At 63.0% G+C, this 54509-nt stretch carries 62 protein-coding genes and 1 riboswitch (2 of these 63 running past the window's edge); of the genes, 31 read left to right on the top strand and 31 right to left on the bottom strand.

Features of this window, described 5'->3' with window-relative positions; translation table 11 throughout:
- From AC5ZG1_RS20620 to AC5ZG1_RS20610, 3 genes are all read right to left on the bottom strand, one after another.
- Positions 1-162, bottom strand: partial view of a PRC-barrel domain-containing protein gene (locus AC5ZG1_RS20620; protein ID WP_496133902.1) — the start only. It extends 372 nt beyond the left edge of the window; the window shows 162 of its 534 coding nt (coding positions 1-162); the start codon lies at positions 160-162; the stop codon falls past the left edge of the window.
- Between the two features lie 145 nt (positions 163-307).
- Positions 308-685 carry a PRC-barrel domain-containing protein gene (locus AC5ZG1_RS20615; protein WP_028168886.1) on the bottom strand — a complete coding sequence of 126 codons (378 nt, stop codon included), beginning with the start codon at positions 683-685 and terminating at the stop codon, positions 308-310.
- Between the two features lie 209 nt (positions 686-894).
- A complete protein-coding gene (locus tag AC5ZG1_RS20610; RefSeq protein WP_496133901.1) occupies positions 895-1455 on the bottom strand; it encodes a hypothetical protein in 561 nt (186 codons plus the stop codon).
- 172 nt (positions 1456-1627) lie between these two features.
- Between AC5ZG1_RS20610 and AC5ZG1_RS20605 the strand changes: the two genes are divergently transcribed.
- Together AC5ZG1_RS20605 and AC5ZG1_RS20600 are read left to right on the top strand one after the other, a co-directional pair.
- Entirely contained in the window at positions 1628-2380 is a 753-nt protein-coding gene (locus AC5ZG1_RS20605; RefSeq protein WP_496133900.1) for a response regulator, read from the top strand.
- 2 nt (positions 2381-2382) lie between these two features.
- Complete coding sequence (locus AC5ZG1_RS20600; RefSeq protein ID WP_496133899.1) at positions 2383-3711, top strand: ATP-binding protein; 1329 nt, start codon at positions 2383-2385, stop codon at positions 3709-3711.
- 2 nt (positions 3712-3713) lie between these two features.
- Here AC5ZG1_RS20600 and AC5ZG1_RS20595 read toward each other — a convergent pair whose 3' ends face one another.
- Positions 3714-3914: a hypothetical protein gene (locus tag AC5ZG1_RS20595; protein ID WP_028168891.1), complete on the bottom strand. Its 201-nt coding sequence runs from the start codon at positions 3912-3914 to the stop codon at positions 3714-3716.
- Positions 3915-4196: 282 nt separating this feature from the next.
- On the opposite strand from AC5ZG1_RS20595, the gene AC5ZG1_RS20590 reads away from it, so the two are divergent.
- The 10 genes from AC5ZG1_RS20590 to AC5ZG1_RS20545 all read left to right on the top strand — a co-directional run bounded on the left by AC5ZG1_RS20590 (position 4197) and on the right by AC5ZG1_RS20545 (position 12573).
- Positions 4197-4733 carry a transglycosylase SLT domain-containing protein gene (locus AC5ZG1_RS20590; RefSeq protein ID WP_474419491.1) on the top strand — a complete coding sequence of 179 codons (537 nt, stop codon included), beginning with the start codon at positions 4197-4199 and terminating at the stop codon, positions 4731-4733.
- 54 nt (positions 4734-4787) lie between these two features.
- Positions 4788-4929, top strand: a riboswitch (TPP riboswitch).
- Complete coding sequence (locus AC5ZG1_RS20585) at positions 4917-5930, top strand: FAD-dependent oxidoreductase (protein ID WP_464349392.1); 1014 nt, start codon at positions 4917-4919, stop codon at positions 5928-5930. (Overlaps the previous riboswitch by 13 nt.)
- On the top strand, positions 5921-6118 hold the full coding sequence (gene thiS / locus AC5ZG1_RS20580; protein WP_028168893.1) for a sulfur carrier protein ThiS: 198 nt from the start codon (positions 5921-5923) through the stop codon (positions 6116-6118). Before AC5ZG1_RS20585 ends, thiS begins: the two co-directional genes overlap by 10 nt.
- Positions 6119-6323: 205 nt before the next feature.
- Positions 6324-7106, top strand: a complete 783-nt coding sequence (locus AC5ZG1_RS20575; RefSeq protein ID WP_130227388.1) for a thiazole synthase — start codon at positions 6324-6326, stop codon at positions 7104-7106.
- On the top strand, positions 7093-7701 hold the full coding sequence (locus AC5ZG1_RS20570) for a thiamine phosphate synthase (protein WP_496133898.1): 609 nt from the start codon (positions 7093-7095) through the stop codon (positions 7699-7701). The genes AC5ZG1_RS20575 and AC5ZG1_RS20570 overlap by 14 nt, the downstream gene beginning before the upstream one ends.
- Positions 7702-7838: 137 nt before the next feature.
- A complete protein-coding gene (gene thiC / locus AC5ZG1_RS20565; protein WP_496133897.1) occupies positions 7839-9737 on the top strand; it encodes a phosphomethylpyrimidine synthase ThiC in 1899 nt (632 codons plus the stop codon).
- A gap of 9 nt (positions 9738-9746) precedes the next feature.
- The gene (locus tag AC5ZG1_RS20560) at positions 9747-10517 is read left to right on the top strand and encodes a hypothetical protein (RefSeq protein WP_496133896.1); all 771 of its coding nucleotides are present in this window, start codon (positions 9747-9749) and stop codon (positions 10515-10517) included.
- A gap of 709 nt (positions 10518-11226) precedes the next feature.
- Complete coding sequence (locus tag AC5ZG1_RS20555) at positions 11227-11613, top strand: RidA family protein (RefSeq protein ID WP_496133895.1); 387 nt, start codon at positions 11227-11229, stop codon at positions 11611-11613.
- Entirely contained in the window at positions 11610-12173 is a 564-nt protein-coding gene (locus tag AC5ZG1_RS20550) for a mismatch-specific DNA-glycosylase (RefSeq protein ID WP_496133894.1), read from the top strand. The genes AC5ZG1_RS20555 and AC5ZG1_RS20550 overlap by 4 nt, the downstream gene beginning before the upstream one ends.
- A gap of 145 nt (positions 12174-12318) precedes the next feature.
- Positions 12319-12573, top strand: a complete 255-nt coding sequence (locus AC5ZG1_RS20545; protein WP_028168899.1) for a hypothetical protein — start codon at positions 12319-12321, stop codon at positions 12571-12573.
- Between the two features lie 127 nt (positions 12574-12700).
- Here the strand turns inward: AC5ZG1_RS20545 and AC5ZG1_RS20540 are convergent, their stop codons facing one another.
- The 4 genes from AC5ZG1_RS20540 to AC5ZG1_RS20525 form a co-directional block, all read right to left on the bottom strand.
- A complete protein-coding gene (locus AC5ZG1_RS20540; protein WP_474419206.1) occupies positions 12701-13180 on the bottom strand; it encodes a DUF4262 domain-containing protein in 480 nt (159 codons plus the stop codon).
- A gap of 177 nt (positions 13181-13357) precedes the next feature.
- Entirely contained in the window at positions 13358-13702 is a 345-nt protein-coding gene (locus tag AC5ZG1_RS20535; RefSeq protein WP_130227381.1) for a hypothetical protein, read from the bottom strand.
- A gap of 232 nt (positions 13703-13934) precedes the next feature.
- Positions 13935-14159 (bottom strand): DUF6429 family protein, encoded by a 225-nt coding sequence (locus AC5ZG1_RS20530; RefSeq protein ID WP_496133893.1) that lies wholly within the window; start codon positions 14157-14159, stop codon positions 13935-13937.
- A gap of 767 nt (positions 14160-14926) precedes the next feature.
- On the bottom strand, positions 14927-15367 hold the full coding sequence (locus tag AC5ZG1_RS20525; RefSeq protein ID WP_474419203.1) for a hypothetical protein: 441 nt from the start codon (positions 15365-15367) through the stop codon (positions 14927-14929).
- Positions 15368-15579: 212 nt separating this feature from the next.
- Here AC5ZG1_RS20525 and AC5ZG1_RS20520 point away from each other — a divergent pair, with 212 nt between their 5' ends.
- Complete coding sequence (locus AC5ZG1_RS20520; RefSeq protein ID WP_496133891.1) at positions 15580-16347, top strand: SDR family NAD(P)-dependent oxidoreductase; 768 nt, start codon at positions 15580-15582, stop codon at positions 16345-16347.
- Positions 16348-16508: 161 nt separating this feature from the next.
- Positions 16509-16760, top strand: a complete 252-nt coding sequence (locus tag AC5ZG1_RS20515) for a helix-turn-helix domain-containing protein (protein WP_028166132.1) — start codon at positions 16509-16511, stop codon at positions 16758-16760.
- Between the two features lie 11 nt (positions 16761-16771).
- Here the strand turns inward: AC5ZG1_RS20515 and AC5ZG1_RS20510 are convergent, their stop codons facing one another.
- Positions 16772-17014: a hypothetical protein gene (locus AC5ZG1_RS20510; RefSeq protein WP_496133890.1), complete on the bottom strand. Its 243-nt coding sequence runs from the start codon at positions 17012-17014 to the stop codon at positions 16772-16774.
- A 160-nt stretch (positions 17015-17174) separates the two neighbouring features.
- Here AC5ZG1_RS20510 and AC5ZG1_RS20505 point away from each other — a divergent pair, with 160 nt between their 5' ends.
- Positions 17175-17666 (top strand): collagen-like protein, encoded by a 492-nt coding sequence (locus AC5ZG1_RS20505; RefSeq protein WP_496133889.1) that lies wholly within the window; start codon positions 17175-17177, stop codon positions 17664-17666.
- Positions 17667-17703: 37 nt separating this feature from the next.
- Here the strand turns inward: AC5ZG1_RS20505 and AC5ZG1_RS20500 are convergent, their stop codons facing one another.
- A complete protein-coding gene (locus AC5ZG1_RS20500) occupies positions 17704-17970 on the bottom strand; it encodes a DUF2277 domain-containing protein (protein WP_028166130.1) in 267 nt (88 codons plus the stop codon).
- Between the two features lie 144 nt (positions 17971-18114).
- Here AC5ZG1_RS20500 and AC5ZG1_RS20495 point away from each other — a divergent pair, with 144 nt between their 5' ends.
- A complete protein-coding gene (locus AC5ZG1_RS20495) occupies positions 18115-18360 on the top strand; it encodes a DUF2188 domain-containing protein (RefSeq protein WP_130582521.1) in 246 nt (81 codons plus the stop codon).
- An 87-nt stretch (positions 18361-18447) separates the two neighbouring features.
- A complete protein-coding gene (locus tag AC5ZG1_RS20490; RefSeq protein ID WP_496133888.1) occupies positions 18448-19053 on the top strand; it encodes an MSMEG_1061 family FMN-dependent PPOX-type flavoprotein in 606 nt (201 codons plus the stop codon).
- Between the two features lie 139 nt (positions 19054-19192).
- Here AC5ZG1_RS20490 and bfr read toward each other — a convergent pair whose 3' ends face one another.
- Entirely contained in the window at positions 19193-19678 is a 486-nt protein-coding gene (bfr, locus tag AC5ZG1_RS20485; protein ID WP_130229895.1) for a bacterioferritin, read from the bottom strand.
- Between the two features lie 134 nt (positions 19679-19812).
- Complete coding sequence (locus AC5ZG1_RS20480) at positions 19813-20076, bottom strand: (2Fe-2S)-binding protein (protein WP_496133887.1); 264 nt, start codon at positions 20074-20076, stop codon at positions 19813-19815.
- Positions 20077-20347: 271 nt separating this feature from the next.
- Here AC5ZG1_RS20480 and AC5ZG1_RS20475 point away from each other — a divergent pair, with 271 nt between their 5' ends.
- Together AC5ZG1_RS20475 and AC5ZG1_RS20470 are read left to right on the top strand one after the other, a co-directional pair.
- Entirely contained in the window at positions 20348-20671 is a 324-nt protein-coding gene (locus tag AC5ZG1_RS20475; RefSeq protein ID WP_456644772.1) for a hypothetical protein, read from the top strand.
- Between the two features lie 232 nt (positions 20672-20903).
- The gene (locus tag AC5ZG1_RS20470; RefSeq protein WP_130229897.1) at positions 20904-21185 is read left to right on the top strand and encodes a hypothetical protein; all 282 of its coding nucleotides are present in this window, start codon (positions 20904-20906) and stop codon (positions 21183-21185) included.
- Positions 21186-21264: 79 nt separating this feature from the next.
- On the opposite strand, the gene AC5ZG1_RS20465 is transcribed toward AC5ZG1_RS20470, so the two are convergent.
- From AC5ZG1_RS20465 to ettA, 3 genes are all read right to left on the bottom strand, one after another.
- Complete coding sequence (locus AC5ZG1_RS20465; RefSeq protein WP_496133909.1) at positions 21265-22464, bottom strand: lytic murein transglycosylase; 1200 nt, start codon at positions 22462-22464, stop codon at positions 21265-21267.
- A 145-nt stretch (positions 22465-22609) separates the two neighbouring features.
- Complete coding sequence (locus tag AC5ZG1_RS20460; protein ID WP_456644771.1) at positions 22610-23197, bottom strand: TIGR00645 family protein; 588 nt, start codon at positions 23195-23197, stop codon at positions 22610-22612.
- Positions 23198-23304: 107 nt separating this feature from the next.
- On the bottom strand, positions 23305-24954 hold the full coding sequence (ettA, locus tag AC5ZG1_RS20455) for an energy-dependent translational throttle protein EttA (protein ID WP_028166121.1): 1650 nt from the start codon (positions 24952-24954) through the stop codon (positions 23305-23307).
- 254 nt (positions 24955-25208) lie between these two features.
- Here ettA and AC5ZG1_RS20450 point away from each other — a divergent pair, with 254 nt between their 5' ends.
- Positions 25209-25397 (top strand): hypothetical protein, encoded by a 189-nt coding sequence (locus tag AC5ZG1_RS20450; RefSeq protein ID WP_456644770.1) that lies wholly within the window; start codon positions 25209-25211, stop codon positions 25395-25397.
- A 126-nt stretch (positions 25398-25523) separates the two neighbouring features.
- The gene (locus tag AC5ZG1_RS20445) at positions 25524-26486 is read left to right on the top strand and encodes a D-2-hydroxyacid dehydrogenase family protein (protein WP_496133886.1); all 963 of its coding nucleotides are present in this window, start codon (positions 25524-25526) and stop codon (positions 26484-26486) included.
- Here the strand turns inward: AC5ZG1_RS20445 and AC5ZG1_RS20440 are convergent, their stop codons facing one another.
- The gene (locus AC5ZG1_RS20440; RefSeq protein WP_496133885.1) at positions 26487-27464 is read right to left on the bottom strand and encodes a sugar-binding transcriptional regulator; all 978 of its coding nucleotides are present in this window, start codon (positions 27462-27464) and stop codon (positions 26487-26489) included.
- A 114-nt stretch (positions 27465-27578) separates the two neighbouring features.
- Between AC5ZG1_RS20440 and AC5ZG1_RS20435 the strand changes: the two genes are divergently transcribed.
- A complete protein-coding gene (locus AC5ZG1_RS20435) occupies positions 27579-28784 on the top strand; it encodes an ABC transporter substrate-binding protein (protein ID WP_496133884.1) in 1206 nt (401 codons plus the stop codon).
- Complete coding sequence (locus AC5ZG1_RS20430; protein ID WP_496133883.1) at positions 28784-30094, top strand: amidase; 1311 nt, start codon at positions 28784-28786, stop codon at positions 30092-30094. Before AC5ZG1_RS20435 ends, AC5ZG1_RS20430 begins: the two co-directional genes overlap by 1 nt.
- 16 nt (positions 30095-30110) lie before the next feature.
- Here AC5ZG1_RS20430 and AC5ZG1_RS20425 read toward each other — a convergent pair whose 3' ends face one another.
- Together AC5ZG1_RS20425 and AC5ZG1_RS20420 are read right to left on the bottom strand one after the other, a co-directional pair.
- Positions 30111-31079, bottom strand: a complete 969-nt coding sequence (locus AC5ZG1_RS20425; RefSeq protein ID WP_130229903.1) for an NAD-dependent epimerase/dehydratase family protein — start codon at positions 31077-31079, stop codon at positions 30111-30113.
- A 137-nt stretch (positions 31080-31216) separates the two neighbouring features.
- A complete protein-coding gene (locus tag AC5ZG1_RS20420; RefSeq protein WP_456644812.1) occupies positions 31217-32428 on the bottom strand; it encodes a L,D-transpeptidase in 1212 nt (403 codons plus the stop codon).
- Between the two features lie 306 nt (positions 32429-32734).
- On the opposite strand from AC5ZG1_RS20420, the gene AC5ZG1_RS20415 reads away from it, so the two are divergent.
- Entirely contained in the window at positions 32735-33511 is a 777-nt protein-coding gene (locus AC5ZG1_RS20415; RefSeq protein ID WP_496133882.1) for a hypothetical protein, read from the top strand.
- Positions 33512-33521: 10 nt separating this feature from the next.
- Here the strand turns inward: AC5ZG1_RS20415 and sseA are convergent, their stop codons facing one another.
- The 3 genes from sseA to AC5ZG1_RS20400 all read right to left on the bottom strand — a co-directional run bounded on the left by sseA (position 33522) and on the right by AC5ZG1_RS20400 (position 36221).
- Positions 33522-34379, bottom strand: a complete 858-nt coding sequence (gene sseA / locus AC5ZG1_RS20410) for a 3-mercaptopyruvate sulfurtransferase (protein ID WP_496133881.1) — start codon at positions 34377-34379, stop codon at positions 33522-33524.
- A 121-nt stretch (positions 34380-34500) separates the two neighbouring features.
- Complete coding sequence (locus tag AC5ZG1_RS20405; protein WP_496133880.1) at positions 34501-34911, bottom strand: rhodanese-like domain-containing protein; 411 nt, start codon at positions 34909-34911, stop codon at positions 34501-34503.
- A 134-nt stretch (positions 34912-35045) separates the two neighbouring features.
- On the bottom strand, positions 35046-36221 hold the full coding sequence (locus tag AC5ZG1_RS20400) for a vWA domain-containing protein (RefSeq protein WP_496133879.1): 1176 nt from the start codon (positions 36219-36221) through the stop codon (positions 35046-35048).
- Positions 36222-36450: 229 nt separating this feature from the next.
- Here AC5ZG1_RS20400 and AC5ZG1_RS20395 point away from each other — a divergent pair, with 229 nt between their 5' ends.
- Together AC5ZG1_RS20395 and AC5ZG1_RS20390 are read left to right on the top strand one after the other, a co-directional pair.
- On the top strand, positions 36451-37293 hold the full coding sequence (locus AC5ZG1_RS20395; RefSeq protein ID WP_028166112.1) for an AAA family ATPase: 843 nt from the start codon (positions 36451-36453) through the stop codon (positions 37291-37293).
- A 77-nt stretch (positions 37294-37370) separates the two neighbouring features.
- Positions 37371-38873 carry a flavin-containing monooxygenase gene (locus tag AC5ZG1_RS20390; RefSeq protein ID WP_496133878.1) on the top strand — a complete coding sequence of 501 codons (1503 nt, stop codon included), beginning with the start codon at positions 37371-37373 and terminating at the stop codon, positions 38871-38873.
- Between the two features lie 117 nt (positions 38874-38990).
- On the opposite strand, the gene AC5ZG1_RS20385 is transcribed toward AC5ZG1_RS20390, so the two are convergent.
- The 4 genes from AC5ZG1_RS20385 to AC5ZG1_RS20370 all read right to left on the bottom strand — a co-directional run bounded on the left by AC5ZG1_RS20385 (position 38991) and on the right by AC5ZG1_RS20370 (position 43359).
- Positions 38991-40634 (bottom strand): GMC family oxidoreductase, encoded by a 1644-nt coding sequence (locus AC5ZG1_RS20385; protein WP_130228160.1) that lies wholly within the window; start codon positions 40632-40634, stop codon positions 38991-38993.
- A gap of 27 nt (positions 40635-40661) precedes the next feature.
- On the bottom strand, positions 40662-41255 hold the full coding sequence (locus AC5ZG1_RS20380; RefSeq protein ID WP_496133877.1) for a GNAT family N-acetyltransferase: 594 nt from the start codon (positions 41253-41255) through the stop codon (positions 40662-40664).
- A gap of 106 nt (positions 41256-41361) precedes the next feature.
- Positions 41362-42288, bottom strand: a complete 927-nt coding sequence (locus AC5ZG1_RS20375) for an SMP-30/gluconolactonase/LRE family protein (protein ID WP_496133876.1) — start codon at positions 42286-42288, stop codon at positions 41362-41364.
- Between the two features lie 231 nt (positions 42289-42519).
- Positions 42520-43359: a GyrI-like domain-containing protein gene (locus tag AC5ZG1_RS20370; protein ID WP_496133875.1), complete on the bottom strand. Its 840-nt coding sequence runs from the start codon at positions 43357-43359 to the stop codon at positions 42520-42522.
- A gap of 243 nt (positions 43360-43602) precedes the next feature.
- Between AC5ZG1_RS20370 and AC5ZG1_RS20365 the strand changes: the two genes are divergently transcribed.
- Both AC5ZG1_RS20365 and AC5ZG1_RS20360 read left to right on the top strand, forming a co-directional pair.
- Complete coding sequence (locus AC5ZG1_RS20365; protein WP_496133874.1) at positions 43603-44832, top strand: ABC transporter substrate-binding protein; 1230 nt, start codon at positions 43603-43605, stop codon at positions 44830-44832.
- 144 nt (positions 44833-44976) lie between these two features.
- Positions 44977-46080, top strand: a complete 1104-nt coding sequence (locus AC5ZG1_RS20360) for a mandelate racemase/muconate lactonizing enzyme family protein (RefSeq protein WP_456644758.1) — start codon at positions 44977-44979, stop codon at positions 46078-46080.
- 112 nt (positions 46081-46192) lie between these two features.
- On the opposite strand, the gene AC5ZG1_RS20355 is transcribed toward AC5ZG1_RS20360, so the two are convergent.
- Positions 46193-46558 carry a hypothetical protein gene (locus tag AC5ZG1_RS20355; protein WP_155255357.1) on the bottom strand — a complete coding sequence of 122 codons (366 nt, stop codon included), beginning with the start codon at positions 46556-46558 and terminating at the stop codon, positions 46193-46195.
- 174 nt (positions 46559-46732) lie between these two features.
- On the opposite strand from AC5ZG1_RS20355, the gene AC5ZG1_RS20350 reads away from it, so the two are divergent.
- On the top strand, positions 46733-46957 hold the full coding sequence (locus tag AC5ZG1_RS20350; protein ID WP_130228166.1) for a hypothetical protein: 225 nt from the start codon (positions 46733-46735) through the stop codon (positions 46955-46957).
- A 336-nt stretch (positions 46958-47293) separates the two neighbouring features.
- On the opposite strand, the gene AC5ZG1_RS20345 is transcribed toward AC5ZG1_RS20350, so the two are convergent.
- Positions 47294-47728, bottom strand: coding sequence for a cupin domain-containing protein (locus AC5ZG1_RS20345; RefSeq protein WP_456644757.1), 435 nt, complete (start codon positions 47726-47728; stop codon positions 47294-47296).
- Positions 47729-48055: 327 nt separating this feature from the next.
- On the bottom strand, positions 48056-48709 hold the full coding sequence (locus tag AC5ZG1_RS20340; RefSeq protein ID WP_130228168.1) for a glutathione S-transferase: 654 nt from the start codon (positions 48707-48709) through the stop codon (positions 48056-48058).
- 201 nt (positions 48710-48910) lie between these two features.
- Between AC5ZG1_RS20340 and AC5ZG1_RS20335 the strand changes: the two genes are divergently transcribed.
- Positions 48911-50131, top strand: coding sequence for a polyhydroxyalkanoate depolymerase (locus tag AC5ZG1_RS20335; RefSeq protein WP_028166100.1), 1221 nt, complete (start codon positions 48911-48913; stop codon positions 50129-50131).
- A 193-nt stretch (positions 50132-50324) separates the two neighbouring features.
- Positions 50325-51119, top strand: coding sequence for a substrate-binding domain-containing protein (locus AC5ZG1_RS20330; RefSeq protein WP_456644756.1), 795 nt, complete (start codon positions 50325-50327; stop codon positions 51117-51119).
- Here the strand turns inward: AC5ZG1_RS20330 and AC5ZG1_RS20325 are convergent.
- The 3 genes from AC5ZG1_RS20325 to AC5ZG1_RS20315 form a co-directional block, all read right to left on the bottom strand.
- The gene (locus AC5ZG1_RS20325) at positions 51116-52855 is read right to left on the bottom strand and encodes a bifunctional protein-serine/threonine kinase/phosphatase (RefSeq protein WP_496133908.1); all 1740 of its coding nucleotides are present in this window, start codon (positions 52853-52855) and stop codon (positions 51116-51118) included. The two genes, AC5ZG1_RS20330 and AC5ZG1_RS20325, sit on opposite strands and share 4 nt — an antisense overlap.
- A 59-nt stretch (positions 52856-52914) precedes the next feature.
- A complete protein-coding gene (locus tag AC5ZG1_RS20320) occupies positions 52915-53739 on the bottom strand; it encodes a formate/nitrite transporter family protein (protein WP_130228170.1) in 825 nt (274 codons plus the stop codon).
- Between the two features lie 445 nt (positions 53740-54184).
- Positions 54185-54509: the final stretch of an ABC transporter substrate-binding protein gene (locus AC5ZG1_RS20315; protein WP_496133873.1), read on the bottom strand. Its footprint extends 473 nt past the window's final position; only the last 325 of its 798 coding nucleotides appear in the window; its start codon lies beyond the right edge, outside the window; it ends in the stop codon at positions 54185-54187.

The following is a 54509-nucleotide window of genomic DNA, read 5'->3' as shown; positions in this document are numbered from 1 at the left end:
CGACGCGCGCCAGGTGCCGTGGAACGACGATGGCGCGGTGGTCGACGTGGTGGCCGCCGCATTCGGGCGGTCTCCGGTCGCCTGGTTCGGCTGCTGCGCAAACGCGACGCCCGCGAGCAAGGCCGAAGCCGCGAGACCAGTGATGGCATACTTCGCTAACATTGTCGGATCCTCCAGTTCGAAAATCGATGCTGAGAGAACCCGTCACGTCAGCAAGCGTTCCGCATCAAGTAACACGGAACTTGCGACGCCCGACAAAGCGGAGCGCAAAGTCGAAAGTTCGGAGTTAAGCGATGAGCATGCGCTTTCAGAAACCGCCCCAATAGGGCGGTATACCGTAGTAGCGACGCAGTTCGGCTTCCTGCGACCGATCGCCCCAATCGAAATCCTTGTCGGCGCGAAACGACGGCGCGCGTTTCAACTCTTCATCTGATATGTCGAGCTCATAGGCCTCGAAGCGAGTGTTGTAGCGCAACCGCACCCAGGGCAAGGGAATCAGATTGGTTCCGAGGCCGAAGAATCCGCCGAAGCTGAGTACGGCATAAGACACTTGACCGGTGACCTTGTCGATCATCAGCCGTTCGATGTGGCCGATCATCTCGCCGTTCGGCCGCCGCACCGCGGTGCCCTCGACACGGTCGCTGGCAATGAGCCGATGCGGTTTGGTGCTGGCGTCGGCTGCCATCTGGCCCTCCCCGCAAATGATCGAGAAAGACAACGTCACATTCGACGACTGGTTCCTACGCCATCGACGAGACATCCACCCTTCCCTTTTGTAGCCCGGGTGGAGCGAAGCGAAACCCGGGACACCTGCGTCAACGTTGACGAGCGGCCCCGGGTTACACTTGCGCTCCACCCGGGCTACGCGCTGTTCGTAGGGAAGGAGCCGTGCCTTTAGCTCTGGTAGTCGACCAGCAGCGCGGAGAACGAACTGCCGTTAGCCGATGTGCTCGCGCTGCCGGCCGAATTGTACGAACTCGACGCCGACGCCGACAGCGACTCCTGCAGCGACTGCAGGAACTGCTGCAGGATGTCGCTGACGGAATTGCTCGTGGCGCCAGCTTCATCGGTCGAGGTTGAACCATCCGACGGCGGTGGCCCACCGGCGCCGCCATGGGGGCCATGGCTACCACCCGGGCCCTGCGCGAAGGCGGCCTTGAACACGCCCTGCAATTCGGTCGCCTGATCGCTGGTCAGTTTGCCGCTCGAGACTTCCTGGTTGATGAGATCAACCAGCTTGGACTTCATCTCGTCCGGCGACGGCCGCGTGCCGCTGGTCTGATCGCCGGTGCGGCTCGCCTGCATCGAGGCATCGATATCCGTCAGCGCCGACGACAGCGTGTCCTGATCCGACGAGCTGATGGCACCGGAATTGATTTCAGACTGCAGTTCATCCTGCAGCCGCTGCAAAGGCGACTGATAGGTGCTGCCGGAGGCAGCCGAGATCGCGGTCATGGAATGCTCCAAATGATTCTGATAGGTACGCGTGAAACTCGCCGCGACGGTAGGGTTAACGGTCTTAACAGTGCCTTTTGGCCTGTTGCCCGCTGTTACCGCGCAGCCGTCAGAAACATTTGGAAACAAGAATCTTCGCCGCCTACCCCGAATCATCGACAAAAAGGTCAGCATGGCCCAGCCGCAGCCGAACATCCTTGTCGTCGAGGACGACCGCGAGACGCGCAGCCTGATCGCGAAATATCTGCGTAACAACGCCTGCAACGTCACCACCGCCGGCGACGGTCGCGAGATGGTCCGCGCGATGACCGATCACCGCGTCGATCTTCTGATCCTCGACGTCATGCTGCCGGGCGAGGATGGCCTCAGCCTGTGCCGCAAGGTGCGCGCGACCTCGCAGACGCCGATCATCATGCTGACCGCGCGCGGCGAGGACGTCGACCGCATCCTCGGCCTGGAGATGGGCGCCGACGATTATCTGCCGAAGCCGTTCAATCCGCGCGAGCTGTTGGCGCGGATCAACGCAGTGCTGCGGCGGCAGGCGGCGGCGCGCAACGCCAGCGCCATCGAAGGCGCGACCGTGCTGACGTTCCAGGGCTGGCGCATCGATTTCCGCCTGCGCGAGTTGCGCAACCCCGAAGGCGCCAAGGTCGCCATGACCAGCGCCGAGTTCGACCTGCTCAGGACATTGTGCGAGCGGCCCGGCCGCGTGCTGTCGCGCGACAGCCTGCTCGACCTCACGGGCGCGCGCGACGCGGGCTCGTTGGAGCGCTCGATCGACGTCCTGGTCAGCCGCATCCGCCGCAAGATCGAGCCCGGTCCGCAGGAAGCCACCATCATCAAGACGGTGCGCGCCGGCGGCTACATGTTCACGCCAAGAGTGGAAGCAGCAACAGTCGAAGCGGTGACCGCGGCGGGCAATTGACGATGAAGCTCTCCGGCTTCCTCAATCTCAGGGGCATCAGTGGGCAGATCGCGGCGCTGGTGGTCGCCTCGATCATCGCCATCCACGTCATCATCGCCACGATCTTCCTCATCTCACGGCCGGACCAGTCGGAGCCGCTTGGCGACCGCGGACATGCCCAGCTCGCCAGCGCAATCCAACTTCTCGGCGCCGCCGCAGCGTCGGAACGGCCGCGGCTGTCCGCCGACATCAACAACGCCTTTCCGCAGCTCGGCGTCGAAAGCCTGCCGCCCGGCACCACGCCTGCTGCCGGCGAACTGAATGAGCGCGAATTGCACCTGCTCTACCGCCGGCTCGGCGGCACCTATCGGCTGTTTCCGCTGGCAGGCGACGGCTCACGGATCGGCGTCGTGCTGCCCGACGGCGCGATGATCTCGGCAAGATTGCTTGCGGATCGGCACCGGCCGCCAGTCCTCGGCGGTCCGTGGATGATGACGCTGCTGTTCATAGTTATCAGCGTCGCGCTGCTCGGGCTGTGGGCGGCACGCGCATTGACCGCGCCACTGTCCTCCTTCGCGCGCGCCGCCGAAAACTTCAGCCTCGACGGCGCCGCCCCGCCGCTGCCCGAACGTGGACCGGAAGAGATCCGTTCGGTCGCGAAAGCATTGAACCGCATGCGCGAGCGCATCACCAGCCTGATCGAGGACCGCACCAAGATGCTGGCCGCGATCAGCCACGATTTGCGCACGCCGATCACGCGGATGCGGCTGCGCTCGGAATTCATCGAGGACGAGACCCATCGCAATCGCATGCTTGCCGATCTCGACCAGATGCGCGCAATGTTGGAACAGGTGCTGTCGTTCCTGCGCAACGACCGCAGGCTGGAATCGATGACGCTGACCGATATCGCCAGCACGCTACAGCTCGTCACCGACCAGTTTTCCGATATGGGCCACAAGGTGGGCTACGACGGCCCCGCACACGCGATGGCAACCGTGCGACCGGACGACCTGCACCGCAGCGTCGCCAACCTCGTCGAGAACGCGGTGCGCTTCGGCGCCGAAGCGACGATCCGGCTCCGCACCGCGCCTGATAGCATCACAATCGAAGTCGAGGACGATGGCCCCGGCATTTCGGATGCGCGCAAGCGCGATGTGCTGGAGCCGTTCGTGCGCGGCGACGATGCGCGCAACATGGACGAGTCCGGAGGCTTCGGCCTCGGGCTTTCCATCACCAACGCGATCGTGCTCGCGCATGGCGGGACATTGTCGCTGCACGACAAGCAGCCGCACGGCCTACTCGCGCGGATCGAGTTGCCGGTGCGCGCCGAGAGCCGACGCTCAGCCGCCTGACGTTAGGCCGCGAGCGGCGCGTGTTCGCTGCCGTGCTCCGGATAGATCGCAATGGCCTCGAAGCGGTAATCGCAGGCGCGGCAATGCCAGAGATAGAATATCCGGCCACCATCCTGCTCGACCCAGTCCGGCTTCGCGATCGGCTTGCCGCATTGTGCGCAAGGATTTCCACGCGGCAGATCAGCGGAATCAAAGTGGGTCATGATGCGTCTCCCGTTATCGACTTTTCTTGGTCGGTTTTCTTGATTGGCGTTTCTTGATTTATCGGCAGAACGCACTGAACCCCGCGCCTGCCATGCAAAATCCTAACGCGGCTTTGAGTCATTTGCGCGACAAGAAGCTTGCGGCCGTGCAGCAAATCGTCGTCTAAGACTTTACTAAAGTCCGTCTCATAACGCCCCGCTTTCGCCACATATCTGCCCGGCGGCCGCAACAATTCAGTTGCGTAAGTGGAACAGACCATTCCGTCGCCGAGATCTCGCCCGATGAAACTCCCTTTCGCCCTCACCTTGCTTGCGGCTGTTGCCGCAGTGCTTCTGGGCTCGCCTGCGCGGGCGCAGCAGCGCTCGCAATATGAGGCGCTGGTCGCCGCCCATGCCCAGGCCAATCTGGTGCCTGATACGTTGGTGCACCGCGTGATCGTGCGCGAGAGCAAGTATCAGCCGAACCTGGTCGGACGCGGCGGCGCGATCGGGCTGATGCAGATCAAGCTCGCGACCGCCCGCGGCCTTGGCTACAAAGGCGATGCGGCGGGCCTGCGCGATCCCGAAACCAACCTCACCTATGGCATCAAATATCTCGCCGGCGCCTATCGCGCCGCCGGCGGCAACCACGACCGCGCCGTGCGCTACTACGCCGCCGGGTATTATTACGCCGCCAAGCAGCAGCGGCTGCAGCACCTGAAGGAATCCAAGAGAGAATCCCGCCCGACGCTTGCCGCCGCAGCGCAAAAGGAGCAGACCGAGGCCGAGGCGCCGGAAAGCGCGGCCGACGCCGACGCACAGCAGGTCCCCGGCAACTGAGGGGCACGGCCGCGAAGCGCGGCGTTGACAGGTCGGCGTATCCGCTTACATTAGGGGCGTTCCGAGGGGTGCTCCGAGGAGGAGCTGAGATACCGCACGCTTGGCGTTGGCCATTCCGGCCGATATCCGGGACCGCGGTGACCCTTTGAACCTGATCCGGGTCATACCGGCGAAGGGACAGGGATGTACCAGAGCAAGTCTTCGCGGGGGGATTCCCCCGTATCTATCATCGGCGCAGGCATCGCAGGCGCATGGCAAGCGTTATTGTTCGCGCAGGCCGGTCACGCCGTCACTCTGCACGAGCGCAGTGACGCCGCGATGACGGAATCCACAAGCCATTGGGCCGGCGGCATGCTGGCGCCCTATTGCGAGGCCGAGGTCGCCGAACCCATCATCAGCCGGCTCGGCCTGCGCTCGCTCGATATCTGGCGGCGCGAATTGCCGGATACGCCGTTCAACGGCTCGCTGGTGGTGGCGCATGCGCGCGAGCGCAACGATTTCGAGCGCTTTGCCCGGATGACCGAAGGCCACGAGCGGCTCGATGCGTCAGGCGTCGCGCAGCTCGAGCCCTCGCTCGACGGCCGTTTCCGCGACGCGCTGTTCTTCCCGGCCGAGGGCCATGTCGAGCCGCGCCGCGTGCTGCCCAGGCTGCATGAGCGCATCCTCGCCGCCGGCGGCATCATCAAGTTCAACAGCGACATCAGCGCGGAGGATCTCGAGGGCATCGTGATCGATTGCCGCGGCCTGTCGGCGCGCGACGGAGAGCCTGAGCTGCGCGGCGTCAAGGGCGAGATGATCCTGATCGAGACCGCCGAGGTGGAGCTGTCGCGTCCGGTGCGGCTGATCCATCCGCGCTGGCCGCTTTACGTGATTCCGCGCGAGGATCATCTGTTCATGCTGGGCGCGACCTCGATCGAGGCCGAGGACACCGGCGTCAGCGTCCGCTCGGCGCTGGAGCTTCTGGGCGCGGCCTATGCGGTGCACCCGGCCTTCGCCGAGGCGCGCATCCTCGAATTCGGCTCCGGCCTGCGCCCGGCCTTTCCCGACAATCTGCCGCGGATCACGATCGACCGGACGAAGATCTCGGTGAACGGCCTTTACCGCCACGGCTTCCTGTTGGCGCCGGCGCTGGCGGAACTGACGCTCGCCTATGTCGAGCGCGGCCAGATCGACAATGAGGTGATGCGATGCGCGTGATCGTCAACGGCGAGCCGCGGGAGATCACTTCGGCGAGCATCGACGCGCTGCTCGCCGAGCTCGACTACGAAGGCACCCATTTCGCGATCGCGCTGAATTACGACGTGCTGCCGAAAAGCCGCTGGGCCGAGACCGCGCTGAAAGCCGGCGACGAGATCGAAATCATCACGCCCCGGCAGGGAGGGTGATGGTGTTGGAAACGCAGCTACGTGCCGCACTTCACCTCGCCCCGCTTACGGGGAGAGGTCGGATCGCATCGCAAGATGCGATCCGGGTGAGGGGGACTCTCCGCGAGTCTCACTTCCACCGTTTTTGCGGAGGTAGCCCCTCACCCCACCCCTCTCCCCGCGAAGGACGGCGAGAGGGAGTTAACCGAGATCGAGGAGACGCATGGTGCTGAACTTCTACGGCAAGACCTTCGCCTCACGCCTCTTGATCGGCACGGCGCTCTACCCCTCGCCCGCGATCATGCAAGGCGCGATCCGTGCGTCCGGCGCCAACATCGTCACCGTGTCGCTGCGGCGCGAAGCCGCCGGCGGTAAAACCGGAGATGCGTTCTGGTCGCTGATCCGCGAACTTGATGTGACGGTTCTGCCGAACACCGCCGGCTGCCGCAGCGCGCGCGAGGCGGTGACCACGGCCAAGCTCGCGCGCGAATTGTTCGGAACGAGCTGGATCAAGCTGGAAGTGATCGCCGACAACGACACGCTTCAGCCTGACGTCGTCGGCCTGGTCGAAGCAGCCTCGATCCTGATCAAGGATGGTTTCGAGGTGTTCCCCTATTGCACCGAAGATCTTTCGGTGGCGATGCGGCTGGTCGATGCCGGCTGCAAGGTGGTGATGCCCTGGGCCGCGCCGATCGGCAGCGCCAGGGGGATCACCAACCGCGATGCGCTAAAACTGCTGCGCGACCGCCTGCCCGACATCACGCTGGTAGTCGACGCCGGCATCGGCGCGCCCTCGCATGCGGCCCACGCCCTCGAGCTCGGCTATGACGCGGTGCTGCTCAACACAGCGGTCGCGAAGGCCGCCGATCCCGTCGCGATGGCGAATGCATTCCGCCTCGGCATCGAGGCCGGCCGCGCCGCCTATGAGGCCGGGCTGATGGACGCGCGCGATTTCGCCTCCCCCTCCACTCCTGTCATCGGGACTCCGTTCTGGCATGCCGTATCCTGATCCATTTTACCCGGTCGTCGACAGCGTCGCCTGGGTCGAGCGGCTGACGAAACTCGGCGTCGGCACGATCCAGCTCCGCGCCAAGGATTTGAACGATGCCGAAGCGCTGCAGATCGTCACCGATGCGCTCGCGGTGACCAAGGGCACACCGACAAAGCTGGTCGTCAACGACTATTGGCGCGCGGCGATCGTCGCCGGCGCCGAGCATCTGCATCTCGGCCAGGAAGATCTCGAGGGCGCCGATCTCGCCGAGATCCGCAACGCCAGGCTGACGCTCGGCATCTCCACCCATGACGACGAGGAGCTGGCGACCGCGCTGAAAGCCGAGCCTGATTATATCGCGCTCGGCCCGATCTTCCCGACCACGCTGAAATCGATGCGCTTCGCCCCGCAGGGGATTCCGAAGATCACCGAATGGAAGAAGCGCATCGGTGACATCCCGCTGGTTGCGATCGGCGGCATCAAGTTCGAGCAGGCCGCGGAGATCTTCGCCGCCGGCGCCGACTCGATTGCTGTCGTCTCCGACATCACCCAGAACGCCGACCCCGATGCGCGGGTCAGACAATGGCTTGGCAAAAGCGCAAAGGCCGCGTGATGCAAAGCCTCACCCACCGTCATTGCGAGCGAAGCGAAGCAATCCATTGCCACCCGGATTTGCGGCGCCAATGGATTGCTTCGTCGCTATCGCTCCTCGCAATGACGGAATAACAACGCTCTCGAAGGAGGAACTCCATGAACATCCGTTCCAACCCCGACACCACCATTCCCGCCGTCACCACGGGGCCACTACCGTCCTCGCGCAAGATTTTCTCGACCCCCGACACGGCGCCTGATGTGCGGGTGCCGCTGCGCGAGATCATCCTGAGCGAAGGCGCCGGCGAGCCCAATCTTCCTGTCTATGACACCTCGGGCCCGTACACCGATCCGTCCATCGTGATCGACGTCAATGCCGGCCTGCCGCGCAACCGTCTCGCCTGGGTCAAGGAACGCGGCGGCGTCGAGGAATATGAGGGGCGCACGATCAAGCCGGAAGACAACGGCAACCTCTCCACCGACAAGGCGGCGCGCGCCTTCACCGCGCACTACCAGCCGCTGCGCGGCCTTGACGGCCACAAGATCACCCAGCTCGAATTCGCCCGCGCCGGCATCATCACCAAGGAGATGATCTACGTCGCCGAGCGCGAAAACCTCGGCCGCAAGCAACAGCTCGAGCGCGCGGAAGCCGCGCTCGCCGACGGCGAAAGCTTCGGCGCCTCGGTGCCAGCCTTCATCACGCCGGAATTCGTACGCTCAGAGATCGCGCGCGGCCGCGCCATCATTCCGAGCAACATCAACCATGCCGAGCTCGAGCCGATGATCATCGGCCGCAACTTCCTGACCAAGATCAACGCCAATATCGGCAACTCCGCCGTGACGTCGTCGGTCGAGGAAGAAGTCGAGAAGATGGTGTGGGCGATCCGCTGGGGCGCCGACACCGTGATGGACCTCTCGACGGGGCGCAACATCCACACCACCCGCGAATGGATTTTGCGCAACTCGCCGGTGCCGATCGGCACCGTGCCGATCTACCAGGCGCTGGAGAAGTGCAACGGCGATCCGGTCCAGCTGACCTGGGAACTCTACAAGGACACGCTGATCGAGCAGTGCGAACAGGGCGTCGACTATTTCACCATCCACGCCGGCGTGCGCCTGCCCTACATCCATCTCACCGCCAACCGCGTCACCGGCATCGTGTCGCGCGGCGGCTCGATCATGGCGAAGTGGTGCCTGGCGCATCACAAGGAGAGCTTCCTCTACACCCATTTCGACGAGATCTGCGACCTCATGCGCAAGTATGACGTCTCTTTCTCGCTCGGCGACGGCCTGCGTCCCGGCTCGATCGCCGATGCCAACGACCGCGCGCAGTTCGCCGAACTGGAGACGCTGGGCGAACTGACAAAAATCGCGTGGGACAAGGGCTGCCAGGTCATGATCGAAGGCCCCGGCCACGTGCCGATGCACAAGATCAAGATCAACATGGACAAGCAGCTCAAGGAATGCGGCGAAGCCCCGTTCTACACGCTTGGCCCGCTGACGACAGACATCGCGCCGGGCTACGACCACATCACCTCAGGCATCGGCGCCGCCATGATCGGCTGGTTCGGCTGCGCCATGCTCTGCTACGTCACGCCGAAGGAGCATCTCGGCCTGCCCGACCGCAACGACGTCAAGACCGGCGTCATTACCTACAAGATCGCCGCCCATGCCGCCGACCTCGCCAAGGGTCACCCCGCCGCCCAGCTCCGCGACGACGCGCTGTCGCGCGCGAGATTCGACTTCCGCTGGACCGACCAGTTCAACCTCGGCCTCGACCCCGAGACCGCGAAGAACTTCCACGACGAGACCCTGCCGAAGGAAGCCCACAAGGTCGCCCATTTCTGCTCGATGTGCGGCCCAAAGTTCTGCTCGATGAAGATCACCCAGGACGTCCGGGATTACGCCGCGACGCTGAACGATCCGGCGAGCGTCGGGATGTCGATGCAGGGGACTATCGAAGACGGCATGGCCGCGATGAGTGCCAAGTTCAAGGAGATGGGCGGGGATGTGTATCTTGACGCGGAGAAGGTGAAGGAGAGCAATCAGGCGCTCTGACAGTAACCGATGCGCAAGGGTTTGACCCGCGGACTATTGCCTCTGTTCGTCACTGTTTGGCTTCCCGTCAGCGTAACCGTTTCATGGGCGCAGGGACTGCCACACGTGGCGAGCAGCGGGCTCACTGCACCTAGCGAGGTCATTCTTTATATCCATTCGGATTTGAAGAGCGTCGATTTCGTTCAGCCGCTGGTTTGCGCTCTCCAACGAGTGCTATCTGCACCCGTTTCAACGCAAACATTGGACCTTCAACTCGGCCCTGAATTGCTCGCAACCCCGACCCAGTTCGACGTGGACAAGGTTGGAGATCAGTTCATCCGGGCAACTGCTACGGATGGGGCACCGCGGTCATTCAAATACTTGCTCGTTCCGTTCGATCTCAAGGCATCCCCTTGGCGCTATGTTTTCTCGACGAGTTTCGGCAATGAGACTACTCCTTATCACGTCGGCGTGGTTTCAACGGCTCGGCTCGACGTCGCGGACCCAAAGCAGCAGCACCGCGGAGGTGCCGAGATCACCGCGAGGCGCGCATACAAGCTAATCCTCAAGTCAATTGCACGGGTCGCTGGCCTACGAAGCCCCGATGCCTGTATTCTTTCATTTCCGAGAAGCCTCGAAGAGTTGAATCGTAAGTCATCAGAGTTTTGTTCTGATGACCGCGCCGTGTTAGTTGCCGCCCACATCCTTCAACCTGTGGAAGGACAAGGACAAACCGATTGCTCGGTCATTTCCCAGCAGCAGGGCGTCAACGACGTGCGCGTGGCCCGAGCGGCAGAATAGCCAAGCCGCATTCAAAGGTGAAGGCCGGCCCCCGAATCCAGGACCTAGTCTGAACATTCACAGCCGCGAGAACCGCCGGGCACTTGCCCGGTCGTTCTGTTGCAGCCGTGGCGCGCCCGAGAAATGTTCGAACCTGAAGGGGTCCCCTAACGACAAACTTTCGGATGCCGTTGCCAGCCATTTTGGTAGCTAGTCAGATTCTGCAGACATCCTAGAAACACGCGCAGGTCTCAATTGGCGGACATGGGGACAACGACATGCGATCGAATAGCGCCTTCCGCGCCAAGGCAAGAGCTGCATTTCGCCGTCGGATTGAGGATCGAGCCGAGAGCGGCGGCGCGCACCTCGCGAACAGAGCAGCCGGAACGCAACCTCGCCTCGACTGCGATGAGTCCAGGAAGTCATCTGCCGTTAACGATCTGCCGGACCACATCCGCAGGTTCTGCGAGCGATTTTTCTCCGACAACAGAAGCCTCCTCTAGTTCTTCTCACCATCGCAGACTGGCACCATCACGCTCCTTGATCTGGGCTGTGTCGTCGGTCGGACGATCTTTGCAGTTCTGCCCTGAGGAGCTGGCTGCCTGGATCGGGCGGGCACGTCCCGCATATTGAGAAGCCTATTCATCAACCTGCATTCGCGCGATCGGTTGGCTCATAGCGGCCACTGATCTATCCTGCATCCCATCTGTCCAACGACGAGGATGCATGCATGTCCATAAAGCACTTCCCTCCCCCGCCCGGCGTCAAGGCGCCGCCGCTCTCGTTCGGCGCCCGCGTCGGCGATCTCCTGTTCATCTCCGGCATCCCCGGCTTCGACGCCAATGGCGGGTTGCCTGACACCTTCGAGACACAGTTCGCCAACGTCGTCACCAACTTCAAGCGCGTGCTGGACGAGGCGGGCGCGACGGTGCGCGATCTCGCCAAGGTCAACGTGCTGCTGACGCGCGCCTCCGATGTCGCCGCGATGAACAAGCTCTATGCCGAGGCGTTCGGGCCGGCGCCCTACCCGGCGCGCACCACCTGCGTGGTGGTGGCGCTGCCCGATCCGAAGATGCTGATCGAGATCGAGGGCGTCGCACACCTTCGCGCTTCATGAGCGACGCGCCCGCTCCGCGCGAGCGGCTGCCCGACCAGCTTGCCGCCGATCTTCGCCTGGTCTTCGTCGGCACCGCCGCCAGCCAGCGGTCAGCCGACCTCGGCCATTACTACGCGCATCCCGGCAATCGCTTCTGGCGGACGCTGCATGAGGTCGGCATCACGCCGCGCCGCTTCGAGCCGCATGAATTTCCGGCGCTGCTCGAACTCGGCATCGGCTTCACCGACATGTGCAAGACGGGCGCGGGCATGGACCACCAGGCGCTCGCCTTCCCTATCGATGTGCCCGCGTTCCGGAACAAGATGCTGGCTTACCGGCCGAAGACCATCGCATTCACCAGCAAGAAGACTGCATCTCTGTTCTTCGGACGACCGACGCCGGCGATCGCGCTCGGTCGGCAAGCTGCGCTTCCGGATTTTCCGGATATCTTCGTGCTGGCGTCGCCATCGGGCGCGGCTTCGGGAAGCTGGTCGTTGCAGCCGTGGCAGGAACTGGCGGATTGGCTGCGGGCTGGCGAACGAGTGGAGGATCAACATACCGTCGCTCGAAGTCGCCGATGAACTGCTGTTGATGAAATCATTGCAGCCTCCCGATTTCGAGGGAGCAGGCTCTTGCCGTACCAATACCGCCACAAACGATCACAAAAGATCGGCGGCGCCTCGGCCAATCGCGGAGGCAGAAGAACAATTCGACAGGAGATACGTCATGCGTCGCGCTACCGCCCTCTGCCTCGCCACCTGCTCCGCTGTCGCGGCCTTCGCCGCCAGGCCCGCAGAGGCCGGCTATTACGTGATCCGCTGGGAGAACACTGGCATCTGCCAGATCTGGAACGAGGACCTGCAGCAGAAACCGATGCAGTGGCCCTCGACCTACCAGGTCGTCAGCAAGCCGGTCCCGACCTTCACCGCCGCGATGGCCGAGCAGCAACAGATGCGGACGCAGCGCCGCTGCACGTTGTGAGTTGTGGAATCGCAATACGCGTAGGGTGGGCGAAGGCGCGTCTATCGCGCCGTGCCCACCTTTCTTGCACCAACCGTGGATGGTGGGCACGCTTCGCTTTGCCCACCCTACGCGGGCACTTCGCACCTCAGGAGAAAGACTTCAACACCGGCTGATACTGCTTCAAGGCGGCGTCATGTCCGGTCTGCCAGGGGAAGTATCCCTCGCGATCTGGCCACACGATCTGCAGGCATGGAAACGGGCGCCGGCATTTGCGATAGAACCAAATCGCCGTTCCCAGATACGCGTCATACGCCTGCAGCGGCACCTCTGCGAATGCGACTTGGCGGTCCGTCAGGATATCATCGCAGATATCCCCGGCGGCGCAGCTCCGTCCTGCAGCCGCCCGGTCGCGAATATCATTGATGATCGAGGCAGAGTCGGAGGCCCGCAGGCCGAAGATCACCACCTCGGCGTGGCCATAGTTGAGGAACAGGCCAACCGAGAACGCATATTCCGGATTACCGTCCCGGATGCCCACGATATGGCATCCGTGCTTGCGAATATTGCGAATGATCGCCTTGTCCGCCTCGCCTTCGATGTCAGGCCATTTGAAGTCATCAAGCATCGGCATCTCTCGTTGAGAGGAGCTGTAAGGTGAAGGCGCGTCTATCGCGTCGTGCCACCATCAAAGACTCCGCTCGCAATGGTGGGCACACTGCGCTTTGCCTACGCTACATCGGACACGACCAGCGCGGTGCGCTGCGCGCCGGATTCTTCTCCAAGTCGGGGCGCGCTTTGCCCGCTACGGCACGTTGATCTGCTTCGCGTGTGCGGCACCGACAACCTCGATTCCCTTGGTGCCGAGCGTGTGCGTAATGTCCAGCGCAATCTCGTAGGGCGCCTTGGTGGGAAGCCCGATGCCGCTCTGGCATCCGATCACCTCAATGCCCCAATAAACCGGCTGCTTGATATAAATCAGGGGATACAAATCCACCTTCATCGTCACCCAGGGCTTGGTGCCCCTGACGATGAGAATGAATGTCTTCGGGACAATGCCGGGAACAACCTGCGCCTCATCAAAATCTATCAAGCGGCAAGATGACGAGCGAGGCAGGCCTTCAAATTCTTTCAATTGAGGCTCTTGCATGGGAAACTCCTCTTCGTACAAACAAACAATGATCAATTGAATGCAGCACCATAATACAATTTATAATTGTTAACAAGCTCCGTAACACGCGAGCCATTGCAGAAGCCGGACGAGCCTTGAAGGCGGAGGAACCGCAGGGTGAGTTAGCGCAGCGTAACCCACCATCTTTCTTCCCGCAGGCTCGGTGGGTTACGCTGCGCTAACCCACCCTACGAGAGCGCGGCGAAGTCCTTCATTCCTTGAACATCGTCTCGAAGAGCTGCTTTGCCCGATCACGTCCTTCCTGAGTGAACACGACGGACTTGGTCTTGCCCACGGGATCATGGATCATGCCTTTCTCGTGGAGCCGGCCGAGCACATCCCAATCGAAACCCTTCCATGCCCGATAGTCGTCGTGCAGGGTCAGATAGAGCAGCGCCAGCGCTGCATCGTCAATCTTGTCGGTGTTGAGCGACATCGTAAACCTCGTGGAGCCAAGCTGGTGTTGCTGTCGTGAACGGCTTCACTGACTGCAACGACTGCGACAAGATAACCCGACGGGCAAATCACCAAAAGCCTGTCCAGACTATCAGCGAAAAATATTCCGCTTTCGCCGTCGGGCAAATCAGTGATTTAACTCCGCGCATCTCACGGCGGATGAGGGGCGGCTCGCGATCGTCACGAACGTTGCGGTGAGATGCGGTGGACGTGAGGTGCGTGACTGACGAGCATACGCATCACGGACGGCGAAGTCGTGTGGTCCTGGCGCCCCGACGCTGGCGCTAAGCGCGCGAGCAGCAAGAGCTGCCGCGGGTGACGGTGGCAAGAAAGCCCGGTCACCGGGGAGAGCACGAAGGAAACCGTAACACCATCGCGCAGGGAAAGCCGGAATGCTTCGGTTGAACCTGTGGTCCTACCCCCGTGCTTTTTGTTGCACGGGACCCACGGGTGCAACCGGCACCCGGCTTTCCCTGCGCCCTCTGATTGATGAGAGGGTGACACGAGACGCAAAACTCGGGCGTAACGCGCCGCGAGAATGTGGACTCACATCTCCTCCGCTGTTTGAAATTTGAATCAGAACTCACAATGACAAAGGAGAGCGACGCGCTCCAATCCATCCCGCACCCTGAGGAGGTCGCGGAGCGACCGTCTCGAAGGGCGAGGCCACCGGCGGGGCCTCATCCTTCGAGACGCGGCGAAGACGCCGCTCCTCAGGATGAGGGGCAAACGGCTCTCCGCGCCTCGCTACTTCATCGTGATCGCGAGCCCGCTCAAATCGGCATTCGCCATCAATCCGACCTGGTGGCCGGCGAGTTCGAGCACGGCGCCCTTCTGGTTGGTGAGCACGATGGCGCGGGCGCCGCCGCCGATCGCAAGGCCGGCGCCGGCTGCGCCGTAAACACCGGCGACATCGGAGGGACGATTGATGTTGCTGACGCGGCCGCGCAGCACCGTCTTCGAGCCGCCGAACACCAGGCCGTAGTCGAGGCCGCCGACCGAGAGCGGATATCTGCGTCCATGAAAATTCAGCACGCCGCCACCGCCGGAGCCGCCGATGATCCAGCCCGCCTTGTAGATCGTGAGCGAGACAGTGCCGCTGTCGGCATGGGCAGCCGAGGAGAGAATGGCGCCGGCGAAAGCGGACAGCGCGAGGAGCGCGGCGCGAAAGGCGGATGGCAGTTTCATAGGAAAGTCTCCGGGATTTTCTTGGAAAGCATCAATGGCGACAGATCGATTCGCACGTTGCGAAGTGTAGCGCGGATGCAGGATGGAGCGAGAATCTGTAGGGTGGACAAAGCCAACGGGGCGCGCGTTCGCGCAACCCCGTTGGCTTTGCCCTCCCTACAAAATGGATTAGCCTCTCCGCGGCGTCCAACAACAAGCAAGAGGAAACATCCATGGCCCTTCTCGGAAATCATATCGCCGTCGTCACTGGCGCGGGCTCCGGCATCGGCCGCGCGATCGCAGCCGGCTACGCGCGCGAGGGCGCGCGCGTCGTGCTGCTCGATGTCAACGCGAGCGCGGCGGCGGAGGCGGCGAAGGAGATCCGCGAAGCCGGCGGCAAAGCTGACAGCTTCGCGCTCGACGTCACAAGGCGCGAGGATTGCATCGCGCTTGCAAGGGAAATCGCTGGCAAGATCGGACAGGTCACGATCCTCGTCAACAATGCCGGAATTGCGCGGCGCAACGGCATGCTCGGCGCGGACGAGGCAGTGATCAAGGATTGGGAAGACATCATCGCGATCAACCTTACCGGTGTCTTCAACGTGACGCATGCGTTCCTGCCGCAGATCCGCTCCGCGCAGGGACGCATCGTCAACATCGCATCGATCCAGTCTTTCGTGCATGTGCGCACGCCGAGCTCGCCCGCCTACACGGCTTCCAAGCACGGCGTGCTCGGCTTCACCCGCGCGCTCGCCGCCGAGCTCGGCAAGGAAGGCGTGCGCGTCAACGCGATCGGCCCCGGCTTCATCGAGACGCCGCTGAACGCCCAGACGCGCGCGAGCAATCCAGAGCTTGTGAAGAGCTTCATCGCGCACACGCCGCTCGGCCGCGCCGGCAAGGCCGACGACATCGTGGGGCCTGCGATCTTCCTCGCCTCCGACCTGTCGGCCTATGTCACGGGATCGATCGTGATGGTGGATGGCGGCTACCGGGCGGTGTGAGCATGGCGCGTGCGGGAACCCATGCGCAAATGTGGATGGTAGCGATCGCGTTAATCGTTTGTTAACCATCTGCGGCCACCGTCTCGCGCGGGCGCGGGGTTTGTTCGTTCTCGATGTTTCCGATTCGCGATGTTGCGAACGGGCGTTGCTCGGGAGGTGTCATGTCCTATGTGTCCACGCAGCCCCTGCCGGAGATTCCGGCGTCCTCACTGGCCCCCAACGAAATCGTGCCGCTCCTGATCGGAGCCACCGTCGGCGAGGTCGAGCGCGAGCTGGTGCTGCAAACCCTGATCCGCTGCAATGGCAACCGCACGCGCGCCGCGCGCGTGCTCGGCGTTTCCGTGCGCACGTTGCGCAACAAGATCAGGAGCTATTCGGCCGACGGCATCGAAGTGCCCGCGCCGAACGATTAGTCGGAATTGCCTCAAGCGTGCGATCGCGTGCTTCTCACCCAGGCGCCGAGCGTGATGACGAACGAGATCACCGCTACGCTTCCCGCGATCAGCACGATCGCTCGCAGCACGAAAGCGGTCTCCACCAGCAACAGCGGCTGCGGCTCCTCGGCATAGGCGATCGGCACGACGTCGGGCACAAGGAGCTGTTCGGCGCCCAAGGCAATCGCGAACAGGACCAGCGAGAGCAAGAAGATCTTCCAGCCTGCGTTCATGGCTTCGCTCCCGTCTGGCCAGCCACACTCCCGAGGATGCCATGCCGCGCGATCGCATCATTGATGTTGATCAATGCGGCAAGGGCGGCTCGCGGAATTGAAGCGGTCGTCAAACGCCGCTAAAAAACGCGCGGGCGCAATTTTATTTCGGAGTGCAGCAGTGGCCGATGAAGCTTCCAGCCGGCGCGGAGCAGCGGGCGCGCCGGGCCCACGCGGCCGGCCCGGCGAACAAGGGCGGCCGGGACCGCAGGGACATCCCGGCCGGCGCGGCCCCGATGGCGCGCGCGGAAAGCCCGGCCCGCAAGGCAAGCCGGGAGCGCGAGGCAAACCTGGTGCGCAAGGCAAGCGCGGTGAACCGGGCCCGCAGGGAGCGCCCGGCCTGCAAGGTCCCGCCGGACCGCAGGGACCTGCCGGTCCGCGCGGCGAGCCGGGCCCGCCCGGGCAACTGCCGTCGATCGAACAGGTGATGCCGTGGCTTCACATGATCTTCGACGCCTGGGAGGACTACCGCCGCCAGCGCGAGCAGGAGGCGGCCGAGCGCGAAGCATTGGCCGCGGCCGTTGCCGAACAGCCCGACGGCCTCGAGGATCCCGATGATGATGACGAGGATCGCAAGGACAAGAAAAAGAAGAAGCACAAGGACAAGAAATAGGCCGCGCACCGATCGCGCAGGTCACGCCCGCCGCAGCTCACCCGAACCGCAGGCGCGAGCGCTCCTTGGCCTTCTCCGCCTCGATCTCGCGGTCGCGCGCCGGTGCCGTGGTGTGTAGCGAGACGAGAAGCCGGCGTGCGGCGTCCGAGACCTCGGCGACCGCGCGATCGAAGGCGGCTTCATTGGCCTGCGACGGCTTGTTGAAGCCGGACAGTTTGCGCACGAATTGCAGTGCGGAAGCGTGGATCTCGTCCTCGGTCGCCGGCGGCTCGAAATTGAACAGCGTCTTGATATTACGGCACATGCTTTGCTCCTGTCACCGGCGGCCCGGGGCCGTTGCCTGCCCTAAAGACGATTGGTCGATGGAAATTCCGACATCATCGCCTATTCTGTCATGAAAACGCCGGTGGCTTCACCCTTCCAGTGTCAACCATGAAGCGAGTTCCCGATGAGCCATGTGATCTACAAGATCGTCGAGCATGACGGCGGCTGGGCCTACACCGTAGACGGCGTGTTTTCCGAACCGTTCGCGACCCATGCCGCTGCGCTGGCCGCCGCCCGGCGTGTGGCGGCAGAGCAGCGCGTGCCGGGCCGCACCGAGGCGATCGAGTATGAAACCCCTGACGGGCAATGGCACACCGAGACCGCCGCCGGCAGCGACCGCCCCGAGACTGATGTCGAGGACCGCGGCTGAGAATGAGCATGCCTCTTTCAGCGCGGGATGACGGCGGAATTTCGCGATGATACGCTTGTCACAGATACGACATCTGGAGGACCGACCGTGACCGACCTTGCCGCTGCCGACCTCGCCTCGATCTATCAAAAACCGACTGCGCGCGTGATCGCGAAGGCGCGGCCGGAGATCGATGTGCATGCGAGGAAGTTCATCGGCATGTCGCCGTTCTGCGTGCTGGCGACCTCCGGCTCCGACGGCAGCGTCGATGCCTCGCCGCGCGGCGGCAATCCGGGCTTCGTCAGCGTCACCTCGCCAAACCTGTTGTTGATGCCGGACCGCTCCGGCAACAACCGCATCGACAGCTTCCGGAACATCGTCGCGGGCTCGGGCTTCGTGCAGCTTATCTTCTTCGTGCCGGGGATCGACGAGACGCTGCGTGTCGGCGGCAAGGGACGCCTCTCGGCTGATCCGGAGCTATTGGCCTCGATGGTAGAATTCGGCAAGCCGCCACGCGCGCTGCTGCGCATCGACGTGACGGAAGCCTATTTCCACTGCGGCAAGGCTTTGATGCGCTCGAAACTGTGGTCGGCGGACACGCGCGTCGAGCGCAAGGTATTTCCAAGCATCAGCCAAGTGATCCACGACCAGACCACGCTCGGCGAGCCCGAAAGCCAGGCGGTGGTGGAAGAGCGCTACAAGACGCAGCTCTAGCGAATTCGATGGGCTGCATTCCCAACCGTCATGCCCGGGCTTGTCCCGGGCATCCACGCGTTGGAGACCGTAAGAAAGGGCGTGGATGGCCGGGTCGAGCCCGGCCATGACGAGAGAAATCGATGCTCTCTCGCCCGGCTCAGTGCTCGCTCTCGAGGTGGCCGACGTGCTTCTGGGTGTAGAGCTCAAGGCCGATACGCTTGATCAGATCGAGCTGGGTCTCGAGGAAATCGATGTGGTGCTCCTCGTCCTTCATCAGGTCCTCGAACAGGTCGCGGCTCACATAGTCCTTGACGCCGTGGCAATAGGTGGCGGCCTCCTGGTAGAGCAAGCGAGCACCGACCTCGGCGGCGAGATCGCACTCGATGATCTCCTGGACGTTCTGACCGATCCGCAAGGGATCGAGCACCTGCATGTTGGGGAAGCCGTCGAGGAACAAAATGCGGTCCGTGAAGCGGTCGGCGTGGTGCATCTCCTCGATCGATTCCTTGCGCCAGACCTTGGCCATCTCCAGGAGGCCCCAGTTGTTCAGGATGCGATAGTGCAGCCAGTACTGGTTGATTGCCGTGAGTTCGCTGCGCAGGCCCTTGTTGAGATATTCGATGACCTTAGGGTCGCCCTGCATAGTCCACTCCAAATGTTTAAAGGCCCAAAGCAGGCCCGATTCCAACTTTAGAACGCTTCTAAATCAGATTATGAACGAGAGCAACCCTCCTCTGGGAGGGCATCTGCGAAGAGATCTGGGGAAATCCCGGCGGCTCAGCAGGCGGCCAACGCGAACTCTGTATTGGCGACGTCGTCGACGGCCTCATGACTGTGCGGGCAGCCGGCACAGCAGGCCTTGGCACATGGGCCAAGCGCCTCGTCGATGATGGTCTTGATGGTCCGGGCGCAGCGCCCGCATTCGGCACTGCAGCCGAGGCAGCCATAAAGCTGCTTGGCATTCCGCGGCAACGACCCGTTGACGCTCACCGCATTGCGGACGTCATGGTCGCTGAGGACGTTGCAGGAACAAACGATCATCGAAAAGGCGGGTCCGGTCGGTGATGCTGACCTAAGAGATATTGAAGGCGAGCAAGCGACGCAAAAGGAAAAACGGGAATTTGAAGCAATTCCAAACTGATGACGGAGGTAAATTGGAATGAATCTAAGTTTGATCCGCGTCATCCGCACGGCACGCCGGTCATCACTTCTCGGGCGATCCGCTGCGGCGTTCATTGATCGTTACGGGGAAATGTGGAACTCTGGTCAGGACCAATGCCCCAAAGTGGATGACTTGAAGAAAGGTGAGGCCATGAGGAAGACATTGCTCGGATTTGCCGCCATTGCATTGGCAGGCGCGCTCGTGGCGGCACCTCCTCCCGCGCATGCGCAGCGCGGCGTTGCCGCGGGGGTTGCGGCCGGACTGATCGGTGGAGCCCTGATCGGCGGTGCGATTGCTTCGCAAAACGGGTACTACGGTCCGGGGTACTCCTACGGTCCAGGTTACTCGTACGGTCCCGGCCCCGGCTATTACGTCGCCGACCCATACGAGTACGGACCGCCCTGCGCCTGGCAACGCCAGCGCTTCTGGGATGGCTATGGCTGGCGGGTGCGCAACGTGCGCGTCTGCTATTAACGCGCATTCACCTTCATTAAATCTCGCACAGGATGCCGGAAAACCACCGCTTTTCCGGAAGCTGAACGGCGAATGGCCAGAAAAAACCGTTTTTTCAGGCCATTAGCGCGCTGACGTTTACTTTCGATTGACTGTTGTGCGCTCTTTTTGCGAGACGGGATTTCGAAACCAGCGTGCGAGTCATCGTTAAACCCGGCGTCGGCTGAAGGCGCCATCCAGGAGAGCCCAAGACATGAAGAAGACATTAGCTGCCTTCGTCGCGGTCGCAACGATTGCCGGTTCGCTGGCTGTCGCGCCGGCCGCCAAGGCCGGAGACGGCCAGATCGCAGCCGGCGTGGCCGGTGGCCTGATTGGCGGCGCCCTGCTCGGTGGCGCGATTGCTGCGAGCCGTCCGGCTCCGGTCTATGTCGCACCGGCGCCGGTCTACGTTGAAGAAGCTCCGTGCCGCATGATTCGCGAGCGCTTCTGGGACGGCTACGGCTGGCGTTTCCGTCGCGTTCAGGTTTGCGACTAAGCTGACCCGGCGGGTAAAGACCCACCAAATTCAAAACCCGGCCCTTTGCGGCCGGGTTTTTGTTTGTCGAGCGTAGGGCCTATCTCGCCGCCGTCATCGCGCGCAGCACCGCTTCGCTCGGCCAGCAATCGACCTTCAGGCCTGCCGATTTCTGGTAGGCGCCGAGCGCGGCACGGGTCTGCATCCCGGCCTTGCCGTCGAGCTTGTCCTTGTAGAGACCGATCCGCGTGAGATGGCGCTGCATCGCCTCGACATCGGCGGTGCGCAATTGCGTCGTCGCCGACCAGGGCGTGGCGAACGGCTGCGGGCTCGTCATGCGGTCAGCGAGATGGCCGACGAACAGCACGTAGAGATCGGAGAAATTGTATTCCTTGATGACGAAGTAGTTCTTCGTGGTCAGGAATGCGGGGCCATAGATGCCCTCGGGCTGCAACAGCGAGGCGGGCTGCGCCTGCTCGGTCGCATTGAGCTTCTGTCCGCGCACCGGCTCAAAGCCCGCGCGCAGCCAATCACCGATCGGCTTCGTCACTTCCGGCACGCCCATCGTGCAATCGACATTGGGCGGCGCCTTCACCTCGTAGGCCCAGCGCACGCCCTTCTGCCAGCCCTTGTTGACGAGTTGCTGGGCGGCGGACGCGAGCGCATCAGGCACCGAGTGCCAGATGTCGATGCGGCCGTCGCCGTCGAGATCGACGCCGTGCTTGTAATATTCGGACGGCAGGAACTGCGTGAACCCGGTGGCACCAGCCCAGGATGAGCGCATTTCCTGGCGTGTCACCGCACCCTCGCCGAGGATCTTCAGCGCAAGAATGAACTCTGTGCGGTACTGGTCCTTACGGCGGCCGACATAGGCCTGTGTCGCCACCACGCGCAGCGTGTCGTAGGGCAGCTTATAGCGGCCATAATCGGTCTCGCGGCCCCAGATCGCGAGCACCACGGTTGCCGGCACGCCGAAGCGATTTTCGATCTCGTTGAGGTCAGCACGATATTTCTGCATCAACCGCTGCCCTTCGGCCGCAAGCCGCGCGATGGAAGCCTCCTTGACGTAGTCCGCCGGCACCTGGACGAATTCAGCCTGCGACGGCGCGCCGGTCGCGGGACGGCCCGGCAAGATCAGATCCGGCAGCTTGTAGTCAGGCTCGAGCCCGCGCGTCTCACGATCGAACGTCGCGCGCGACACGCCGGCGGCCTGCGCCTCCGGCCAGAGTGAGGCGATGAATTGGCTGAAGGCGGCATCGGCGGCGTGGGCCGGCGAGGCCGTTGGTAACACCAAGAACAGAAAGCCGAAGGCGAGCGTGCGGAGGAATGGCAAGTCGAGCGGCTTGTTCACTCAGCGGTCCAATCGAAGTGCTGTCCCGTTTTCGAGGCGGACATCAGCCGCGCCCCGTCCATGAACCTAGCACGACCTCGCAAGCGCCGCACCCTTAATGATGTCCGGCCGACTGCTTGGCGCCTTCGATCGACGCATTCGACAGCTTGTCGACGAGGGCTATGCCGATCGCGGACAGGATGAAGACGGTGTGGATGATGGTCTGCCACATCACGCCAGTCTCGGTGTAGTTGGTCTTGCCCGAGGAGAGTGCGCCGGCTTCGATGAAGGTCCGCAGCAGGTGGATCGAGGAGATGCCGATGATCGCCATCGCCAGCTTGATCTTGAGCACGCTGGCGTTGACGTGGCTCAGCCATTCCGGCTCGTCGGGATGTCCCCGCAGGTTGAGGCGCGAGACGAAGGTCTCGTAACCGCCGACGATCACCATCACCAAAAGGTTCGAGATCATGACGACGTCGATCAGGCCGAGCACCGCCAGCATGATCTGCTGCTCGCTGAAATCGAAGGCGTGGGCGAACAGGTGCCACAGTTCCTTGATGAACAGCACCACATAGACGCCCTGGGCGATGATCAGCCCGACATAAAGCGGCAATTGCAGCCAGCGCGATCCGAAGATCAACATGGGAACCGGGCGCAGCGAAGCGATCTTCGGCGGCGCGGGGGCGTCGGAGGTGGCAGACATTGTGAATTGCTCGCAGCAGTATCGGGGATTGCGGAGCGCTATATCTACGCAATCTCGTCGTGGTGGAAAGCGACAACTGGCCGCAGCAGATCGTCGCTAAAGTGCCGTCACCGCGTCAGCTTCTTGTACTTCACGCGATGCGGGATGATCGAATCCTGGCCAAGGCGCCGCATCTTGTCCTTTTCGTAATCCTGGAAATTGCCTTCGAACCATTCGACATGGCTGTCGCCTTCGAAGGCGAGGATGTGGGTGGCGATGCGGTCGAGGAACCAGCGGTCGTGGCTGATGATCACGGCGCAGCCGGCGAAATCCTCCAGCGCCTCTTCGAGCGCGCGCAGCGTGTCGACGTCAAGGTCGTTGGTGGGCTCGTCGAGCAGCAGCACATTCGCGCCCGACTTCAGCATCTTGGCGAGATGCACGCGATTGCGTTCACCGCCTGAGAGCGCACCGACCTTCTTCTGCTGGTCAGCGCCCTTGAAGTTGAAGGCCGAGCAATAGCCGCGCGAATTCACCTCGCGCTTGCCGAGCAGGATCAGTTCGTTGTTGCCGGAAATCTCCTCCCACACGGTCTTGCTGCCGTCGAGCGCGTCGCGCGACTGGTCGACATAGCCGAGATGGACGGACTCCCCGACCGTGATCGTACCCTGATCCGGCTTCTCCTGCCCGGTGATCATGCGGAACAGCGTGGTCTTGCCGGCGCCGTTCGGACCGATCACGCCGACGATGCCGCCGGGCGGCAGCTTGAAGGTGAGATTGTCGATCAGCATGCGGTCGCCGAACGATTTCGTCAGGCCCTCGAAGTCGACGACGTTCTGGCCGAGCCGCTCGGCCACGGGGATGACGATCTGCGCGGTCTGGGTCTGCTTCTCGCTCGCCTTCTTGAGCAGTTCCTCGTAGCGCTGGTAGCGCGCCTTGGACTTGGCCTGGCGCGCCTTCGGCGAGGACGCGATCCACTCCTGCTCGCGCGCCAGTGTCTTCTGATGCGCCGCGTCCTCGCGGCCCTCCTGCTCGAGCCGCTTCTGCTTTTGCACCAGCCAAGAGGAATAGTTGCCCTCATAGGGAATGCCGCGGCCGCGATCGAGCTCGAGAATCCAGCCCGTGACGTTGTCGAGGAAGTAGCGGTCGTGGGTGACGATCAGGATCGCGCCGGGATATTGCCGCAGATGGCCTTCGAGCCAGGATACGGACTCGGCGTCGAGATGGTTGGTCGGTTCGTCCAGCAGCAGCAGTTCGGGCTGGTCGAGCAAGAGCCGGCACAGCGCGACGCGGCGGCGCTCGCCGCCGGAGAGCTTTGTGACGTCGGCGTCGTCGGGCGGGCAGCGCAGCGCGTCCATCGCCTGGTCGACCTTGCTGTCGAGATCCCAGAGGCCCTGGGCCTCGATCTCGTCCTGCAGCTTGGTCATCTCGTCGGCGGTCTCGTCCGAGTAGTTCACCGCCAGTTCGTTGTAGCGGTCGAGGATCGCCTTCTGCTTGGCGACGCCCTGCATCACGTTCTCGCGGACGCTCAGCGTGGCATCGAGGTGCGGTTCCTGCTCGAGATAACCGACGCGGGCGCCCTCGGCGACCCAGGCCTCGCCGGTATAGTCCTTGTCGATGCCGGCCATGATCTTGAGCAGCGTCGATTTACCGGCGCCGTTGACGCCGAGCACGCCGATCTTGGCATCCGGGTAGAAGCTCAGGTGGACGTTATCGAGCACCTTGCGGGTCGGGTAGCTCTTGGTCAGACCTTGCATGAAATAGACGAACTGGCGGGCCATTGAGTCCCCTGGAATCGGCAGGATTTATGGAAATTTTGCTGCCGCCGATGTAGCCGCCGTGCCCTCAAAGCGCAACCGCACACTGTGCGTTTTCCATCCGTTCACCCCGATGAATACGGGATCGAAACCATGTGTGCGCAAGATGACGACAATTGAAACCTTCTTTTAATAAATCGGGCGAAATCTCATTTTCAGCGTCGAAAACGGCATTTTGCGCAGGCTGAGCCGCGCATCACCAACAGGAGGGCTGTGTCATGGCAACAAGCACGTCCCTGCCCGCCCCGGCGGCCAGCCGCACTGGCCTTGCGAAGATCCTCGCCGAACTTCGCATCTTCTGGCGCCAGTTCTTCGCCAGGGCATTCAACCCCTACCGGCCGGAACTGCACTATATGCGCGGGCCCGGGCCGGCCTGGCGCGCCAAGCACAGAAGCCGGTTGAGTTGAACCTGCCGGATATTTGAAGCGGGGTTTCCCGAAGTCCGCTTGCGCGACCCGACGATTGCGCGCAACCATAGCGATATCCCTTGACGGCAGTTTTCGCTGTCGTCCTCGCCACAGACGGATTCATCGATGACGCGGCTGCGCTGTGCAATCCTCGACGACTATTTCGACCTGTCACTTTCGATCGCCGACTGGTCAGAGATCAAGGACCGCGTCGACGTCACCGTGTTCAGGGAGCCGTTTGCGAGCGAGGCGGCTGCCGCGAGCGCGCTTGCCGATTTCGAGATCATCTGCGCGATGCGCGAGCGCACCGCATTTGCGCGCACGCTGTTCGCGGCGCTGCCCAAGCTGAAACTCCTGCTGACATCAGGCATGCGCAATGCCGCGATCGATGTTGACGCCGCCAAGGACCACAAAGTGGTGCTGTGCGGCACGCAATACAGCCGCGACCCGACCGCGGCGCTGACGCTCGGCCTGATCCTGGAACTCACCCGCGGCATCGGCCGGGAAAACGCGCGGATGCATGCAGGCGAGCCCTGGCAGACCTTTGCCGGCGTCGAGATCGAGGGCCGCACGCTTGGCGTGGTGGGGCTCGGCAAGCTCGGCAGTCGGGTGGCGAAGCTCGCGCAGGCGTTCGGCATGAACGTCATCGCCTGGAGCCCCAACCTGACGGCCGAGAAATGCAAGGAGGCCGGCGTCGGCTATGCCAGCAAGGAGGAATTGTTTGCGACCGCCGACATCGTCACCATCCATGTGGTGCTGAGCGAGCGCTCGCGCGGCCTGGTGGGTGCCGCCGATCTCGCGCGGATGAAGCCGACGGCCTATCTCGTCAACACCGCGCGCGGGCCGATCGTTGACGAGAACGCGCTGCAGGAGGTTCTCACGCAAAAGAAGATTGCGGGCGCCGGCATCGACGTGTTCTCGGTGGAGCCGCTGCCGGCCGACCATCCCTTCCGCAGGCTCGACAACCTCGTGCTCACCCCGCATCTCGGCTACGCGACCCAGGAGAGCCTCGGGATCCACTACGGCCAGATGGTCGAGTGTATCGATGCCTGGACCAAGGGCAGCGAACCGCCGCGGCGACTGGCGTGATCACCGTTCTTCGCAAAGGGCGGTCGCAACCCGTTCATCCGTGATCAGAATGTCGGCCAGCCCGGCGCGGATCGCCGCGCTGATGATCGGAAGCTTTTGAATGCCACCGGCGGCAAGGATGCGCTCGCGTACCGCCTTCAGATCGCTCATCGGCGGATGGATCACGCGCCGGGTCAGGGGATGCGTCACCGCGTTGCCGTCCTTGTCGAGATAGTGGCCGCAGATATCTCCGACCGCGCCGGCGTCGCGCAGCGATTGCCACGTCTCGCGCGATATCACGCCATATTCCAGCGCTTTCGATTGTTCGGACAGATCGATGGCGCTGAACAGGGCGATATCCAGCTCCGCGACCATTGCGAGAACCGAGCGCACCGGCTCGCTGGAGGCCAGCGCATCGCGAAGCTGTGCCGTTGCCGCGAACATCGGCGCGGTCACGTAGTAGCATGTCGCGCCCAACGCGCGCGCCATCATCGCCGCGTTGTCGTAAGGATTGATCGCCGTACTTTCAGCAAGCCCGCCGCACAACAGGACGACACGGCAGCCGTCGCCGGAACGGCGCCGCAGATTTTGCGCGGCCATGTTGATGGTGCCACCCCAGGTGATGCCGAGAGTCCCGGCAGGCGGCAGGTGCTCGGAGATATAGTGACCGGCGGCGGCGCCGACGAGGTTGCGGACGTCAGTGTCGCCAATCGGCGCGGGCACGACGATGGCGCCTCGCAGCTTGAAACGTGCAGCGAGGCGGGCCTCAAGTTCGCTGCAAGGACCGAAGGGACTGGCAATTGAGATCTGGACGACGCCGCGCTCCCGCGCCTCTCCGAGGATCTGGTTGACCCGCTTCCGCGTGATTTTCAGGTGCTGCGCGATGACGTCCTGGGTCTGCCCCTCCTTGTAGTAGTGCCAGCAGATGCGGGCGACCAACGCGTCCCCGTTCTCCACTTCCGGCCCGAACGTTTCGATTTCCGTCGCCTGTCTGGTCACGCTGTTCCTCATCGAATCTTCGTCACTAGCTAATAATCACATATGTACCAACATTGTCACATATGTGTAGCAGCGGGTTGTTAGGCTCCGCCGCACCTCACGCGGAGCAGCGAAATGTACCGAAAAATCCTGATTTCAATTGCACTTAGCTCAATACTCACGTCGCCGGCCTTCTCTCAGTTCTCGGACAATAAGGTCGTCATCGGGGTCATGGGCGATCAAAGCGGCGTAGTCTCCGATGTCGGCGGGCCGGGCTCGATCAAGGCCGCGCGGATGGCCGTTGCCGATTTTGGCGGCTCGATCAACGGGGTCCCGATCGAGATCATCACCGCGGATCATCAGAACAAGCCGGATGTCGCCTCAGCCATCGCACGCGAGTGGTTTGACCGGCAAGGCGTCGACGCCGTTGTCGACCTGCCCCATTCGGGCGCGGTGTTCGCGCTGATGACGATCGCGACCGAGAAGAAGCGGTCGCTCCTGGTATCGGGTGCCGCTAGCGTCGAGATCACCGGCGGACGCTGCTCGCCCTACGTGACCCATTGGACCGACGATACTTACGCACTGGCGCGCGGCACGGCTGCGGCGCTGACCGAGCAGGGGCAGAAGTCCTGGTTCTTCCTCACCGCCGACTACGCGTTCGGCCACGACCTGGAGAAAGACGCCAGTGCCGTGGTGCAGGAGCGCGGCGGCAAGGTGCTCGGCAGCGCGCGCCATCCGCTCAACACAGCCGATTTCGCCTCGCTGTTGCTACGTGCCCAAAGCTCGAACGCGCAGGTCGTCGCGCTTGCGAGCGCCGGCGCCGACACCGTCAATGCGATCAAACAGGCCGGCCAGTTCGACATCATGCGCACGCAGAAAATCGCAGCGCTCCACGCTTTCGTCACCGATGTCCACAGCCTCGGCCTCGAAGCGGCGCAGGGGCTGATCATCACCACGGGGTTCTATTGGGATGACAGCGACGGCACCCGCGACTTCGCGCAGCGCTTCTTCAAGGAACACGGCCGAATGCCGACCCGCGAACAAGCCGGCGTCTATTCCGGCGTGCTGCATTTCCTGAAGGCCGCGAGAAGCGCCAAAAGCGACGATGCCGCGATCGTCAATGCCGAGATGCGCCAGCTTCCGGTCGATCGGTTCGGGCGGCAGGCTGCCGTGCAGCAGAACGGCCGCCTCGCCTATGATCTCGGCGTCTATCGCGTGAAATCGCCGGCGGCGAGCCGGCAGCCCTGGGACTATTACGAGCGGATCGCCACCGTTCCCGCCGCGACCGCGTTCCGCCCGGCCGCCGAATCGGGCTGCAGCATCACAGCCTCGGTTCGATGATGACCAGCTCTGTGCTTCCAAACCACCTGTCGGCCAGCATGCTGGCCGACAGGATCAAGCGGGGCGAGACAAGCGCGCTCGATTTGATGAATGCCTGCCTGGACCGGATCGCCGCGCGTGAGCCCGACGTCAGGGCGTGGGCTTTCCTCGATGCGGAGCGGGCGCGCGAAGAGGCGCGGCGTGCCGACGAGCACCGCGCATCAGGTGGGCCGCTCGGCGCACTGCACGGCCTGCCGATCGGGGTGAAAGACGTATTCGACACCGCCGACATGCCGTCCGAATATGGCAGCGAGACGCTTCGCGGCCGGCGGCCAAACGCCGATGCGGATGCGGTGGCGGCGCTGCGCCGCGCCGGTGCAATCATTGTCGGCAAGACCGCGACATCCGAATTCGGGATGTACCATCCGAGCCCGACCCGCAATCCTCAGGACCTGTCGCGCTCGCCGGGCGTGTCGTCGGCGGGTTCTGCCGCCGCCGTCGTCGACCACATGGTGCCGCTGGCGCTCGGCACGCAACACACCGCTTCGACCACCCTCCCCGCCTCGTTTTGCGGCGCGTTCGCGTTCAAACCCTCTTTGGGTTTCACCTCAATGGCGGGATCGAACGTGCTGGTGCCGCGCATGGCGCATCTCGGCCTGTTGGCCCGCTCGATCGGAGACTTGTGCCTTTTCGCCGGCGCGTTCGATCCCGCGTTAGCGGCTGTCCAGCCTGCGGCCTCCGCGCCCCGTCTTGGCGTGGTCAAGGGGCCAGGCTGGAAGCTGATCGACGACAACGCGGGGAAAGCATTCGAGACATTCATCCAGTCACTGCCGACCGCGACCGTCGAGGTCGAACTCCCACTTGAATTCGATCACGCGCTCGATGTCACCTTCGGGCTGCTCAACGCGCATCTCGCCTATCGTTTCGGCTCTGAGCCGGCTGAGACCATCCGCCGCTATTGCACGCCGCTGCAGCGGGGCATCGAAGCCGGCCACACCATCAGCGCGGCAAGCTACCTTAGGTTCGATGCGCGGGCCGACCGTCTCGTTGAACTGGCCTCGCGTATGTTCATCCAACATGATGCGTTGATCACCCTGTCGGCGGCGGGCGAGGCGACCCGGCTGGAGGATGGGCCGGGCTCCGGCGTGATGTCGATGCCATGGAGCCTCTGCGGTCTGCCGACCATCTCGCTGCCACTGCTCAGAGGCGACGAGGGACTTCCAATCGGCGTCCAGCTCATCGGCGCTCGCGGGCGCGATCGTGACTTGTTGCGCATCGCCGGTTGGCTCGAGAATGCAACCCGCGAAAGCGCTGATGAGGCGGACGTCTGAGCGTCGCATCAACAGCTCAAGCGGCAGCGCTGTGGCCACTGGAGTGCCCGACGATTTCGGCACAGCCGGTGCGCCAGGACGGATGCGCCGGGTGCCAGCCGAGTTCGCGCCTGGCTTTGACGTTCGAGCCCGCCCGCACCTCGGTCATCATCGCCACCACATGTTCGCCGGCGAGCAATCGGCCGAGCCAGATGGGCACATGGAATGGCGGCTTAGCGCCGACGATCGCCGCAAGCGCCGGCAGCCATTCGCTGACTTCCGCGGGCTCATCGTCAACGATGTTGTAGATATTGCCGGCCTCGCCGCGCTCGATGGCGGCAACGGTGGCGGATGCAGCGTCGGCGACATGAATGAAAGACCACCAGCCGCCACCATCGCCGATCATCGGCACGCGGCGGCGCCGCAATTGATCGATCATCGCCCGCGACAGTATGCCGGTGTCGGGACCGTAGAACGATCCGTATCGGAGCACGATTCCTTCCGGCTGATCCGAGCCGGTGACGGCGCGCTCCAGATGCTGGATCGCTTCCAGCGTGCGCCGCAGTTCCTGCGGCGGATCGGGATCGAGCGGATCGGCCTCGGTTTTGACAGGTGCACCGGTTCGGCCATAGGTCCAGCCACAGAAGCTTTGCGCGACGAAACGCCTGACACCGGCTTCGCGCGCGGCCGCCAGCAGGCAATCGGTGCCGAGCGTGCGCAGCCGGTTGGTGACAGCGAAGGCGCGATCGAAATGGCGGAGATCGGTAACATCGGCGAGGTCGGTCATCTCGTGGACGATCACCTCGGGCTGCTTCGCAATGACAGCCGCGCGGACAGCCTCTGCATCGAGGCCATCGACGATGACGGGCTCGACGCCCATCTGCCCGATCGCCTCGGCTTTCGCTGCTGTTCGCGTCGTGCCGATCACCGAATGGCCGGCCCGGATCAGGGCGGGAACGAGTTGTCGGCCAATAGCGCCGGTGGCGCCTGCAACAAGGATGCGCATGGCATTGTCCCACGTCGGTTGCAGCCCTCTGGCACGTAATCCAGCCGAACACGAATTCAAGCGCGGGAATTTGACAGAAGCGCAAAACAAAAAAGGCGCGCTGTTCGCGCGCCTTTTGATGTTGGACTGTAATCGCCCTAGCGGATCGTGACCGGGGCCGGCAGCGGCGGCACCGTGGTCGGCTGGGTGCCCGGCAGCGGTGCGGCGGCCTGCGCCTGGGTCGGCGCTGGGGCGGCCGCAACGGGCCCGCCGGGCGGCGGCGCAGCGGAGGCGGTGGCGGTTCCAGGCGGCGGACCACCCGGCAGCACCACGACGCGGGTGCCGACCTTCACGCGCTCGAAGAGGTCGGAGACGTCCTCATTCAGCATGCCGATGCAGCCGGAAGAGACGAACTTGCCGATCGTCGAGGGCTGGTTGGTGCCGTGGATGCGGTACACGGTCGAGCCGAGATACATCGCGCGCGCGCCGAGCGGATTGCCGGGGCCGCCGGCCATGAAGCGCGGCAGATAGGGTTGACGCTCGATCATCTCGGTGGGCGGATACCAGTCCGGCCACTCCGCCTTGCGGCTGATCTTCTGCACGCCGGTCCAGGTGAAGCCATCGCGGCCGACGCGAACGCCGTAGCGCATCGCGCGGCCGCCGCCCAGGATGTAATAGAGGTAGGTGTTCGACGTATCGACCACGATGGTGCCTGGCGGCTCCTTGGTCGCGAACGAGACCTCCTGGCGGCGCAGGTTCGGCGGCAATTGCACGGGAGCGGCCTCCGGCTGCTCCTCCGGCGGCAGCGCCGCGACCGTCATCGGCCTGCCGTCGCTGCCGACCTGGGGCTGCTGCGACACGGCGCCGGTGACGGTGGGCGCACCACCCGCGGCGCCCACCGACTCCGGCGGACGCATGGCGCGATCATCGGGATAGTTATAACTCTGCGCCGGCCCTTGGGGACGATCGGCATAGATCACCGCCGGCGGGCCTGCCGGACGGCCATAGCGCGGATCATCCGGCGACATGACCGGGCCGGTCGGCATGGTCCGATCCGAATAGACCGGCGGGGGCGCGCCCATCGGGCGGCCATAGCGGGGATCGTTGGGCGAAAGCACTGGTCCGGGCGGCGACAGCGACGCCGAACTCTGGCCGTTCGGCGCCTCGTCGTCCTCCTCAAAGACATCGAAATCCGACGGCCGGCGGTCGTCGCGCACGTAGCCGGGGGGTGGCGGCGGATACGAGCCCTGAGGAGCGGAATAGACCGGACCAGGCCCTGCGGGGTAGCCCTGCTGCGCCTGCGCAACCGAAGTTCCTGCCGCGCCGAGCGCTGCGGCAGCACAAATCGTCAGAATGCGGTTGATCATCATCGCTCTTGTATAGTCCCCAAGCCACACCGGACCGTTAACGGCACTTGAAGGAAGATAGCGGCGCATTCAAGACAATTCCGCGAAATCCGGGCCGAATCGGTCATTTTGTGATTGGGCAGTGATCGCTGCGGCAAAGATGCCTCACCGTCAGGGAAAAGTTATTCCGGGGGACTACGGGCGTCATTGCTTTGACATTGGTTGCGATATCCTCGAATCGGCCTGATTCGCTGCCCGCGAGCGGCTTCCCTGTGATCACCGCGTTTCCTCTGGCTCAACAGAACACTTCGGCAAAGACGGAACCGCGCCATGCTTCCCGGCCTTCGTTTCCTGTTCGCGGCAATCGTGCTGTCGACGTCGGTCCTGATCTTCGGACTTGGCGCTGCCGCGCTGCTCCGGGCTGCCCATGAGGAAGTCGCGAGCATCCCGGCGCGACGCAGCCCGCCGGAGCCCGTCTTCGCGCAAGCCCAAACACAAGTTCAAGCGAAGCCGCCGACGCTCGCCATGCTGCGCGTCGACCCGCCCGCAGCAGAGACAACAGAAAAGGCGCCGGACAGCGCCGAGACGTCCCCTTCTCCGACCGTACCAACCGCCGATGCTCCCGCGCCGGCCGAGCCTGAGCAGATGGCCGCCGTGAAGCCCGAGGAGGCTGCCTCAACCGAGACGCCGCCGGCCGAACCGCCTCTAGCAGATGCTCCGGAACCACAGGCGCCGACGACGGCAGCCCAGCCGGAAACTCCTGCGCCCGCCGAAGAGGCCAAGCCTGCGGCGGTCGCAGAGGTCCCGCCCGCGAACGACGCCACGCCGGCCGCATCCGAGGCGCCGACCTCAGCGGAAGCGAGTCCGCCGGCGGCCCAGATCGCCACGCTGGGCGGCCCCGCGGTCACTGTCGAGCAAACGACATCAGCAAAGAGCGCGGATGCGAAGCCGGATCAAACCGCGGCCAAGAAGCGTGCACGGGCGGAGCGTGCCAGGGAGCGCCGGCGCCTCGCGGCGCAGCAGCAACGCCTGGCGCCGCAGGTCATCCCGCAGCAGCAGACTTTCGATCCGTTCGGCCAGCCGGTGTTCGTGCGCCCCACGCGCTGATCGTCTGCAATCACGCAGGTCCCGTCGCGATCGGCGGCCCGTCCTGCAATCCCCATTCGGCCCAGGAACTGTCATAGAGCGCACTGCCGCGCACGCCGAGGCGATAGAGCGCGAGCGTCAGCACCAGCGCCGAGACGCCGGAGCCGCAACTGGTGACGATCGGCTTCGCCGTATCGACGCCGGCCGACGCAAATGCCTTGCGCAATTCATCGAGCGGCTTCATCGCGCCGGTCTTGGGGTCGAACAGGTCGGTATAGGGAACGTTGCGGCTGCCTGGGATGTGCCCGGAACGGCGCCCGGGCCAGGGCTCGACGACGGTGCCCTCGAACCGCGGGCGCGGCCTCGCGTCGATCACCTGCTCCTTCCTGGTCTCGATATTACCGAGCAATTGCTCCTTGCTGCGGACGAAGCTCGGATCGAACCTGGCCTGGAATTTTCCAGGCTTCGGCGCGACGGGCCCGGTTTCCGTCGGCCGCCCCTCGGCCTTCCACTTCTGCAAGCCGCCGTCGAGCACCTTCACGTTCGGATGACCGAACGACAGGAACATCCACCACGCTCGCGGCGCGGCAACCCAGCCGCCAGCATCATAGGCAACCACCGTGTCGCCTGAGGAGATGCCGAGCGCGGAGACGTCCTGCGCGAACTGCTCGGCGGCCGGATACATATGCGGGCGCGGGTCGTTCTTGTCGGCGATCGCATTGACATCGAAGAACACTGCACCGGGAATGTGGGCGGCGATGAAATCGTCGGCCGGCAACGGCACCACACCCGGCATCTTGTAGGAGGCGTCGATCACCTTGACCTTGGGATCGCCGAGGTGGGCGGCAAGCCAGTCGGTGGAGACGAGCGGGTCTTCGGTGGTGGTCATGGAAGGATCTCCGGCACTTCGCAAATCGTCATTGGCGGGCTTGACCCGGCAATCCATCCTCTTCGGGAGGATGGCCCTTTTGTCAGGATGGACACGCGGGTCAAGCCCGCGTGTGACGAGCTTATGTCTTCTTCGGCTCCCACTTCTCGATCGGGCCGCCGGCGTCGCGCCAGGCGGCGAAACCGCCGCCCATATGGGCGACCGGCTTCAGCCCCATGTCCTGCGCGGTCTTCGCAGCCAGGGCCGAGCGCATGCCGCCGGCGCAATGGAAGATGAACTTCTTGTCCTCTTGGAAGATCGGCTTGGCGTAGGGGCTCGCCGGATCGATCCAGAACTCGAGCATGCCGCGGGTGCACGAGAAGGCGCCCGGGATCTTGCCGTCGCGCTCAATCTCGCGGGGATCGCGGATGTCGACGATCACGACATCGTCGTTCGGGAGGATCTTGATCGCATCGGCGGCGCTGATGGTCTCGATCTCGGCATTGGCTTCGTCCATCATCTGCTTGATGCCGCGGTGAATGGTCTGGGACATGGGGCTCTCCCTTGGTTGTTGTTTGTCATTCCGGGGCGATGCGTAAGCATCGAACCCGGAATCTATTCCTCCGCCGGCGCAAGTGGCTAAATGGATTCCGGGGTCGTCCTTCGGACGCCCCGGAATGACGAGAGCTATCGTACCAGTTCCTTCATCGCATTCTCCAGACCTTCGATCGTGATCGGGTACATGCGCTCGGAGAAGATGCGGCGGATGATGGTGGTCGATTCCGAATAGTCCCAGTGCTTCTGCGCCACCGGGTTGAGCCACACCGCGTGCGGATAGGTGCGGATGATGCGATCGAGCCAGATCGAACCGGCCTCCTCGTTCACGTGCTCGACCGAGCCGCCGGGGACCATGATCTCGTAAGGCGACATGGAGGCGTCGCCGACGAACACCACCTTGTAGTCGTGCGGGTACTTGTGCAGCACGTCCCAGGTCGGGGTGCGATCGGTGAAGCGCCGCTTGTTCTGCTTCCAGACGCCCTCATAGAGGCAGTTGTGGAAGTAGAAATATTCCATGTGCTTGAATTCGCTTTTCGCGGCCGAGAACAATTCCTCGACCTGCTCGATATGCGAATCCATCGAGCCGCCGATATCGAAGAACACCAGCACCTTCACCGCATTGCGCCGCTCGGGGCGCATGTGCACGTCGAGATAGCCGTGGTTGGCGGTTTCCTTGATCGTGGTGTCGAGGTCGAGTTCGTCAGGCGCACCGGTGCGGGCGAACTTGCGCAGGCGCCGCAGCGCGACCTTGATGTTGCGGATGCCGAGCTCGACATTGCCGTCGAAATCCTTGAACTCGCGCTTGTCCCACACCTTCACGGCGCGGTTGTTGCGGTTCTTCTCCTGGCCGATGCGGATGCCTTCGGGATTGTAACCATGAGCGCCGAACGGCGACGTACCGGCGGTGCCGATCCATTTGTTGCCGCCCTGGTGCCGGCCCTTCTGTTCCTCAAGCCGCTTGCGCAGCGTCTCCATGAGCTTGTCCCAGCCCATGGCTTCGATCTGCTTCTTCTCTTCCTCGGTGAGGTATTTTTCCGCGAGCTTCTTCAGCCATTCCTCGGGGATCTCAGCCTTGTCCATGGCATCGAGCAGGCTCTCGAGGCCCTTGAACACGGTACCGAAGACGCGGTCGAACTTGTCGAGGTTGCGCTCGTCCTTCACCAGCGCCGAGCGCGACAAATAGTAGAAATTCTCGACGCTCTGCTCGGCGAGGTCGGCGTCGAGCGCCTCCATCAGCGTCAGATATTCACGCAAGGTCACAGGGACCTGGGCATCGCGCAGCGATGTGAAGAATTGCAGGAACATGTTCCATAGATTGCCCGCCGGGGTCGCGTCGTCAAGGGCACCCGGGGTCTTTAGGACAGCATTACGGGTTCGCCACGAAGGTGTGAGCGTCATTCCGCAAGGCGGAAACGGCCCGCCTAAATTCGAGGCGGTAGCGATGACCTCAGTTGCGTTCAGACGCTGGAATCCACGCTAGACCTGCTTGGTTTTTCCATTAGTATCAAATTGAAACTCATTCTGACGGGGTAGTATGAAATTCACCGGTACCAAGGATTATGTCGCCACCGATGACCTCAAAGTCGCTGTCAACGCCGCCATCGTGCTGGAGCGCCCGCTTCTGGTGAAGGGCGAGCCCGGCACCGGCAAGACGGTGCTGGCCGAGGAAGTCGCCAAGGCGCTCGATGCACCGCTTCTGACCTGGCATATCAAGTCCACCACCAAGGCGCAGCAGGGCCTCTACGAATATGATGCGGTGTCGCGATTGCGCGACAGCCAACTCGGCGACGCGCGCGTCTCGGATATCAAGAACTACATCAAGCGCGGCAAATTGTGGGAAGCCTTCACCAACGAGAAGCGCCCGGTGCTCTTGATCGACGAGATCGATAAGGCCGATATCGAATTCCCCAACGATCTGCTGCTCGAGCTCGATCGCATGGAGTTTTTCGTCTACGAGACCGGCGAGAGCATCAAGGCCAAGCTGCGCCCGATCGTGATGATCACTTCCAACAACGAGAAGGAGTTGCCGGACGCCTTCCTGCGCCGCTGCTTCTTCCACTACATCAAGTTCCCCGATGCGGACACGATGGAAAAGATCGTCGACGTGCATTTCCCCGGCATCAAGAGGCGCCTGGTGGAAGAGGCGTTGCGCATCTTCTTCGAGGTGCGGGAAGTGCCGGGCCTGAAGAAGAAGCCTTCGACCTCCGAATTGCTCGACTGGCTGAAGCTGCTGCTGAACGAGGACATCACGCCGGAAATGCTGCGGGAGCGCGATCCGCGCAAGCTGATCCCGCCGCTACATGGCGCACTGCTCAAGAACGAACAGGACGTGCACCTGTTCGAGCGGCTGGCCTTCCTGAGCCGCCGCGAAGTTTGACGTGACGATTTCCGAAGCGCCGGGAGCCCCCCCGGCGCTTCGTGCCTATACCAACAAAACAACAAAGAGCAGGGAAGATGAACGTCCAAACGCAGATTCGCGCTGCCGAGCCCGTCACGTCTGAGCATTTCGACGTCCTGATCGTGGGCGCCGGAATTTCCGGAGTCGGAGCCGCCTACCACCTGACTACGCAATGCCCCGGGACCAGCTTCGTCGCGCTGGAGACGCAGAAGACTTTTGGCGGCACCTGGAGCACGCATCGTTATCCCGGCATCCGCTCCGACAGCGACCTGCACACCTTCGGCTATCGCTTCAAGCCGTGGACCAGCGCGCCGATCGCAACCGCCGCCGAGATCCTGAAGTATATGGGGGAGGTGATCGAGGAGAACGACCTCGCCCGCCACATCCGCTATCGCCACACCATCACGTCGGCGAAATGGTCGAGCGAGACCAATCTCTGGACCATCGACGCCACGCGGACCGACACCGGCGAGCACTTCCGCTTCACCACCAATTTCTTCTGGATGTGCCAGGGTTACTACCGCCATGCCGAGGGCTATACGCCGGAGTGGAAGGACATGGCCAAGTTCAAGGGCCCGATCGTGCATCCGCAGAAATGGCCCGAGGATCTCGACTACAGGGGCAAGCGCGTCGTCGTGATCGGCTCCGGCGCCACCGCCGCGACTCTGATCCCCGCGATGGCCAAGGACGCCAGCCATGTGACCATGCTGCAGCGCTCGCCGACCTATTTCCGAACCGGCCGCAACGCGATCGAGATCGCCGAGCAACTGCGGCAGTTGCAGGTCGACGAGAAATGGATTCACGAGATCACCCGCCGCAAGATCCTGTTCGACCAGGACGCCTTCACCCGCAAGACGTTCGAGAAGCCCGAAGAGGCCAAGAAGGACTTGCTGTCGGCGGTGGAAGCCTATCTCGGCAAGGATTATGACATCGCCACCCATTTCACGCCGCGCTATCGCCCGTGGCGGCAGCGCATCGCCTTCATCCCCGACGGCGACCTGTTCCGGGGCATCAGGGCCGGCAAGGCGTCCGTCGTAACCGACGAGATCGAACGCTTCACCGACAAGGCCATCCTGCTGAAGTCCGGCAAGGAGTTAGAGGCTGACATCATCGTCACCGCGACAGGCTTCAATCTGTGCGCCGCCGGCGATATCGAGTTCGAGCTCGACGGCAAGCCGCTCGATTTCGCCGATACCGTGACCTATCGCGGCATGATGTTCACGGGCGTGCCCAACCTCGTCTGGGTGTTCGGCTATTTCCGCGCGAGCTGGACCCTGCGCGTCGACCTCGTCGCCGACTTCGTCTGCCGCCTGCTCACGCACATGAAGGAAACCGGCGCGAAGAAGGTCACGCCGGCGCTGCGGCCGGAGGACCACAACATGCCGATCCTGCCGTGGATCGACGAAGAAAACTTCAACCCCGGCTACATGCTGCGCGGCATGCACCTGTTGCCCAAGCGCGGCGAAAAGCCGGAATGGCAGCACAACCAGGACTACTGGGCCGAGAAGGACGAGTTTCCGACGATCGATCTGACGGACAAGGCGTTCGTGTACGAGTGAAGGACTTTCCCCTCATGGTGAGGAGGCGCGCAAGCGCCGTCTCGAACCATAAGGCCCCGCCTGTTGCCTCATCCTTCGAGACGCGCTGCGCGCTCCTCAGGATGAGGAGAAACAGCGTCAGGCGTATTCCGCCAGGGCCACGGCGGCCGCCGCCTGCTTGCCGCGGATCATGTCGGAGGCCTTGTCGGCAATCATCATCGTCGAGGCGTTGAGATTGGCGGAGATCATGCGCGGCATGATGGAGGCGTCGACCACGCGCAGGCCCTGCAGTCCGTGGACGCGGAGCTGGTCGTCGACCACGGCCCATCTGGCATCCGCCGGACCCATCCGGCAAGTGCAGCCGGGATGGAAGGTCGTCGTGCCGCGCTCGGTCGCAGCCGCGAGGAATTCGTCGTCGGTCTGCACGTTCGGTCCGGGGAAATCCTCGTAGTCGTAGTAAGGCGCAAGCGGCGCCGACTTCAACAGGCGGCGCGCCAGCTTCATGCCGGCGACCACGACGCGGCGATCAAGCTCTTCGACGAGATAGTTGGTCTGGATGATCGGCGGCGCGAACGGATCAGACGAGCGGATGCGGACAAAGCCGCGGCTCTCCGGCCGCTGCTGCCAGGAGGCGACCGTCATGCCGGGCTGATCCTCGAGCTGGCCCTGCACACCTTCCTTGTAGCTCGCCGGCGTGAAGGTGAGCTGGAGGTCCGAACTCTCCGTGGTCTCGCCCGAATGCCAGAAGCAATAGACCATGGTCGGCGACAGCGACAGCAGGCCGCGCCGTGTCGTCGCCCATTTCAACGCCTCGACCCACAGGCTGAGGCCCCGCCGAAGCTCGTTGATGGTCCGGATGTTCTTCACGCGCGCGACGGAACGCGGCGCGTAATGGTCCTGCAATCCCTCGCCGACACCGGGCAATGCGTGGCGCACCTCGATGCCGTGCGACTGCAACAGCTCCGGCGAGCCGACGCCGGACAATTGCAGGACCTGCGGCGAGTTGTAGGCGCCGCCGGAGAGGATCACTTCCTTGCTGGCTCGCACCTCGACCGGCTCGCCGCCCCGCCCTCCCCGCAAGTAACGCACGCCGACCGCGCGCTTGCCCTCGAAGATGATGTTGGTGACATGCGCATGCGTGCGCACGTTGACGTTCGGCCGCTTCCGCGCCGGATGCAGGAACGCTTTCGCCGCGCTCATGCGCAGGCCGTTCTGGATGGTGCGCTGACAGTAGGACACGCCTTCCTGGATCGCGCCGTTGTAGTCAGGATTGCGCGGAATGCCGAGGCTGACCGCCCCCTCCATGAAGGCCTCGCAGAGCGGGTCCTGCCAGTCCATGGTGGTGACCGTGAGGCTGCCGTCGCGGCCGCGATAGGTCTCGTCGCACTCGCCGACACGACGTTCCATCCGCTTGAAATAGGGCAACACGTCCGGATAGCCCCAGCCGCGGTTGCCGAGCTGCGCCCAGGTGTCGAAGTCCTGGCGCTGGCCGCGGTTGTAGATATGGCCGTTGATCGAGGACGAGCCGCCGAGCGTCTTGCCGCGCGGCGCATAGATGCTGCGGCCGCCGGTCCAAGGGCCCGGCTCCTGCTGGTAGGCCCAGTTGACGCTCTTCATGTGGAACGTCTTGATGAAGCCGGCCGGCAGATGGATATAGGGGTGCCAATCCTTCGGGCCTGCTTCGAGCACGCACACCGTAGTGCCGGCATCCTCGCTCAAGCGGTTGGTAAGAACGCTACCGGCGGAGCCCGCGCCGATGATCACATAATCGAACGTTTCCATCGTCTCGTTTCTGGCGCGGCAGAGCGGCTACCGCGGCTTTTCGTTGAGTTGATAGGTGAGGTGCGCCTTCACCGTCGGCCATTCACTGGCGATAATGCTGTAGACCACGGTGTCGCGCAACGTGCCGTTTGGTGCAATCTGGTGGCTGCGCAGGACGCCGTCCAGCTTGGCGCCGAGCCGCTCGATGCCGCGGCGGCTTTGGTGATTAAAAAAATGCGTGCGGAACTCTACCGCAATGCAATCGAGCGTCTCAAAAGCATGCGTCAGTAACAGCAATTTGCACTGCGTATTGACCGCGCTGCGCTGCACACGCTTCGCGTACCAGGTCGAACCGATCTCGACGCGCCGGTTGAGCGCATCGACATTCATGTAGGTGGTCATGCCCGAGATGGTGCCGGAGGCATCGAACACCGTGAACGGCAGCATCGATCCGGCCGCCTGCAGGCCAAGCCTGCGGTCGATCTCTTTGCGCATGTCTTCAGGCCGAGGGATGAAAGTGTACCAGAGCTTCCAGAGCTCGCCGTCCTTCACGGCCTCAACAAAACCATCGGCGTGATCCGGCGACAGTGGCTCCAGCCGCGCATGCGCGCCGCGAAGGGTGATAGGTTCAAGCCAGGGCATCCGGTATCCTTCCCGTCATTGCGAGGAGCGACAGCGACGAAGCAATCCATCTGTCCGTACGCGGCGCCATGGATTGCTTCGCTTCGCTCGCAATGACGCCTTAGCACTATTTATTCAAAAAATTCAGCGGCAGGCCAGGCCGCGCCCAATCCATCGCGACCAGTTCGCCCTTCCCTGACAGCGTGATGTAGGCGGTCTTCAGCTCGGGTCCGCCGAAGGCAATGTTGGTGGTGACGCGGTCGCCGGTCGGCACCTGCTCGACCAGGGTACCATCAGGCGCGATCACGGAGATGCAGCCCGAGACCAGCGTCGCCACGCAGACATTGCCGCTGGCTTCCACCGCAAGCGAGTCGAACATCTGGTAGCCGCCGAGCCCCGCAATCGGCTTGCCGCGTTCGCCGCGATAGATCACGTCGCGCGGCTTGACGGTGCCCGGCTCGGAGAGATCGTAGGCCCACAGCCGTGCCGTGGGGGTCTCGGCGATGTAGACCGTGTTCTCGTCCGGCGACAGGCCGATGCCGTTGGCCGGCAGCAGACCATGCACGCCCTCGACGATCTCCTCCATGCCGGGCTTGATGTAATAGAACGCGCCGACATCCATCTCGCGCGCGCGGCGCTTGCCGAGATCGGAGAACCAGAGCCCGCCATGCCTATCGAAGACAAGATCGTTGGGTCCCCTCAAGGCATGCTCGCCGCATTTGTCGACGACGGTCTCGACCTTGCCCGACTGCAGATCGACGCGCTGGATCGAGCCGCCGATATAATCGTCCGGCTGCGGCCCCGGCATGATCATGTTGCGCGTCGGGATCCAGCTGAAGCCGCCATTGTTGCAGATGTACATCTTGCCGTCGGGACCCAGCGCCGCGCCGTTGGGGCCGCCGGGAATCTGCGCCACCACTTCCTTGCGTCCGTCCGGATAGACCCGCGTCAACCGCTTCCCGCGGATCTCGACCAGCACCACCGATCCGTCCGGCATCACCACCGGCCCTTCCGGAAATTCGAGATCGGTGGCGAGAACGCGGATATTGGCCATGAAATCCTCCCGGCTCTTGTGGCTGCAAGGGGATTTTTGGACCGCCCCACGCAACGTATTGTTGGCGTGAAGTTATGACAAAGACGCTTCTGCTTGCCAAGCAAGCGCGGAGCAGGGCAGCCTTGCGAGCTGCCGTAGGATGGGTAGAGCGAAAGCGAAACCCATCATCTTGCCCCATCGCATCTGGCGCATTGATGGGTTTCGCTTCGCTCTACCCATCCTACAAGTCCATCACTCCTTCACAGGTACCCAGATCTCGAGGCCGCCATTGCCGGTCATAGGATCGAAGTTCTCGTCATAGCGCTCGAAGTTCGGCGCATCGGCCGCCTTCATACCGGACTGCGGCAGCCAGTGATTCCAGATCGTGTTCACGGTTCGCCGGATCGTGGAGATGTGCTCGCCATGGGTGAAGACCGCATATCTCTGCTCGGGGATGCGCACCCGGCTGAACTCGCGCGGCAAGTCGGAGAAGTCGGCGACCTCGACGCCGGCGATATAATCGAAATTGCCGGCGTCATCGCCGTTGCAGCAGACGCCATAGGCGACGTTGCCAATGCGGCCGGGAATATTGCCGACCGTCTGGTGAAATCGCTGCCACTGGTTCGGAATGCCGGCGCCGTCGCAATTGGCGTGATTGTAGCGTTCGCCGACGCCGGCGACGAGGAACGCCTTTCCGGTTGCAATGCGTGGCGGGCTGAGATGATCGAGCGCGGTTGAATCCATCATGATCGGCTCCTGTAGCTTCAGCTTGCTGAGGCACGTCGTGGCGCGAACCGTTTCCGGCGTGACGCCGAAATGGTCGCGGAACGCGCGGGTGAACGCTTCGTGGGAGCCATAGTCCGCATCCAGCGCCAGGCTGAGGATATCCGGCGCGCCGCCCGCAAGCGCGCGAGCCGCCTCGCTGAGACGGCGGGCGCGCACGTAACGCATCACCGAAAATCCTGTCGCCGCCGCAAACGCGCGCACCAGGTGGAAGCGCGAGACACCGGCGATGCCGGCGATCTCGTCGAGCGTCAGCGGCTGACCAAGATGGCTCTCGATGTACCAGAGCGCCTTCTGGGCTGGATTCATGGCGGTCGGGCCTTCCCTCGAAACGCGTCCATCATGCGTGATCGCGCCGTGCACCGTTTGACAGTCCTTGCTGTCCCGCAGCAATCAAAGCGTCGTTCCGTCCCACGGAAATTGCAACCCGCCCCGTCGCTGGCAAGGCATAGCCAATCGTGCATACTCGCTGACGCATCGATCCGACGGCTCACATCAAGCTGCCCATAATCAAGACTGCAGGAGCCGCGGCGACTGTCAGGGAGGACAAAGATGCATTACCGGCTCTTGAACTATGCCCAATCCATGCTGCTTGCGACACTTATAGCCATCGCGCTCGCGGGAACCGCCAGCGCACAAAAGAAATACGATCCCGGTGCCACCGACACCGAGATCAAGATCGGCAACATCATGCCCTACTCCGGCCCGGCCTCCGCTTACGCCACAATCGGCAAGACCGAAGCGGCCTATTTCAAGAAGCTCAATGCGGAAGGCGGCATCAATGGCCGCAAGATCAACTTCGTCAGTTATGACGACGCCTATAGCCCGCCAAAGACGGTGGAGCAGGCACGCAAGCTCGTCGAGAACGACGAGGTGCTGCTGATCTTCAACCCGCTGGGCACGCCGGGCAACACCGCGATCCAGAAATACATGAACACGAAGAAAGTGCCGCAGCTCTTCGTCTCCACCGGCGCAGCCAAGTGGAACGACCCGAAGAATTTTCCGTGGACCATGGGCTGGCAGCCCAGCTACCAGGTCGAAGCGCGGATCTACGGCAAGTACATCCTGCAGAACTATCCGGGTAAGACGATCGGCGTGCTCTACCAGAACGACGATTTCGGAAAGGATTACGTGATCGGGTTGCGCGAGGGCCTCGGCGATCAGGCTGGCAAGCTGATCATCGTGGAGGCCTCCTATGAGACCAGTTCGCCCACGGTGGATTCCCAGGTGGTCCAGCTCAAGGGCGCCAATCCCGACATCTTCGTCAACATCGCGACGCCGAAATTCGCAGCCCAAGCGATCAAGAAGATCGCCGAACTGGACTGGCACCCGGTGCAGTTCCTGACCAACGTCTCGGTTTCGATCGGCGGCGTCATGAAACCGGCCGGCTATGAGGCCAGCCAGGGCGTGCTGTCCACCAACTATCTGAAGGATCCCAAGGACGCCGAATGGAAGAACGATCCCGCGATGAATGAGTGGCGGGCGTTCATGGGCAAATGGTATCCTGAAGGCGATCTCGACGATGCCGCGACCGTGTTCGGCTATGGCGTCGCCAAGGGGCTCGAGCAGGTGCTGCGCCAATGCGGCGACAACCTCACCCGCGAGAATGTCATGAAGCAGGCGGCCAATCTCGATTTCCAGATCGGCATCTACCTGCCGGGCACCCGCATCAAGACCGGACCGAACGACTTCGCGCCAATCGAGCAGCTCCAGATGACGCGCTTCAAGGGCGAGAGCTGGGAGCGGTTCGGCCCCGTCATGAGCGGCGAGAAGGGCTCTTAACGCTCAACCTAAGACACCATCGAACCCGTCATGCCCGGGCTTGTCCCGGGCATCCACGTTGGGCACTTAACGGCGAAGGGCGTGGATGGCCGGGACGAGCCCGGCCATGACGGAGCACTCGGCATCCACCTTTGGAGGCACCTTATGAAAATCACTGATATCCGCGCACACCACATCCGCATCCCCTATGACGCCGGCCCCGCGAGCTTCCGGCAGGGCGCGTCGGCGATCGCAGCGCTTGACATGGTGCTGGTCGAAGTCTCGACCGATAGCGGCCTCACGGGCTGGGGCGACGCCTTCGCCTATGTCTGTCCACAGACGACCCGCACCGCAATCGAGGAGATGATCGCGCCGCAGGCGCGTGGCCTCGACGTGCCTGATGCATCCGGCATTCCCGCCGTGATGGAGCAGATCCAGCGCAACCTGCATCTGTTCGGCCGCTACGGCATCACGATGTTCGCGATCTCGGGGTTCGACATCGCGCTGTGGGACCTTGCCGGCAAGATCAAGGGCGTGCCGCTGCATCGGCTGATCGGCGAGGCCACACGCGCGAGGATCCCGGCCTATGCGAGCCTGATGCGTATCGGCACGCCGGAACATATCGCCGGCGAATGCGAGGCCGCGCTCCGTCGCGGCTACGGCGCGATCAAGCTGCACGAGACCACGACGCCCGCGGTGTTCGCGGCACGCAACGCGATTGGCAGCAACGTCCCGCTGATGGTCGACATGAATTGCCCGCTGGACGGCCCGAGCGCGATTGCTTTCGCGCGAGACTGCCAGGCGGCAAGTCCGATGTTCCTCGAGGAGCCGGTCTGGCCGCCGGAGGATTTTGCCACGCTCGCCGACGTGCGCGCCAAGGGCGGCCTCGACATCGCGGCCGGAGAGAATGCCTGCACCGTGCACCAGTTCCGCCAGATGATGACGGCGGGCGCCGTCAGCCATGCGCAACCCTCGGTAACCAAGGTCGGCGGCATCACTGAGTTCCTGAGAGTTGCGACGCTCGCCGACGAACTCGGCATCAAGATCGTTCCACACTCGCCCTATTTCGGACCGGGCTTCCTGGCGACGCTGCACCTGATGTCGATACGCCACGACGGCTTCATCGAAGCCTTCTACATGAAACGGCCGGCCTGCCTCTGGCGCGGCCGCGCCGATGTCGATGCAAGCGGCAGCGTCGAGGTGCCGCAAGGGCCCGGTCTCGGCTATGAGCCCGACAGAGACGTGATGGAGCAGTACCGCGTGTCGTAGGGGGCTTCTCACCCCAGGCGTCATTGCGAGGAGCGCTAGCGACGAAGCAATCCATGTCTCCGCGAGCGGTGAGATGGATTGCTTCGCTGGCGCTCGCAATGACGGACACACATCACTTGCCGCCTTCTTTCGCCGCCGGCGCAGCGTCCTTTGCCGGCGGCACGTCGGCCTTCTTCTTCAAGTCCTCGTCCATCTTCTTCTGCGCGGCCAGCAGATCATCCACGCGCTTCTGCAAGGTCGCGGATGCACTCTTGAGGTATTCAATCTGGCGATTGGCCGCATCGAGCTTCTGCTGGTGATCGGTCACAAGCTTCGTGATCGTCTTCTGGAGGAAGTCGACATTGCTCTGCAGGCAGCTCGTGCGCCGCTCCCAGGTCTTCTCGACGGTACAGATCTCGATGCCTGGAACGTCCTGAGCATTAACTTTGTTAAATGCCAACGCGCTGGATACGAGCATCATGAGCGAGGCGATCATCATCTTAACGTTCATTAAGTCCTCCACGCGCTCACGGCAATGTGCGCAAAGCACGACGACATCGTCAGAGATACCACACTGTAACCGCATTCCGGCGCTGTCCTCCACTTATTGCGGGGTGCGGGGGGCTTTTGGGAACTCAAACGTTTCCACGCATCGGAAGTGGAGAATAATCAGATGGCAACGCGCGAAAAGCGACTGGCACAATTCGATGGCAACGGCGAACCTCCGCCGAACGAGATCGTCGAAGTGCTTTGCGAAGATCAGAGCGGCACATATCAGTTGCCGTTCGCCTGTCGCTTTACCGACGGTCATTGGCTCAATGACGAATCCGGCGGAACGGTCGAGGCGACCGTGATTGCCTGGCGCTTTCCTCGCGTCAAGCAAAGAGGCGTGGCTTAGGAGATCACAGAAGAGTCGCTATCGGCTTCCGCTTCGCGAGCGACGCGAAGCTCACGCTGAAGCAAAACCTGCGAGTGGGATGAAGCATCATCCCTCTCGCATTTGCTTGTATCAAAATGCGACGGGAAAATTCGCCGCCTTAAGGTTCGGAACACCCGTGGAACGAAGCGCGTCCGAATCAGTGATGGAGTGCCGTACGCTGTTGTTCACGGCTAGATGTCGGTGCCAGTCCGAGCAGGCGCACCACATGCAGAAGAACAACCAGCGGCCGCAGCCAACGGCCAACCACAAGAGTTAATTCCTCCGGAGACGACATGATCGGTGACTCCCAATCAGTTACTTCCAAGGCGTCACCGGCGGCACCTTGTCGGTGGCCGGCGGCATGTCGACGGTCTTGAAGTCCGCCGGGCTCACGATCTCCAGATATTCCATGTCCGGTGAGTAGTCGAAGAGGTAGTGCACGATACCGGGCCGCTGGTGCACGACGTCTCCGGCCTGCACCAGCGTCGGCTTGTCCTCGTACATGAAGCGCGCCCAGCCCTTCATCATGATCACGATCTGGAAATCGCAATCATGGCGATGCCAGCCGGTGCCATCCTCGGGCGGGCAATCGGGATTCGCCTTGACCAGATGGCAGATCACCTGGCCGCCGGTGGCATCGGCTATGCCGAGATCGCGGTAGAGGAAGAAGTCGCGCAGGCCGCCGCCCTTGAATTCGGTATCGCCTGGCTTGACATGAGAGAACTTGCTGACAACGGCATGCTGGTTCATTTGAAGCCTCCAACGTTCTCGATCGCGAGACCCGCGGCTACGCAAGGCGTCCAAATTTTCGGCAGCGTCGCATCGTCGCGTTCACAGCTTGGTTCGTGCCATGCGAAATCCGCGCCAGTCGCGCTGCGGCGCAGCGATTCCTGCAGATCGCTGTCGCCAAGCGGACGAAGCGCTTGGAACCAAGCCTGAATTTAAGTCGAGCGATTTTTCGCGGCGCAACCACCGCTCGCCTGCCGCTACTCGCGCGCGGCTGCCGTGGCACGAGCTTTAGGCAGTACTTGCACCGTGCTTGAGCCCGCTGAACGCGCACCCGGCAGGCAGCACTGCCTAATATTCGACCTCCAGCTCCTCGACGTCGGCGGGCTCAGCCTTGGCTGCCTCGACCCACTCCCGCATCTCCGGCATCGACATGATGGTCGCGGCATAGGCTGCGAGCATCGGCTCGAGCTTGACGTCATAGGTGATGAAGCGGGTGACGACCGGCGCATACATCGCGTCCGCCATGGTGCGGCGCTCACCGAACAGGAACGGTCCGCCTGACTCCGCGAGGCAGTCGCGCCAGATGCTGCAGATCCGGTCGATATCGGCCTGCGCGCGCGACCAGATCTTGAAGCCCGGGAAATGGCCTTTCAGATTGACCGGCAGTGATGCCCGCAGCGTCGTGAAGCCGGAGTGGATTTCACCGCAGATCGAGCGGCAATGTGCCCGCTTTATGCGGTCTTCCGGCAACAGACCGGCATTCGGCATGACCTCGTTGAGATACTCGGCGATCGCCAGCGTGTCCCAGACGGTCGCGCCCTCGTGGCGCAGGCAGGGCACCAGGATCGACGACGAGAGCAGCAGGAGTTCCGCACGGGCCGAGGCGTCGTCCGGAGCTGTGATCACCTCCTCGAATTCCAGCCTCGCGAATTTCGCCAGCAGCCAGCCACGCAGCGACCATGATGAATAGTTCTTGCTGCTGATGGTCAGTGTCGTTGCCATAGAGCCTTCCTTCACGCCTCAACCTCGACCGCAGGGACCCAAAGCCTCCAGCCTATCTTGCGGATATCGCCCCTGCTCATCGCCTGGGCGCCGAATATCCCAAGCAGCAAGCCACGTGCCAATTTCGAGGGCGGTTCGACTCCGCTTTGGCTTCGATATTGCATAGCAACGCGGGGCAAGGGGCGGTCGCGTATGATGTCAATGTCAATGATGTACCAAGCCTACCAGAATCACATGGACCTGACGGCACCATGGCGCACGGGGGCGGCGGCGGCACTTAGATATCTTAATCTGGTGCCGCAGGGGGCCTCGGACCGGCTGTTTGGCCGGCTTGCCGCCGCACTCGAACTGATCTCGCGCTCCACCCTGACCTACACCCGCCCCGACTATGGCATCGGCAGCGTGAGGGTGGGCAATCGCGAATTGGAGGTGCGGGAGGAAGTTGCCTACGCCACGCCGTTCGGATCGCTCCTGCACTTCAAGAAGATCGATGGACCCGAGCACCCGCGCCTGCTCTTAGTAGCGCCGATGTCCGGTCACTTCGCGACGCTATTGCGCAGCACGGTCATGACGCTGCTGCAGGATCACGACGTCTACATCACCGACTGGCACAATCCGCGCGACATTCCGCTCGACCAAGGTCGTTTCGGGCTCGAGGATTACACGGACCATCTCATCACCTTCCTCGATAAGCTCGGCCCGCGCGCGCACATGGTCGCCATCTGCCAGCCTTCAGTGTCGGCGCTGGCGGCGGCGGCGATCATGTCGGAGGACAATCACCCCGCGCGCCCCGCGTCGCTGACCTTGATGGCCGGGCCGATCGACACGCGCATCCAGCCGACCAAGGTCAACGAATTTGCCAAGAGCAAGCCGATAAAGTGGTTCGAGGACAACCTCATCAACTATGTCCCGATCCAGTGCCGGGGCGCGTTCCGAAAGGTCTATCCGGGCTTTGTGCAGCTCACCGCCTTCGTCTCCATGAACCTCGAGCGCCACATCAAGCAGCACATGGACCTCGCCAATCATCTTGCCAAGGGCGAGAAGGAGAAGGCAAACGTCATCAAGACTTTCTACGATGAATATTTCGCGGTGATGGATCTGCCGGCGGAATTCTACATCGAGACCGTGCGCGACGTGTTCCAGGAGCACCTGCTACCTCAGGGCAAGCTGATGCACCGGGGCCGGCCGGTGAATCCCGCTGCGATCAGACGCATGGGCCTGATGACGGTCGAAGGCGAGCGCGACGACATCTGCTCGATCGGCCAGACGCTCGCCGCGCAGGACCTCTGCACCGGCGTGCGCGGCTATCGCAAGGTGCACCACATGCAGGCTGGCGTCGGCCATTACGGTGTGTTCAGCGGCAAGCGCTGGAACAACGAGATCTATCCGCTGTTGCGCGACTTCGTGCACGTGAATTCGTGACAAGGCGAGCGCTTCTCTTTCCGTCATTGCGAGGAGCATAGCGACAAAGCAATCCATGCTTCCGCAAGCGGCGACATGGATTGCTTCGCTCGGCTCGCAATGACGGGTGGAGGCCCTAGCCACTCGCCCCCGCACGCAATAGTCTGCCCAACGCGACGAGCACCTAGAAAATTGTCCCGGGAGAAAAACGACCATGCGGCCCTTCGCGACTTTTCGCGCGCTCGCACTTGCCCTCGCCGCCGCCCTCTTCCTCACCGCCTCCGCATCCGCCGCCGAAATCCACGTAATGATCTCGGGCGGGCTAACTGCCGCCTACAAAGCCCTGGTGCCGGAATTCGAGCGCAGGACCGGCCACAAGGTGTCGACCGCCTATGGACCGTCGATGGGAACCACCGTCAACGCAATTCCGGTGCGGCTCGAGCGCGGCGAGCCCGCCGATGTGCTCATCATGGTCGGCTACGCCCTCAATGACCTCGCCGCGCAAGGCAAGGTGATAGCCGACAGCCGCGTCGAACTCGTCAAATCGCCGATCGGAATCGCGGTGAAATCAGGCGCGCCAAAGCCGGACATCAGCTCGGCGGATGCCGTGAAGCGCGCGCTGCTCGCGGCAAAGTCGATCGCCTATTCCGACAGCGCCAGCGGCGTCTACGTATCGACCGACATGTTCCAGAAGCTCGGCATTGCCGAAGCGATGAAGGACAAAGCAAGAAAGATTCCGGCCACGCCCGTCGGCGAGATCGTGGCCAAGGGCGAAGCCGAGATCGGCTTGCAGCAGATCAGCGAGCTGAAGCCCGTTGCCGGCATCGATATCGTCGGGCCGCTGCCGGATGAGCTGCAGAAGATCACGGTGTTTTCCGCCGGGATCGCCAGCGCCTCCAAGGAGCCCGACGCAGGACGCGCGTTGATCCACTTCCTCGCATCGCCCGACGCCCGCGCTGAGCTGATCAAGAGCGGACTGGACCCGATCCCCTCCGGCACCACACACTAATGAAAGCGATGCGCCCCGTAGGCCAAGAGGAGAACCAGGGCGAGCGCCAGCACGAGCGTCGTACATTTCCAGAACAATAGTGGGTTGCGCTCAATCAGCGGGGTTGATGACGTCGTGAGATATTTTGCGTTGGGATTGCGGAGGTCGAACAAGAACTCCGACAGACTGTCATATCGCTTATATGGATTGGGATGCACGGCCCGCTCCATTGCTCGATCGACCCAGATCGGGATGTCCGGACGGATGTGCGTGGCCGGGCCGTAGATGAGCTTGTTGAAGTCCGATCGGGTCCTCGCGCGGGCGACCCGGGCGCCATAAGGCAGCCGTCCCGTCAGCATGTGATAGGTGATGACTCCGAGCGAGTACAGATCCGAGCGCGGCGTGCCAGGCTCGCCCAGGAAATATTCCGGGGCAGTGTATTGCTGGGTGCCGAGAATCTCGTTGCGGCCGTCCAAGGGCGCCGCCTCGACTACGCCGGTGATCCTGGTCGATCCGAAATCGATGATCTTCACCGTGCCGGTCTTGTCGATCATGATGTTGTCGGGCCTGATGTCCTGGTGCAGCATCTCCTTGCGGTGGAAGGCGCGGATGCCCTTGGCGATTTGCTCGACAATGCCGCGAACCGTCTCAAGCTGCGGGCTCGGATTGTCGATCATCCATTGCCGAAGCGTCTGCCCGTCGATGAATTCGGTCACGACGTAGAGACAATTGCGCTTGCGCGGTGGCGTCCAGGGCTTCAGCACATGCGGGCTGTCGATGCGCTTGGCGACCCATTCCTCCATCATGAACCGCTTCAGATAGGCGGGATCGTCGCGCAGATCGATCGACGGAATCTTGATTGTCACCGTGGTGCCGGTGTCGTCATCAACGGCGAGGTAGATGTGGCTGCAGCTGCTGCCATGCAGTTCGCGCACGATGGTGTAGCCGTCGAACGCCATCCTGGCTTCCAAGAGCGGCGGCAACGGCAACTCGCTCGATTGGCCGAACGCCTCGCTGGCGCTGCTCTCCGGCAGTTCGTCGATACGCACGATCTGGACGGTGAGATTGTCCTGGCTACCGCGCTCATAGGCCTGCTCGACGATGGCCTTCGCCGCCTTGTCGAGGTCATCGGCGCCGTCGACGATTATCTTTGCCAACTGGCGCGGTGCGACGTGCTCATAGATGCCGTCGGTCGCCAACAGGAACATGTCGCCCGGCTCGACCCTGAACGACTGGTAGTCGATCTCGACCTGGGCATTAACGCCCAAGGCACGGCCGAGATAGCTCTGCACCGAGGACAAGACCACGCGGTGGTCGGTGGTCAGTTGCTCAAGGCTGTTGCCGGCGAGGCGATAGATCCGGCAGTCGCCGACGTGGAAGATATGCGCGGTGGTCGACTTGATCACCATGGCGCTCAGCGTGCAGACATAGCCCTTGTCCTTTTCGTAAGGGTTTTGGCTGCGCCGGGTCTGAGCATGCAGCCACGAATTGGTGGCTTCCAGCACGCGCTGCGCCGAGGTCTTCACCGACCAGGATTCCGAGGTGCAGTAATAGTCGGTCAGGAACCCCTTGACGGCCGACTCGCTTGCAATACGGCTGACGCTGCTCGAGCTGATCCCATCGGCGAGCACGATCGCGATGCCCTTCAGGCCGAGCAGCGGCTCGCTCGGAATCAGGATGCCATGGAAATCCTGATTGGTTTCCTTGCGGCCTTTATCGGAACATTGCCCGACCGATATTTTCAAATGGCGCGACATCGCGAGGTGAAGAGGCAATGGGTCTCTCCGCAAAGGAGAGACCCATATGCGCGATCAGATCAAGCCGCGAGGCGCTGGCGCTCGCGCTTCGGCGCTGTCTTCACATGGGTGGCGTAGAGCGTCAGCCCGGTGAAGGCGAGACCGCCGACGAGGTTGCCGAGCACGGTCGGAATCTCATTCCAGATCAGATAATCCATGATCGTGAACTTGCCGCCGAGCAGCAGCCCCGAAGGGAACAGGAACATGTTCACGACCGAATGCTCGAAGGTCATGAAGAAGAACAGCATGATCGGCATCCACATCGCGATCACTTTGCCGCTGACGGTGGTCGAGATCATTGCGCCGACGACGCCGGCAGAGACCATCCAGTTGCAGAGCATGCCGCGGACGAACAGCGTCAGCATGCCCGCCGCGCCGTGCGCGGCATAACCGACCGTGCGGCTTTCGCCGATGGTGCCGATGATCTGACCGACCTTGTCGGGCGGCGAAGAGAAGCCGAAGGTCGAGACGATCGCCATCATCACAGCCACGGTGAAGGCGCCGGCAAAATTCCCGATGAACACCAAGCCCCAGTTGCGCAGCACGCCGCCGAGCGTCACGCCCGGCCGCCTGTCGATCCAGGCCAGCGGCGACAGCACGAACACGCCGGTCAGAAGATCGAAGCCGAACAGATAGAGCATGCAGAAACCGACCGGAAACAGCGCCGCGCCGACGATCGGCACACCGGTCGATACGTTGACGCTCACCGCAAAGGCCGCGGCGAGCGCCAGGATCGCGCCTGCCATATAAGCACGGATCACCGTGTCGCGCGTCGACATGAAGATCTTCGACTCACCCGCGTCCACCATCTTGGTGACAAATTCCGAAGGCACGAGATAGGCCATTCCAGTTCCCCTTGTTCGCAAAACCAACAACACCGCGGCTCGGCCGCAGCGCGGATATGAAGGATGAGTGGCCGTCCTGGACGCGCGCCGGATCTACGGCGCGACAGGAATGAGACAATTCCTGCTGCGACGCTGCGGTTGGCGGAGCCCAGTTGGAACAGGGATATGGGGTGGCGTCTTTAACGACTGCTCGGCGCGTGCGAATAAGGTCGCTTTGATCCCTGCACCTTCAGCCAACGCTGGCCTAGGCAATCCGAAGGACGGCAGTCGTCATTGACTGGTACATCCAAAAGCAATCGATGTGCCAACAGCGGTGCTCGCCGATCGGTGGAGAACGGCCGGGAATTGCAGGGCTTTAGGCAGTTGTCGCTGCGCCGCCCTGGTGAAGCCGTGCCGCTGATTTGGGCACGCTGCCTATACGGCACGCACACTGAGGACTGGGCGCCTATTTGGCCTGCGTCCGGATCGGCGCGTCCTTCAGCCCGTTATTGTCATAGGCTTTGCGGAGCGTGCCGTTGGCAGTCGCTTCCGTCATGAACTTGGTCGCAAAAGTCGCCGACAGCGGATGATTCAGCGGGACCGCGACCGCAGTCACCGTCTGCTTGAAGGTTTCGTCCAGCACCCGGGTGCCCGGAATCTTCTTCGCCATCGCATTGAGCTGGTCGCGCGAGAGTGCGAACGCGTCGACCTCGCCGCTCTTCAGGAGATTGAAGATCTCGTCATAGGTCTGATAGCCCGTCACCTTGGCGTTCTTCAGGTGCGCGATCGCA

It is taken from the genome of Bradyrhizobium sp. Leo78 (assembly GCF_059512425.1).
The sequence above is the reverse complement of the archived record's forward strand: the minus strand, read 5'-3'. Positions and strand labels throughout refer to the sequence as shown.

Coding starts and splice junctions, on each gene's coding strand:
- AC5ZG1_RS20615 (WP_028168886.1), bottom strand. CDS start 685: ATGGCAGCCGACGCCAGCACCAAACCGCATCGGCTCATTGCCAGCGAC.
- AC5ZG1_RS20610 (WP_496133901.1), bottom strand. CDS start 1,455: ATGACCGCGATCTCGGCTGCCTCCGGCAGCACCTATCAGTCGCCTTTG.
- AC5ZG1_RS20605 (WP_496133900.1), top strand. CDS start 1,628: ATGGCCCAGCCGCAGCCGAACATCCTTGTCGTCGAGGACGACCGCGAG.
- AC5ZG1_RS20600 (WP_496133899.1), top strand. CDS start 2,383: ATGAAGCTCTCCGGCTTCCTCAATCTCAGGGGCATCAGTGGGCAGATC.
- AC5ZG1_RS20595 (WP_028168891.1), bottom strand. CDS start 3,914: ATGACCCACTTTGATTCCGCTGATCTGCCGCGTGGAAATCCTTGCGCA.
- AC5ZG1_RS20590 (WP_474419491.1), top strand. CDS start 4,197: ATGAAACTCCCTTTCGCCCTCACCTTGCTTGCGGCTGTTGCCGCAGTG.
- AC5ZG1_RS20585 (WP_464349392.1), top strand. CDS start 4,917: ATGTACCAGAGCAAGTCTTCGCGGGGGGATTCCCCCGTATCTATCATC.
- thiS (WP_028168893.1), top strand. CDS start 5,921: ATGCGCGTGATCGTCAACGGCGAGCCGCGGGAGATCACTTCGGCGAGC.
- AC5ZG1_RS20570 (WP_496133898.1), top strand. CDS start 7,093: ATGCCGTATCCTGATCCATTTTACCCGGTCGTCGACAGCGTCGCCTGG.
- thiC (WP_496133897.1), top strand. CDS start 7,839: ATGAACATCCGTTCCAACCCCGACACCACCATTCCCGCCGTCACCACG.
- AC5ZG1_RS20560 (WP_496133896.1), top strand. CDS start 9,747: ATGCGCAAGGGTTTGACCCGCGGACTATTGCCTCTGTTCGTCACTGTT.
- AC5ZG1_RS20555 (WP_496133895.1), top strand. CDS start 11,227: ATGTCCATAAAGCACTTCCCTCCCCCGCCCGGCGTCAAGGCGCCGCCG.
- AC5ZG1_RS20550 (WP_496133894.1), top strand. CDS start 11,610: ATGAGCGACGCGCCCGCTCCGCGCGAGCGGCTGCCCGACCAGCTTGCC.
- AC5ZG1_RS20545 (WP_028168899.1), top strand. CDS start 12,319: ATGCGTCGCGCTACCGCCCTCTGCCTCGCCACCTGCTCCGCTGTCGCG.
- AC5ZG1_RS20540 (WP_474419206.1), bottom strand. CDS start 13,180: ATGCTTGATGACTTCAAATGGCCTGACATCGAAGGCGAGGCGGACAAG.
- AC5ZG1_RS20535 (WP_130227381.1), bottom strand. CDS start 13,702: ATGCAAGAGCCTCAATTGAAAGAATTTGAAGGCCTGCCTCGCTCGTCA.
- AC5ZG1_RS20530 (WP_496133893.1), bottom strand. CDS start 14,159: ATGTCGCTCAACACCGACAAGATTGACGATGCAGCGCTGGCGCTGCTC.
- AC5ZG1_RS20525 (WP_474419203.1), bottom strand. CDS start 15,367: ATGAAACTGCCATCCGCCTTTCGCGCCGCGCTCCTCGCGCTGTCCGCT.
- AC5ZG1_RS20520 (WP_496133891.1), top strand. CDS start 15,580: ATGGCCCTTCTCGGAAATCATATCGCCGTCGTCACTGGCGCGGGCTCC.
- AC5ZG1_RS20515 (WP_028166132.1), top strand. CDS start 16,509: ATGTCCTATGTGTCCACGCAGCCCCTGCCGGAGATTCCGGCGTCCTCA.
- AC5ZG1_RS20510 (WP_496133890.1), bottom strand. CDS start 17,014: ATGAACGCAGGCTGGAAGATCTTCTTGCTCTCGCTGGTCCTGTTCGCG.
- AC5ZG1_RS20500 (WP_028166130.1), bottom strand. CDS start 17,970: ATGTGCCGTAATATCAAGACGCTGTTCAATTTCGAGCCGCCGGCGACC.
- AC5ZG1_RS20495 (WP_130582521.1), top strand. CDS start 18,115: ATGAGCCATGTGATCTACAAGATCGTCGAGCATGACGGCGGCTGGGCC.
- bfr (WP_130229895.1), bottom strand. CDS start 19,678: ATGCAGGGCGACCCTAAGGTCATCGAATATCTCAACAAGGGCCTGCGC.
- AC5ZG1_RS20480 (WP_496133887.1), bottom strand. CDS start 20,076: ATGATCGTTTGTTCCTGCAACGTCCTCAGCGACCATGACGTCCGCAAT.
- AC5ZG1_RS20475 (WP_456644772.1), top strand. CDS start 20,348: ATGAGGAAGACATTGCTCGGATTTGCCGCCATTGCATTGGCAGGCGCG.
- AC5ZG1_RS20470 (WP_130229897.1), top strand. CDS start 20,904: ATGAAGAAGACATTAGCTGCCTTCGTCGCGGTCGCAACGATTGCCGGT.
- AC5ZG1_RS20460 (WP_456644771.1), bottom strand. CDS start 23,197: ATGTCTGCCACCTCCGACGCCCCCGCGCCGCCGAAGATCGCTTCGCTG.
- ettA (WP_028166121.1), bottom strand. CDS start 24,954: ATGGCCCGCCAGTTCGTCTATTTCATGCAAGGTCTGACCAAGAGCTAC.
- AC5ZG1_RS20450 (WP_456644770.1), top strand. CDS start 25,209: ATGGCAACAAGCACGTCCCTGCCCGCCCCGGCGGCCAGCCGCACTGGC.
- AC5ZG1_RS20445 (WP_496133886.1), top strand. CDS start 25,524: ATGACGCGGCTGCGCTGTGCAATCCTCGACGACTATTTCGACCTGTCA.
- AC5ZG1_RS20435 (WP_496133884.1), top strand. CDS start 27,579: ATGTACCGAAAAATCCTGATTTCAATTGCACTTAGCTCAATACTCACG.
- AC5ZG1_RS20430 (WP_496133883.1), top strand. CDS start 28,784: ATGACCAGCTCTGTGCTTCCAAACCACCTGTCGGCCAGCATGCTGGCC.
- AC5ZG1_RS20425 (WP_130229903.1), bottom strand. CDS start 31,079: ATGCGCATCCTTGTTGCAGGCGCCACCGGCGCTATTGGCCGACAACTC.
- AC5ZG1_RS20420 (WP_456644812.1), bottom strand. CDS start 32,428: ATGATGATCAACCGCATTCTGACGATTTGTGCTGCCGCAGCGCTCGGC.
- AC5ZG1_RS20415 (WP_496133882.1), top strand. CDS start 32,735: ATGCTTCCCGGCCTTCGTTTCCTGTTCGCGGCAATCGTGCTGTCGACG.
- sseA (WP_496133881.1), bottom strand. CDS start 34,379: ATGACCACCACCGAAGACCCGCTCGTCTCCACCGACTGGCTTGCCGCC.
- AC5ZG1_RS20405 (WP_496133880.1), bottom strand. CDS start 34,911: ATGTCCCAGACCATTCACCGCGGCATCAAGCAGATGATGGACGAAGCC.
- AC5ZG1_RS20400 (WP_496133879.1), bottom strand. CDS start 36,221: ATGTTCCTGCAATTCTTCACATCGCTGCGCGATGCCCAGGTCCCTGTG.
- AC5ZG1_RS20395 (WP_028166112.1), top strand. CDS start 36,451: ATGAAATTCACCGGTACCAAGGATTATGTCGCCACCGATGACCTCAAA.
- AC5ZG1_RS20390 (WP_496133878.1), top strand. CDS start 37,371: ATGAACGTCCAAACGCAGATTCGCGCTGCCGAGCCCGTCACGTCTGAG.
- AC5ZG1_RS20385 (WP_130228160.1), bottom strand. CDS start 40,634: ATGGAAACGTTCGATTATGTGATCATCGGCGCGGGCTCCGCCGGTAGC.
- AC5ZG1_RS20380 (WP_496133877.1), bottom strand. CDS start 41,255: ATGCCCTGGCTTGAACCTATCACCCTTCGCGGCGCGCATGCGCGGCTG.
- AC5ZG1_RS20375 (WP_496133876.1), bottom strand. CDS start 42,288: ATGGCCAATATCCGCGTTCTCGCCACCGATCTCGAATTTCCGGAAGGG.
- AC5ZG1_RS20370 (WP_496133875.1), bottom strand. CDS start 43,359: ATGAATCCAGCCCAGAAGGCGCTCTGGTACATCGAGAGCCATCTTGGT.
- AC5ZG1_RS20365 (WP_496133874.1), top strand. CDS start 43,603: ATGCATTACCGGCTCTTGAACTATGCCCAATCCATGCTGCTTGCGACA.
- AC5ZG1_RS20360 (WP_456644758.1), top strand. CDS start 44,977: ATGAAAATCACTGATATCCGCGCACACCACATCCGCATCCCCTATGAC.
- AC5ZG1_RS20355 (WP_155255357.1), bottom strand. CDS start 46,558: ATGATGATCGCCTCGCTCATGATGCTCGTATCCAGCGCGTTGGCATTT.
- AC5ZG1_RS20350 (WP_130228166.1), top strand. CDS start 46,733: ATGGCAACGCGCGAAAAGCGACTGGCACAATTCGATGGCAACGGCGAA.
- AC5ZG1_RS20345 (WP_456644757.1), bottom strand. CDS start 47,728: ATGAACCAGCATGCCGTTGTCAGCAAGTTCTCTCATGTCAAGCCAGGC.
- AC5ZG1_RS20340 (WP_130228168.1), bottom strand. CDS start 48,709: ATGGCAACGACACTGACCATCAGCAGCAAGAACTATTCATCATGGTCG.
- AC5ZG1_RS20335 (WP_028166100.1), top strand. CDS start 48,911: ATGTCAATGATGTACCAAGCCTACCAGAATCACATGGACCTGACGGCA.
- AC5ZG1_RS20330 (WP_456644756.1), top strand. CDS start 50,325: ATGCGGCCCTTCGCGACTTTTCGCGCGCTCGCACTTGCCCTCGCCGCC.
- AC5ZG1_RS20325 (WP_496133908.1), bottom strand. CDS start 52,855: ATGTCGCGCCATTTGAAAATATCGGTCGGGCAATGTTCCGATAAAGGC.
- AC5ZG1_RS20320 (WP_130228170.1), bottom strand. CDS start 53,739: ATGGCCTATCTCGTGCCTTCGGAATTTGTCACCAAGATGGTGGACGCG.